This window comes from Mesorhizobium sp. M0088 (assembly GCF_040322895.1).
Taxonomy (GTDB): Bacteria; Pseudomonadota; Alphaproteobacteria; order Rhizobiales; family Rhizobiaceae; genus Mesorhizobium.
Window position 1 is genome coordinate 113,861 of sequence record NZ_JAMYUI010000003.1, and the last position, 57,000, is coordinate 170,860.

Annotated in this window: 52 protein-coding genes and 1 tRNA gene (2 of these 53 only partly in view); 23 read left to right on the top strand and 30 right to left on the bottom strand. The window is 62.3% G+C overall.

The features are described from left to right. From NKJ67_RS04840 to NKJ67_RS04855, 4 genes are all read right to left on the bottom strand, one after another. A protein-coding gene (locus tag NKJ67_RS04840) for an NAD-dependent epimerase (RefSeq protein ID WP_352580688.1) crosses the window boundary here: on the bottom strand, positions 1-254 show its 5' end (the start). The gene continues 772 nt to the left of window position 1, outside the view; the window shows 254 of its 1,026 coding nt (coding positions 1-254); its start codon is at positions 252-254; the stop codon falls past the left edge of the window. Further along, on the bottom strand, positions 254-1,528 hold the full coding sequence (locus tag NKJ67_RS04845) for a nucleotide sugar dehydrogenase (protein ID WP_352580689.1): 1,275 nt from the start codon (positions 1,526-1,528) through the stop codon (positions 254-256). The genes NKJ67_RS04840 and NKJ67_RS04845 overlap by 1 nt, the downstream gene beginning before the upstream one ends. A 43-nt stretch (positions 1,529-1,571) precedes the next feature. Then, the gene (locus tag NKJ67_RS04850; RefSeq protein ID WP_245472705.1) at positions 1,572-2,849 is read right to left on the bottom strand and encodes a sugar transferase; all 1,278 of its coding nucleotides are present in this window, start codon (positions 2,847-2,849) and stop codon (positions 1,572-1,574) included. A gap of 365 nt (positions 2,850-3,214) precedes the next feature. Continuing rightward, a complete protein-coding gene (locus NKJ67_RS04855; protein WP_023808554.1) occupies positions 3,215-3,805 on the bottom strand; it encodes a biotin transporter BioY in 591 nt (196 codons plus the stop codon). A gap of 117 nt (positions 3,806-3,922) precedes the next feature. Here NKJ67_RS04855 and NKJ67_RS04860 point away from each other — a divergent pair, with 117 nt between their 5' ends. After that, complete coding sequence (locus NKJ67_RS04860) at positions 3,923-4,831, top strand: MBL fold metallo-hydrolase (RefSeq protein WP_352580691.1); 909 nt, start codon at positions 3,923-3,925, stop codon at positions 4,829-4,831. A 32-nt stretch (positions 4,832-4,863) separates the two neighbouring features. Here the strand turns inward: NKJ67_RS04860 and NKJ67_RS04865 are convergent, their stop codons facing one another. Both NKJ67_RS04865 and NKJ67_RS04870 read right to left on the bottom strand, forming a co-directional pair. Continuing rightward, on the bottom strand, positions 4,864-5,649 hold the full coding sequence (locus NKJ67_RS04865) for a DUF1499 domain-containing protein (protein WP_027035904.1): 786 nt from the start codon (positions 5,647-5,649) through the stop codon (positions 4,864-4,866). 80 nt (positions 5,650-5,729) lie between these two features. Continuing rightward, positions 5,730-7,358: a fatty-acid--CoA ligase gene (locus NKJ67_RS04870; RefSeq protein ID WP_352580693.1), complete on the bottom strand. Its 1,629-nt coding sequence runs from the start codon at positions 7,356-7,358 to the stop codon at positions 5,730-5,732. A gap of 183 nt (positions 7,359-7,541) precedes the next feature. On the opposite strand from NKJ67_RS04870, the gene NKJ67_RS04875 reads away from it, so the two are divergent. Beyond that, positions 7,542-7,898, top strand: a complete 357-nt coding sequence (locus tag NKJ67_RS04875) for a hypothetical protein (RefSeq protein ID WP_023808564.1) — start codon at positions 7,542-7,544, stop codon at positions 7,896-7,898. A 140-nt stretch (positions 7,899-8,038) separates the two neighbouring features. Further along, positions 8,039-8,428 (top strand): DUF427 domain-containing protein, encoded by a 390-nt coding sequence (locus tag NKJ67_RS04880; RefSeq protein WP_127270456.1) that lies wholly within the window; start codon positions 8,039-8,041, stop codon positions 8,426-8,428. A gap of 39 nt (positions 8,429-8,467) precedes the next feature. Here the strand turns inward: NKJ67_RS04880 and NKJ67_RS04885 are convergent, their stop codons facing one another. From NKJ67_RS04885 to ppdK, 3 genes are all read right to left on the bottom strand, one after another. Continuing rightward, positions 8,468-9,208: a polysaccharide deacetylase family protein gene (locus tag NKJ67_RS04885; protein ID WP_127327117.1), complete on the bottom strand. Its 741-nt coding sequence runs from the start codon at positions 9,206-9,208 to the stop codon at positions 8,468-8,470. Positions 9,209-9,376: 168 nt separating this feature from the next. Then, positions 9,377-10,480, bottom strand: coding sequence for a glycosyltransferase family 9 protein (locus NKJ67_RS04890; RefSeq protein WP_352580694.1), 1,104 nt, complete (start codon positions 10,478-10,480; stop codon positions 9,377-9,379). Between the two features lie 118 nt (positions 10,481-10,598). Then, positions 10,599-13,277 carry a pyruvate, phosphate dikinase gene (gene ppdK, locus NKJ67_RS04895; RefSeq protein ID WP_352580695.1) on the bottom strand — a complete coding sequence of 893 codons (2,679 nt, stop codon included), beginning with the start codon at positions 13,275-13,277 and terminating at the stop codon, positions 10,599-10,601. A 223-nt stretch (positions 13,278-13,500) separates the two neighbouring features. Between ppdK and NKJ67_RS04900 the strand changes: the two genes are divergently transcribed. The 3 genes from NKJ67_RS04900 (at position 13,501) to NKJ67_RS04910 (ending at position 14,518) form a co-directional block, all read left to right on the top strand. Then, positions 13,501-13,845, top strand: a complete 345-nt coding sequence (locus tag NKJ67_RS04900) for a VOC family protein (protein WP_292699258.1) — start codon at positions 13,501-13,503, stop codon at positions 13,843-13,845. Between the two features lie 128 nt (positions 13,846-13,973). Further along, positions 13,974-14,048, top strand: a tRNA-Gln gene (locus NKJ67_RS04905). 47 nt (positions 14,049-14,095) lie between these two features. Beyond that, a complete protein-coding gene (locus tag NKJ67_RS04910) occupies positions 14,096-14,518 on the top strand; it encodes an Hpt domain-containing protein (RefSeq protein WP_127327114.1) in 423 nt (140 codons plus the stop codon). A 16-nt stretch (positions 14,519-14,534) separates the two neighbouring features. On the opposite strand, the gene NKJ67_RS04915 is transcribed toward NKJ67_RS04910, so the two are convergent. The 6 genes from NKJ67_RS04915 to NKJ67_RS04940 all read right to left on the bottom strand — a co-directional run bounded on the left by NKJ67_RS04915 (position 14,535) and on the right by NKJ67_RS04940 (position 22,228). Further along, entirely contained in the window at positions 14,535-15,959 is a 1,425-nt protein-coding gene (locus tag NKJ67_RS04915; protein WP_352580696.1) for a glycosyltransferase family 2 protein, read from the bottom strand. After that, on the bottom strand, positions 15,959-16,996 hold the full coding sequence (locus NKJ67_RS04920; protein ID WP_127327112.1) for a HEAT repeat domain-containing protein: 1,038 nt from the start codon (positions 16,994-16,996) through the stop codon (positions 15,959-15,961). Before NKJ67_RS04920 ends, NKJ67_RS04915 begins: the two co-directional genes overlap by 1 nt. A 2-nt stretch (positions 16,997-16,998) precedes the next feature. Then, positions 16,999-18,741, bottom strand: coding sequence for a YaiO family outer membrane beta-barrel protein (locus NKJ67_RS04925; RefSeq protein WP_352580697.1), 1,743 nt, complete (start codon positions 18,739-18,741; stop codon positions 16,999-17,001). Beyond that, positions 18,741-19,133 (bottom strand): response regulator transcription factor, encoded by a 393-nt coding sequence (locus NKJ67_RS04930; protein ID WP_127270163.1) that lies wholly within the window; start codon positions 19,131-19,133, stop codon positions 18,741-18,743. The genes NKJ67_RS04925 and NKJ67_RS04930 overlap by 1 nt, the downstream gene beginning before the upstream one ends. 276 nt (positions 19,134-19,409) lie before the next feature. Next, on the bottom strand, positions 19,410-19,787 hold the full coding sequence (locus NKJ67_RS04935; protein ID WP_128309645.1) for a response regulator: 378 nt from the start codon (positions 19,785-19,787) through the stop codon (positions 19,410-19,412). Positions 19,788-19,792: 5 nt separating this feature from the next. Continuing rightward, the gene (locus NKJ67_RS04940) at positions 19,793-22,228 is read right to left on the bottom strand and encodes a hybrid sensor histidine kinase/response regulator (protein WP_352580698.1); all 2,436 of its coding nucleotides are present in this window, start codon (positions 22,226-22,228) and stop codon (positions 19,793-19,795) included. 291 nt (positions 22,229-22,519) lie between these two features. Between NKJ67_RS04940 and NKJ67_RS04945 the strand changes: the two genes are divergently transcribed. Together NKJ67_RS04945 and NKJ67_RS04950 are read left to right on the top strand one after the other, a co-directional pair. Continuing rightward, the gene (locus tag NKJ67_RS04945; RefSeq protein WP_352580699.1) at positions 22,520-24,610 is read left to right on the top strand and encodes an O-antigen ligase family protein; all 2,091 of its coding nucleotides are present in this window, start codon (positions 22,520-22,522) and stop codon (positions 24,608-24,610) included. 168 nt (positions 24,611-24,778) lie between these two features. Continuing rightward, positions 24,779-25,651: a phytanoyl-CoA dioxygenase family protein gene (locus NKJ67_RS04950; RefSeq protein WP_236382848.1), complete on the top strand. Its 873-nt coding sequence runs from the start codon at positions 24,779-24,781 to the stop codon at positions 25,649-25,651. An 89-nt stretch (positions 25,652-25,740) separates the two neighbouring features. Here the strand turns inward: NKJ67_RS04950 and NKJ67_RS04955 are convergent, their stop codons facing one another. Further along, positions 25,741-26,640, bottom strand: a complete 900-nt coding sequence (locus NKJ67_RS04955; protein ID WP_127810990.1) for a LysR family transcriptional regulator — start codon at positions 26,638-26,640, stop codon at positions 25,741-25,743. A 128-nt stretch (positions 26,641-26,768) separates the two neighbouring features. Here NKJ67_RS04955 and NKJ67_RS04960 point away from each other — a divergent pair, with 128 nt between their 5' ends. The 5 genes from NKJ67_RS04960 (at position 26,769) to NKJ67_RS04980 (ending at position 32,082) form a co-directional block, all read left to right on the top strand. Beyond that, a complete protein-coding gene (locus NKJ67_RS04960) occupies positions 26,769-28,406 on the top strand; it encodes an ABC transporter substrate-binding protein (RefSeq protein ID WP_352580700.1) in 1,638 nt (545 codons plus the stop codon). A gap of 662 nt (positions 28,407-29,068) precedes the next feature. Then, a complete protein-coding gene (locus NKJ67_RS04965; protein WP_352580701.1) occupies positions 29,069-30,331 on the top strand; it encodes a polysialyltransferase family glycosyltransferase in 1,263 nt (420 codons plus the stop codon). 10 nt (positions 30,332-30,341) lie between these two features. Beyond that, positions 30,342-31,223: a hypothetical protein gene (locus tag NKJ67_RS04970; protein ID WP_352580702.1), complete on the top strand. Its 882-nt coding sequence runs from the start codon at positions 30,342-30,344 to the stop codon at positions 31,221-31,223. A gap of 91 nt (positions 31,224-31,314) precedes the next feature. Continuing rightward, complete coding sequence (locus NKJ67_RS04975) at positions 31,315-31,683, top strand: VanZ family protein (protein WP_127810991.1); 369 nt, start codon at positions 31,315-31,317, stop codon at positions 31,681-31,683. A 183-nt stretch (positions 31,684-31,866) separates the two neighbouring features. Further along, a complete protein-coding gene (locus NKJ67_RS04980) occupies positions 31,867-32,082 on the top strand; it encodes a hypothetical protein (RefSeq protein WP_127268451.1) in 216 nt (71 codons plus the stop codon). A gap of 261 nt (positions 32,083-32,343) precedes the next feature. Here the strand turns inward: NKJ67_RS04980 and smc are convergent, their stop codons facing one another. From smc to NKJ67_RS04995, 3 genes are all read right to left on the bottom strand, one after another. Next, positions 32,344-35,805, bottom strand: coding sequence for a chromosome segregation protein SMC (gene smc / locus NKJ67_RS04985; RefSeq protein ID WP_292335878.1), 3,462 nt, complete (start codon positions 35,803-35,805; stop codon positions 32,344-32,346). 105 nt (positions 35,806-35,910) lie between these two features. Next, positions 35,911-36,654, bottom strand: coding sequence for a DsbA family protein (locus NKJ67_RS04990; protein WP_352580703.1), 744 nt, complete (start codon positions 36,652-36,654; stop codon positions 35,911-35,913). A gap of 163 nt (positions 36,655-36,817) precedes the next feature. Continuing rightward, positions 36,818-37,318 carry a DUF721 domain-containing protein gene (locus NKJ67_RS04995; RefSeq protein ID WP_127268827.1) on the bottom strand — a complete coding sequence of 167 codons (501 nt, stop codon included), beginning with the start codon at positions 37,316-37,318 and terminating at the stop codon, positions 36,818-36,820. A 53-nt stretch (positions 37,319-37,371) separates the two neighbouring features. On the opposite strand from NKJ67_RS04995, the gene mutY reads away from it, so the two are divergent. Then, positions 37,372-38,544 carry an A/G-specific adenine glycosylase gene (gene mutY, locus NKJ67_RS05000; RefSeq protein WP_352580704.1) on the top strand — a complete coding sequence of 391 codons (1,173 nt, stop codon included), beginning with the start codon at positions 37,372-37,374 and terminating at the stop codon, positions 38,542-38,544. Continuing rightward, a complete protein-coding gene (locus tag NKJ67_RS05005) occupies positions 38,537-39,148 on the top strand; it encodes an HAD family hydrolase (protein ID WP_352580706.1) in 612 nt (203 codons plus the stop codon). The genes mutY and NKJ67_RS05005 overlap by 8 nt, the downstream gene beginning before the upstream one ends. Positions 39,149-39,214: 66 nt before the next feature. On the opposite strand, the gene NKJ67_RS05010 is transcribed toward NKJ67_RS05005, so the two are convergent. After that, the gene (locus NKJ67_RS05010; RefSeq protein WP_127290830.1) at positions 39,215-40,348 is read right to left on the bottom strand and encodes a site-specific DNA-methyltransferase; all 1,134 of its coding nucleotides are present in this window, start codon (positions 40,346-40,348) and stop codon (positions 39,215-39,217) included. A 176-nt stretch (positions 40,349-40,524) separates the two neighbouring features. Between NKJ67_RS05010 and NKJ67_RS05015 the strand changes: the two genes are divergently transcribed. Beyond that, complete coding sequence (locus NKJ67_RS05015; protein WP_127268823.1) at positions 40,525-41,211, top strand: HAD family hydrolase; 687 nt, start codon at positions 40,525-40,527, stop codon at positions 41,209-41,211. Positions 41,212-41,253: 42 nt separating this feature from the next. On the opposite strand, the gene NKJ67_RS05020 is transcribed toward NKJ67_RS05015, so the two are convergent. Next, positions 41,254-41,985, bottom strand: coding sequence for a hypothetical protein (locus NKJ67_RS05020; protein ID WP_127395641.1), 732 nt, complete (start codon positions 41,983-41,985; stop codon positions 41,254-41,256). Positions 41,986-42,113: 128 nt separating this feature from the next. Here NKJ67_RS05020 and thrC point away from each other — a divergent pair, with 128 nt between their 5' ends. The 4 genes from thrC to NKJ67_RS05040 are packed head-to-tail and all read left to right on the top strand — an operon-like array spanning position 42,114 to position 48,322. After that, a complete protein-coding gene (thrC, locus tag NKJ67_RS05025) occupies positions 42,114-43,511 on the top strand; it encodes a threonine synthase (protein WP_352580707.1) in 1,398 nt (465 codons plus the stop codon). A 14-nt stretch (positions 43,512-43,525) separates the two neighbouring features. Next, positions 43,526-44,818 (top strand): M16 family metallopeptidase, encoded by a 1,293-nt coding sequence (locus tag NKJ67_RS05030; protein WP_127268574.1) that lies wholly within the window; start codon positions 43,526-43,528, stop codon positions 44,816-44,818. 15 nt (positions 44,819-44,833) lie between these two features. Further along, positions 44,834-45,430 carry a GNAT family N-acetyltransferase gene (locus tag NKJ67_RS05035; RefSeq protein WP_127268573.1) on the top strand — a complete coding sequence of 199 codons (597 nt, stop codon included), beginning with the start codon at positions 44,834-44,836 and terminating at the stop codon, positions 45,428-45,430. 3 nt (positions 45,431-45,433) lie between these two features. After that, positions 45,434-48,322 carry an EAL domain-containing protein gene (locus NKJ67_RS05040; RefSeq protein ID WP_127270311.1) on the top strand — a complete coding sequence of 963 codons (2,889 nt, stop codon included), beginning with the start codon at positions 45,434-45,436 and terminating at the stop codon, positions 48,320-48,322. Positions 48,323-48,485: 163 nt separating this feature from the next. Here the strand turns inward: NKJ67_RS05040 and NKJ67_RS05045 are convergent, their stop codons facing one another. Further along, positions 48,486-49,094, bottom strand: a complete 609-nt coding sequence (locus NKJ67_RS05045; protein WP_023808594.1) for a YqgE/AlgH family protein — start codon at positions 49,092-49,094, stop codon at positions 48,486-48,488. 170 nt (positions 49,095-49,264) lie between these two features. Here NKJ67_RS05045 and NKJ67_RS05050 point away from each other — a divergent pair, with 170 nt between their 5' ends. The 3 genes from NKJ67_RS05050 to NKJ67_RS05060 all read left to right on the top strand — a co-directional run bounded on the left by NKJ67_RS05050 (position 49,265) and on the right by NKJ67_RS05060 (position 51,191). Next, on the top strand, positions 49,265-50,071 hold the full coding sequence (locus NKJ67_RS05050) for a protein-disulfide reductase DsbD domain-containing protein (protein WP_127270313.1): 807 nt from the start codon (positions 49,265-49,267) through the stop codon (positions 50,069-50,071). Positions 50,072-50,156: 85 nt separating this feature from the next. After that, a complete protein-coding gene (locus tag NKJ67_RS05055) occupies positions 50,157-50,639 on the top strand; it encodes a peroxiredoxin (protein WP_127398996.1) in 483 nt (160 codons plus the stop codon). A 75-nt stretch (positions 50,640-50,714) separates the two neighbouring features. Further along, entirely contained in the window at positions 50,715-51,191 is a 477-nt protein-coding gene (locus tag NKJ67_RS05060; RefSeq protein ID WP_352580708.1) for a DUF2938 domain-containing protein, read from the top strand. A 132-nt stretch (positions 51,192-51,323) separates the two neighbouring features. Here NKJ67_RS05060 and rnhA read toward each other — a convergent pair whose 3' ends face one another. The 8 genes from rnhA to NKJ67_RS05100 all read right to left on the bottom strand — a co-directional run. After that, the gene (gene rnhA / locus NKJ67_RS05065) at positions 51,324-51,854 is read right to left on the bottom strand and encodes a ribonuclease HI (protein ID WP_127270020.1); all 531 of its coding nucleotides are present in this window, start codon (positions 51,852-51,854) and stop codon (positions 51,324-51,326) included. Between the two features lie 11 nt (positions 51,855-51,865). Next, complete coding sequence (locus tag NKJ67_RS05070; RefSeq protein WP_352580709.1) at positions 51,866-52,828, bottom strand: homoserine kinase; 963 nt, start codon at positions 52,826-52,828, stop codon at positions 51,866-51,868. A gap of 5 nt (positions 52,829-52,833) precedes the next feature. Continuing rightward, the gene (gene ispH, locus NKJ67_RS05075) at positions 52,834-53,844 is read right to left on the bottom strand and encodes a 4-hydroxy-3-methylbut-2-enyl diphosphate reductase (RefSeq protein ID WP_023808604.1); all 1,011 of its coding nucleotides are present in this window, start codon (positions 53,842-53,844) and stop codon (positions 52,834-52,836) included. A gap of 88 nt (positions 53,845-53,932) precedes the next feature. Further along, positions 53,933-54,688 (bottom strand): SURF1 family protein, encoded by a 756-nt coding sequence (locus NKJ67_RS05080; RefSeq protein ID WP_164762540.1) that lies wholly within the window; start codon positions 54,686-54,688, stop codon positions 53,933-53,935. Next, a complete protein-coding gene (locus NKJ67_RS05085; RefSeq protein WP_127327095.1) occupies positions 54,685-55,089 on the bottom strand; it encodes a DUF983 domain-containing protein in 405 nt (134 codons plus the stop codon). The genes NKJ67_RS05080 and NKJ67_RS05085 overlap by 4 nt, the downstream gene beginning before the upstream one ends. 56 nt (positions 55,090-55,145) lie before the next feature. Beyond that, the gene (locus NKJ67_RS05090; protein WP_127320373.1) at positions 55,146-55,637 is read right to left on the bottom strand and encodes a L,D-transpeptidase family protein; all 492 of its coding nucleotides are present in this window, start codon (positions 55,635-55,637) and stop codon (positions 55,146-55,148) included. 93 nt (positions 55,638-55,730) lie between these two features. Further along, on the bottom strand, positions 55,731-56,612 hold the full coding sequence (locus NKJ67_RS05095; RefSeq protein WP_127270321.1) for a cytochrome c oxidase subunit 3: 882 nt from the start codon (positions 56,610-56,612) through the stop codon (positions 55,731-55,733). Position 56,613: 1 nt separating this feature from the next. Next, positions 56,614-57,000: the 3' portion of a cytochrome c oxidase assembly protein gene (locus NKJ67_RS05100; RefSeq protein WP_127395869.1), read on the bottom strand. 246 nt of this gene lie beyond the right edge of the window; only the last 387 of its 633 coding nucleotides appear in the window; the start codon falls outside the window, past its right edge; the stop codon is at positions 56,614-56,616.

The window sequence follows — 57,000 nt, forward strand, 5'->3', positions numbered from 1 at the left end:
ACCCGGTCGAATGCATGGTCGGCAAAGCAGGCGTCGACCACGCTCTTGTCGGCGAGATTGCCGCGGATGAAATGATAGCCGGCATTGGTCTTGCGGCTCGCCTCGTCCAGAAGCCGCAGCCTCGCCTCCTTGATCTCCGGATCGTAATAGTCGTTGACGTTGTCGATGCCGACGACCTCGTCACCGCGCTCCAGCAGCCGCTTCGCTACGTGATATCCTATGAAGCCGGCCGCGCCGGTGACCAGAACCTTCATCAGAAACGCCCATCCGTGACATGCCTGGGGAACAGACCCTTGATGTCGTAGATGACGCCCGGGGTCTTGCAAAGCGCCATCAGGCCGTCGACGCCTAACGCGCGGAACTGCCTGTGGCCGACGGCCACGATAACGCCGTCATAACGGATGTCGGGAATGTCCTTCATGCTGGCTACGCCGAAGGCACGCGCGCATTCCTGCGCGTCGACCCAGGGGTCCCATATGTCGATGCCGGCGTTGTATTCCTTCAGTTGGGCAACGATATCGGCGACCTTGGAATTCCTCAGGTCCGGACAATTTTCCTTGAAGGCCGCGCCCATCACCAGAATCCGGCTGCCAACGACAGGTATTCCCTTGCGCATCATAAGGCGGGCCGTCTGATCCGCCGCGTGCCGACCCATGCCGTCATTGATACGGCGGCCAGCAAGAATCACCTCCGGATGGTAGCCGAGTTCCTGGGCCTTGTGGGTGAGATAGTAGGGATCGACGCCGATGCAGTGGCCGCCGACGAGACCAGGCGTGAAGCGCAGGAAATTCCATTTGGTGCCGGCGGCTTCCAGCACTTCGGACGTGTCGATGCCGAGCTTGCCGAAGATAAGCGACAGCTCGTTCATCAGCGCGATGTTGAGGTCGCGCTGAGTGTTCTCGATGACCTTGGCCGCTTCGGCGACCGCAATGCTCGAGGTACGGTGTGTGCCTGCCGGCACGATCGAGGCATAGAGCGCATCGATACCTTCGGCCGCTTCCGGCGTCGAGCCGCTGGTGACCTTGACGATCGTTTGCAACCGATGCTCGCGGTCGCCCGGATTGATGCGCTCGGGACTGTAGCCGAGGAAGAACCCCTCATTGTAGCGCAGGCCCGAATGTTTCTCGATCAGCGGCGCGCACACCTCTTCCGTGCAGCCGGGATAGACCGTCGATTCGAAGATCACCACCGCGCCTGGCGATATGACCTCACCGACCAAAGTCGATGCCATGATCAGCGGTTTCAGATCCGGACGGTTGGCCCTGTCGATCGGCGTCGGAACCGTGACGATGAAAATCCCGCAATCGCGCAGAGCGGCCTTGTCGGTGGTGAATGTCAGCCGCGACGCAGCACTGATCTCATCGCTGCTGGCTTCCAGCGTATGGTCGTCGCCACGCCTCAGCGCGTCCACCCTCGACTGGTCGATGTCGAAACCGACGACATCCCTGCCGGCGCCGAAGGCGACCGCCAGCGGCAGGCCGACATAGCCAAGCCCGATGATCGCTATTTTCCTGGAGGCGAGATCCATCTGCTTCCTGCGCTTGCTATTCCAGAGCCATGCTTCGCATTGGTCATCTCGCGCCAAAGCCGGTAAGCATCGTTTTCAGCGTCTTGAGAGTTATCAAAACGTCCAGCCAAGGCGAAAAGTTCTTTATGTAATAGAAATCATAGTGCAATTTTTCCATAACGTCATCGACGGCAGCCACATGCCCCTGATTTACTTGTGCCCACCCACTTATGCCCGGCCTGACGATATGCCTGTAGCGGTAGAATGGCAGCTCAGCCTCGTACCACTGCGACAGCACGACAGCTTCCGGCCGCGGCCCGATCCAACTCATTTCGCCACGCAGGATGTTGATGACCTGCGGCAGTTCGTCGATCCTGGATTTTCGCAGGAAACGCCCGACTCTGGTGATGCGGTCATCGTCGTGCCTGGTGATCGCCCTTTCCTTGTCGCTGCCGGCGCCAGAGTGCTGGCGCATCGAGCGAAACTTGTAGACCGTGCAGATCTTGCCCCGGTAGCCCATGCGTTGCTGGCGAAACAGCGCAGGACCATCGGAATCCAGCCGGATCAGCAGCGCTATTAACGCCAGAACGGGGGAAAGAACGATGATCAAGACAAGTGCCGAGACCCAGTCGACCGCCTGCTTGATCTTGAGATAGGCCTGGTTCGGATTGAGCGAACCAAGCGTGTTTTCCGACAGGTGCTCGATCTCGACCCGACCGGTCAGCGACTCTCTGACCTGCTTGACGTGGTATACGGGCGTTCCCGAAAGGGCCCGATCCGCGATGTATCGTTCCCATTCCGCGCCAAGATCGGCACGCAGATCAACGACCACGCCGCTGGCTCTTTCGATTATCGTACTGGTCGACTTGATCCAAAACCAATGCACACCCGGTAACGTCTTGAGGCGCTCGACATCTCCGCCGGGAATCACCACGAGCCGGTACGGATCGAGACGCCGGGTCAACAGGCTCAGGCCGAAGTACCAGAACGTGGACTGCGTGAAACTGGCGGCAGCCTGAAACCGGCTGTACTCGAACCGAAAAAAGAAGATGGTCAGGAAAACAGCCCCGTAGGACAGGGCAAATGTCGGCAAGATGTAACTTGCCGCGGCCACGCCCGGGAAATTTCCGATGCGGCGATAAGACAAGAAGCCCACAAGGTGCGCGATGACCGCAGCGGCTACTGTTACCTGAAGATTGGCCGAATAGATAAATTCAGGATTGAAGACAATCCGGATGATCGCCGGCGCAAAAATCGCGAATGTCAGTCCGCCAAGCAGTTGAAACCGAATCCTGAACAGGAAGTGCCGGCTTCCGACAATAGTCGACGCTGCGACATTCAACGTCTTCCCCCCTTCCCCGAAGCTGCCGTATCGGCGACAGACCAGCGCGATAGTGCATCTGACCTGATCGTTCACAACAACGAATCGGACGTCTCGCCCCCCGGCGATTCGATACAGTCGAAGACCAAGAGCTACGACAGCGCGGCCGCGCCAGCAAGCATCTATTTCTCAGATCAACAGTTCGGGAAATTGAAAAGCCTGGGCTAATAAAGCGACTTAATGATCATTACTGAAGATGTCGCAGCGTCTAGGGCGATATAACCGACAATCTATCGAGGTTGGCGGACATCAGACCGGAAATCCGCCAGTGACGCCGCTCCGGCCAGTGGCTTGATTGCCCCTGGCCGTTTCTTCGATCGCGCGCTTCAGCCGCGCTTCAGCAGCGTCCAGACGGCCGGCACCAGGCTTGCCGCGAGCGCCACCTTGATCAGGTCGCCGACGATGAACGGCACGACGCCGAACTGCCACGACTTTTCCGGACCGATGAGCAGCGCCAGCCAGGCAAAGCCCATTGCCATCATGACGACTTCGCCAACCAGCATGGCGTTGAAAAGCTTGATTGGATGGCGGTCCCAGCCGCGATCCGCCGCCCAGCCGACAATTGCCGCCATGACCACGAAGCCGGCGAGATAGCCGCCGGTCGAGCCGAGCATGTAGGCAATGCCGAGACCCTTTTCAGGCGTGCTCTGGAAGACGGGGAAGCCCATGGCGCCCTCGGCCATGTAGAGCAGCAGGGTGGCGACGCCGAGACGCATGCCGAAGGCGGCGGCGATCAGCAGCACGGCCAGCGTCTGCATCGAAATGTCGACCGGCCCGAGCATTACCTTGGTCTTGGCCGACAGTGTCAGCACAAGCGTTCCGGCGATGGCCAGGAAAAGCTGCGTTGCCAGCCGCGCCGCGCCGTTTTGCGGCAGAGCCAGAGAAACAAGCGGACGCATCGTAGTTGCAATTGCCATGGTATTTCCCCAATCCGATTGCCGCACTCCGATGTTCGCGGCCTCACATCCTCCTATATTGGCTTGCGTGTTGTGCGGCAATCGGTTTTGCCGTTTCCCGAAACAAGGCACCGATGCATGGCACTGAAATTCGACACCGGCTTCGACCCCTTCTATGGCCATGGGGTGAACGTCGCGCCCGATGTCCAGCGCATCACGGCCCGCAATCCAAGCCCCTTCACCTTTCACGGCACCAACAGCTACGTCGTTGGCCGCGATACGCTGGCGGTGATCGATCCGGGGCCGGAGGACGAGGCGCATCTGCGGACCCTGATCGAGGTGATCGCAGGCCGGCCGGTTAGCCATATCTTCGTCAGCCACACGCATCGCGACCACTCCCCGCTGGCGGCCCGGCTGAAAGAGCGCACCGGCGCCCTCGTGCTGGCAGAAGGGCCGCACCGGCCGGCAAGAGCCCTGCATATCGGCGAGACCAATGCGCTCGATGCCAGTGCCGACACGGCTTTCGTCCCTGATGTCGCCCTGCCCGACGGCGAGGTGGTCGACGGCGACGGCTGGTCGATCAGGACGGTTCTGACCCCGGGCCACACCGTCAATCATGCGGCGTTCGCGCTGCAGGGAACCGGCATCCTGTTTTCGGCCGATCATGTCATGGCCTGGGCAACCTCCATCGTCGCCCCGCCGGACGGGGCGATGGCCGACTACATGGCCTCGCTGGACCGCTTGATCGAACGCGGGGACCGCTTGCTGTTGCCAGGACATGGCGGGCCGGTGACAGCACCGCGCGCTTTCATGCGCGGGTTGAAGACGCATCGCAAGATGCGCGAGCGCGCCATTCTGGAGCGGGTCAAAGAGGGGGACCGGACGATCGTGGACATGGTCAAGGCGATCTACAGGGACACCGACCCGCGGCTGCATGGCGCCGCCGGATTGTCGGTGCTTGCCCATCTCGAGGATCTGACGGCGCGCGGTCTGGTTGTGACCGATGCCGCACCGGCCATCGACGGCATTTTCACGCCGGCCGGATAGGCCAACCTGGACCGCTGCCAAGTGCCGAAGCCTTATTCGGCTGGCGCGGCGCCGACCTGACCGGCGACTTCCTGGTCGAGCTCCGCCAGGAATTCGGTGATGCGCGCGGCATTGTCGCCAAGGTCGTAGCGGCCGTAGCGGGATGCCGACCGCATATCGACGATGACCGTGTCGCCATCGTCCGTCACGCGGATCGCCACATCGGCGGGAAGGCCGATCACGAAGCCCTTGGCGACGGCGGTGATGGTCACCTCGCTTTGCCCGGCGAGATCGGGATAGGGCTCCGACAGCTCCCAGTCGCGCCGGTCGAGTACGGTTTCGACGGCATTGACGACAGTCTCGAACGGCAGGTCGTAGCTGCGTGCGCTGACCAGCGGATAGCTATCGGCCTGCAGCCGCTGTTCGCCAGGCGTCGACGGCGCAAGCACGTTCATATCCTTCGTGCGGTCGCTCACGTCGAGCGCCGGTGGTTCGTCGAAATCCGTCGAGATATCCCTGAGCGGCGGATAGATCGTCGCCCAGTAGGCGGCGACGCCGTAGGGTGCGAGCACCAGCAGTGCCAGCAGCGCGCCGACCGTCAGGTCGCGGCCGCCGCGGTCGCCGAAATTCCACAGCCGCGAAAAGGCAAACCCGGCAAACAACAGCGCCATCGCCGCCAGCAGCGCGACAATGCCGAGCACCCACAGAAAGACAGGTGTTTCGACGAGATCGAAGCGATGGCCCACAAAGACCGTCAGCAGCAGCACCAACGAAAAAGCGGCCGTGCGCCGCGACCAGCCGGCCGCCTTCGACGTTTGCCGTTCAGGAATGCTAACCATCATTTTCCGTGCTGCCCCAACCCGAACGGAGACTTAGTGCCTTTTTGCGATGGCATGAAGCCGAAACATGCACCATCGCGTCAATCGGTCGGCAGGCGATAGTCCTTGAATTGCTGGCGCAAGGTGATCTTCTGGATCTTGCCGGTTGCGGTGTGCGGAATTTCGCCGACGAAAGCGACATCGTCCGGCATCCACCATTTGGCCACCTTGCCGTCCATGAACCCGAGAATGTCAGCCTTGGTCGGTTCCTTGCCCGGTTTGCGGACGACGACCAGCAGCGGCCGTTCGCCCCATTTCGAATGCTGAACGCCGATGGCTGCCGCCTCGGCGACATCGGGATGGCCGACAGCCAGGTTCTCGAGGTCGATGGTCGAAATCCATTCGCCGCCGGATTTGATGACGTCCTTGGCGCGATCGGTGATCTGCATGTAGCCGCCGGCGTCGATGTGGGCGACGTCGCCAGTGTCGAACCAGCCATCCTCATCGAACTGCTCCACGCCGGCGTCGCCATAATAGGCACGGGCAACGGCCGGCCCACGCACTTTCAGGCGGCCAAAAGTCTTGCCGTCCCAGGGCTGCTCGTTGTTGTCGTCGTCGGTCACCTTCATTTCGACGCCGAAGGGCGGGTAGCCCTGTTTCTGCTGGACGTCGAGCCGGGCTTCGCCCTCAAGACCGGCATGGTCCGGCTTCAGGGTACACAGCGTGCCGAGCGGCGACATTTCGGTCATGCCCCAGGCGTGGATAACCTGGACATCGTAGTTCTGCTGAAACTTGGTCATGATCGCGCGCGGGCACGACGAGCCGCCGATGACGACCTTGTTGAGATAGGGAAGCTTCTTGCCGGTCTCCTCCAGATGCTGCAGCAGCATCATCCAGACGGTCGGCACGGCGGCGCTGAAGGTCACCTTCTCGGTGTCGAGCAGCTCATAGATCGACGCGCCATCCATCTTGCAGCCGGGCATGACCAGCTTGGCACCGATCATCGGCCCGCTCTGGCCAAGGCCCCAGGCATTGGCGTGAAACATCGGCACGACAGGCAGGATCGTATGGCGCGACGACAGCCCCATGGCGTCGGGCATGGCAGCGATCATGGCGTGCAGCACGTTCGAACGATGGCTGTAGACGACGCCCTTGGGATCGCCCGTGGTCCCGGACGTGTAACACATGCCGGCGGCGGTGCTTTCGTCGAAGGTCTTCCAGGCGAAGTCGCCATCCGCTTCGTCAAGCCAATCTTCATAGGCGACCGCGTTGGGCAATGTCGTCGGCGGCATATGCGCCCTGTCGGTCAGCACGATCACCTGTTTCAGCGATTTTACGGCGCCGGCGATTTTCTCGAGCAGCGGCACGAAGGTCAGGTCGACGAAGACTGCCTTGTCCTCGGCATGGTTCATGATCCAGACGATCTGCTCGGGAAACAGCCGCGGATTGAGCGTGTGGTAGATGGCGCCGATGCCCATGATGCCGTACCAGGCCTCGATATGGCGTGCGGTGTTCCAGGCCAGCGTGGCGATGCGGTCGCCCAGCCCATAGCCGTCGCGCTCGAGCCGCTGGGCGACCTTCAGGGCACGGCGATGGATGTCGGCGTAAGTGGTGCGCACGATCGGCCCCTCGATCGAGCGCGTCACGATCTCGCGCACGCCATGCTGCCGCTCGGCATTGTCGATGAGCTTATGGCAAAGCAGTGGCCATTCCTGCATCAGTCCCAGCATTCGGTCCTCCCTCACGCTTTTGCGTTGTGCTTTTCGGGCTATTGTGGAGCGAACCGGCGGATTGTCCAGCCGTCAGCACCACCCAGCGCCGCATTGGTGGAAAACCGCCACAATCCGGCCATCGTCGGCGTTAAGTTTCGTTAACGGGCAAAGGGGTGCGATTGGCGACTGAAAGAGGTTCGCATGGACGCGCAGCTCGACGACAAGGCTCTCGAGAGTACGCTTGCCGAAAGTCTGGCCGATGTGGTGCCGGACACAAAGACTGTTTCCGAAGACGAATTTGTTGAAGTTGTCGGCGGCGCGCTGGAAGCGGTCGGCGGCACGCTGCTGTTCAAGATGTGCGTCCAGAATCAGGGCGAGGACCAGCACGTCGCAGCCGCGTCAGTTGGCGATGGCGGAAACCGCCAGTTCCTGCTGCTCACCTTGCCGACCGGCGGCGGTTCCCTGAAGGTCGAGACTGTCTCGAGAAGCAGCAACCCGGTCGCCGGGATCGCTGCCGCCTATGCCGGTCTCATGGACGTGTTCAAGGCCGCTGCCTGACCGCTGACGACAATCCCGAGGATTCCAAGGGGCGATTTATCGGCGTCGGCTAGGCAAGTTTTGCGTGTTGGATGGCGATAGCGGCTTGCGCAATGCGCTTGCGCGACACACTTAAAGTCGACGCAAGGAGAGCCCCCCGCATGGATCAGATCGCCAACCCCGCACCCGGTTTCCAACGCAACCCGGACAAAATCATCACTGTCGAGCCCTATGCCGGCACCGTTACCGTGCGTGTCGGAGACGTGGTCATCGCTTCAACAACGAAGGCCAAGGTGCTGACCGAGGCCCCCTATCCGGCGGCCTTCTACATTCCGTTCGCCGACATCGATTTCGGCAAGCTCGGCCGCACCGACCACTCGACCCATTGCCCCTACAAGGGCGATGCAAGCTATTGGAGCGTGCTGCCTGCCGGCGAGACCGGCCAGAACGCCATGTGGGCCTACGAGCGGCCTTTCGACGAGATGGCTGAAATCCGCAACCACGGCGCATTCTACGCCAGCAAGGTCACGATCGAAGCCAAACCGGACTGAGCCAACGCCGAAGGCATCGAGATATGCTCGGCTGGCCACTCACTCCGTCGTACCGTTATTGCCGATGCCCTCGGCATCGTCGAGCCGCACAAAGGTCAAGCCCTTGGCCTTGAGCGCCAGCAGCCCCTGCACCACGCCTTCGCCGGCCGCATGGGTCGGCTGGTTGATGTGCGAGATGATGACGTCGCCATCCTTGGCCGCCGCGATGCGCCGGGCGGTCTCCTTGGCGCCAAGCAAAGAGCCGCCGTCGCCATTTATCGAGAACCCCGCGACCTTGAAGCCAAGCTTGCGGATCATGGCGATTGCCGACGGGCTGTATTCCGCGGTTGCGCCACGAAACCATTTCGGCGCCGGCTCGCCGGTCCCGGTAAGAGCGGCAGCTCCCGATTCGACCTCGGCCAGCACCGCATCCGGGCTGCCGGCGCTGCGGATGCCGTAGATTTTCCGCGGCGTGTCGACCGCCGGGATGTGGTGGCCGCCATGGTTTTCCAGCTCGAACAGATCGGGATGCGCCCGCATGATCTCGACGGCGGCGGCGTTTCGCTTCAGCCAGATGCCGGTCACGAAAATGGTGGCGGGGATCTTGTTGTCCACCAGCGCCGAAAGGATCCGGTTGTCGGTCTGCCCACCGCACGCGTCGAGCGTAAGCGCCACACGGCCGGCTCCGCTCGCCTGCGACTTGATGTGCAGCGTCGGCTCGACGAGGGGCGCGGCATGGCTGGCGGATGCCATCGCCCACGACAGGGCGATCATGCAGAGATTTTTTTGCAGCAGGCGCATCAAACCGATTCCGGACCCGTCATTTCAAGCAGGCATCCCAACGACCCGCATGAAGGCGGAAATCGGGATGGCGCATAGCAGAAAAGCGCTCCGCGACAATGTGACCGTTCCTGTGGGCGACAGGTCATTCCACCGCGTCGAGAGCGGTCGTGCATGCGGCGCATGATCTCAGATGGCGTGTTCCAGTTTCATTTCGGTGCGCGAAAGAACCTCGCGCACCGCGTCGACCACAGGCTTGACCTCCAGGCCCCAGACGCAGCATGCCTTGCTGGGATCCGGCGCGCGGCAAAGGTCCTCGGCCATGCAGGCGCAAGGCATCGGCGGCTGGAGCGAGATGCTGGGCACGCCGACGGGACCCCAGCGCGACGGCTCCGTCAGACCGAACAGCCCGACAACCGGGGTCCCAGTGGCCGCGGCCATGTGCATCGGGCCGCTCTCATTGCCGAGAAACAGCCGGGCCTGTTTCAGCACCGCCAGCAGGCTTTCAAGCGACAGGTCACCGACGAGACTGACGACCGACGGCGCGGTCCTGGCGACGATGCGTTCGGCGATCTCGCGCTCGTCCGGGCCGCCCACCAGGACGACGTCCAGACCAGTCTCGCCGGCGATCTCGACGATCACTGCTGCAAACCGCTCCGGCTGCCAACGTCGCCCCTCGAAGCTTGCCCCCGCATGCACGGCGATGAAGGCGTTTGGCCGCAGATGGTGCTTACCCAGCAGCGCCAATGCTTTCGCCGTCTCCAATGGCAGCGGCTGAAGGTTCGGAATCACCGTGCGAAGCTCGATGCCGAGCGCTTCGAGCGGCGAGAGGTAGCGGTACAGGAAATGCTGGCCATCAAAGCCGTAGGGCTTGGCAAAGACGTTGGCGGGCTGCCGCTCCAGCATACGCAAAGGTCTTTCGGAAGGACTATAACCGACACGGGTCTTGGCGTTGACGAGCCCGGTGACGATGCGCGACGTCTTCGAATCGCTCAGGTCGATGGTCAGGTCGAATCGGAAGCGGCGCAACGCCCGCACCATCGCGTAAAGCTCCTTCCCGCGCTCCAAGGGCGTTCCGCGCATGCGGTCGCGCCTGAATGCGACCACCTCGGAAGCAATACCATGGGCCATGACGAAGCTTTCGAAGCGAGCCTCGCACAGAAAGACGATGCTGGCGCCGGGGAATTCGAGCCGCAGGTTCTTGGCGAGCGCCGAGGCGAGGACGAGATCGCCTATGAACTTGGTTTGGATGACCAGGATCGAGTGGAACGGCGCGGGAGAAAACTGCAGCATCTGTTTCCGGGAGCAATTTGCGGATGGCCGCAAATTGGGCAGGAACAATGTCGAGATTACGCGACGCCGCCAGCACGTTCGCGTGAATTGCCTTACAAAACGGTAAGCTGGATGGACCCTATCCGCGGCCTGCCTTCGCAACCAGCACCGCAGCCTGCGCGGCCGCCAGCCTGGCGATCGGTACGCGATAGGGCGAACAGGACACGTAGTCGAGGCCGACCTCTTCGCAAAAGCGGATCGAGGCCGGATCGCCGCCATGTTCGCCGCAGATGCCGAGCTTGATGTCTGGCCGCGTCGCCCTGCCCTTTTGCGCGGCCATGCGCACCAGTTCGCCGACGCCGTCGATGTCGAGCGAGACGAACGGGTCCTGATCGATAATGCCCTTCTGGCGGTAGGTTTCCAGGAACGAGGCCGCATCGTCGCGCGAGATGCCGAAGGTCGTCTGGGTCAGGTCGTTGGTGCCGAAGGAGAAGAATTCGGCTGACTCTGCAATGACATGGGCACGGATCGCGGCGCGGGGGAGCTCGATCATCGTGCCAGTGAGGTAATCGATCTTGACGCCGGTTTCCTCCATGACGCTCTTGGCAACCGCATCGATGCGCGCCTTGACGTAATCGAGTTCCTTCACCAGGCCGACGAGCGGCACCATGATCTCGGGGACCACCAGAGCGCCGGCCTTCCTGCCGGCCTCCACGGCCGCCTCGAAAATGGCCCGCGCCTGCATCTCGGCGATCTCGGGATAGGAGACAGCCAGGCGGCAGCCACGATGGCCGAGCATCGGGTTGAACTCGTGCAGTGCCTCGGTGCGCTGCCTGAGCTTGTCCGGCGACACCTTCATGGCGGCGGCGACCTCGGCCACCTCCTCCTCGGTCTTCGGCAGGAATTCGTGCAACGGCGGATCGAGCAGGCGGATCGTCACCGGCAGGCCGGCCATGATCTCGAAAAGTTCGAGGAAGTCCGAGCGCTGCATGGGCAGAAGCTTGGCAAGCGCGGTGCGCCGGTCCTTTTCGGTGTCGGCCAGGATCATCTCGCGCATGGCGACGATGCGGTCTCCATCGAAGAACATGTGCTCGGTGCGACAAAGGCCGATGCCTTCGGCGCCGAAGGAGCGCGCCATGCGCGCGTCGAGCGGCGTTTCGGCATTGGTGCGCACTTTCATGCGGCGGACCGCGTCCGCCCACTCCATGATGGCGGCGAAATCGCCGGAAAGTTCGGGCTGCAGCATCGGCACGGCGCCCTTCAGCACCTGGCCATTGCCGCCATCAATGGTGACGATGTCGCCCTTGCGGAAGGTCGAGCCCATCGCCATCAGCGTGCCGGCCTTGTAGTCGACACGCAGCGAACCGGCCCCGGAGACGCAAGGCTTGCCCATGCCGCGTGCCACCACCGCGGCGTGGCTGGTCATGCCGCCGCGCGTGGTCAGGATGCCTTCCGCCGCATGCATGCCGTGGATGTCTTCGGGGCTGGTTTCGATGCGCACCAGGATCGCCTTGCGGCCCTGCGTCTTCAATTCCTCGGCGTCGCCGGAGGAAAAGACGATCTCGCCGGTGGCGGCACCGGGCGACGCCGGCAGTCCGATGCCGATGACGTCGCGCGCGGCCTTGGGGTCGATGGTCGGATGCAGCAACTGGTCGAGCGAGGCCGGGTCGATACGGGCGACGGCTTCCTCTTTCGTGATCAGCCTGTCCTGCGCCATCTCGACGGCGATTTTCAGCGCCGCCTTGGCGGTGCGCTTGCCGGACCGGGTCTGCAGCATCCACAATTTGCCGCGCTCGATGGTGAATTCGAGATCCTGCATGTCGCGGTAGTGCTTCTCCAGACTGTCGGAGATGGTGACAAAGGACTGGAACGCGTCAGGCATCAGCTTCTGCAGCGACGGCCTGTCCGAGCCAGCTGCGATACGTGCCGCTTCGGTGATGTTCTGCGGCGTGCGGATGCCGGCGACGACGTCCTCGCCCTGCGCGTTCACCAGGAACTCGCCATAAAGCATCTTTTCGCCGGTCGAAGGGTTGCGCGTGAAGGCAACGCCGGTGGCCGAGGTTTCGCCCATATTGCCGAACACCATGGCCTGGACGTTGACCGCCGTGCCCCAGCTTTCGGGAATGTCGTGCAGGCGGCGATAGGTGATGGCGCGGTTGTTCATCCAGCTCGAGAACACGGCTGATATCGCGCCCCAGAGCTGCTCATGCGGATCCTGCGGAAAGGGCCTGCCGAGCTCTTCCTCGACCTTGGCCTTGTAGAGCGCGATGACGCCTTGCCATTCGAGCGCCGTGAGTTCGGTGTCGAGCTCGTGCCCGAGCCCGCCTTTCTGATCCTCCAGGATTTCCTCGAACACCTCATGGTCGAGGCCCATGACGACATCGGAATACATCTGGATGAAGCGGCGGTAGCTGTCATAGGCAAAGCGCGCGTCGCCGGAATCGGCGGCCAGCGCCTCGACCGTCTCGTCGTTCAGGCCGAGATTGAGCACGGTGTCCATCATGCCGGGCATCGAGGCGCGAGCGCCCGAACGCACCGACACCAGCAGCAGTTTCGACGGGTCGCCGAACCGACGGCCGGTCAGCCGGCCGATGTGATCGAGCGCGACCGCGACATCGGCTTCCAACCCGGCCGGATAAATACGGCCGTTGGCGTAGTAGGCGTTGCAGACCTCCGTGGTGATGGTGAAGCCCGGCGGCACCGGCAGCCCCAGGCTGCACATCTCGGCCAGGTTGGCGCCCTTGCCACCCAGGAGATTCCTGTCGCTGGCACGGCCTTCCGCCGCACCATCGCCAAAGGTGAAAACCCATTTGGTCATGCATCGCTCTCCGGTTGCAGGAGATTGGAAAGATTGGCGAAACGGAAAGTTCCGCCGGTCCGTCCTTGGAGCGATATGATGCTGCAGTGCGAAACGCAAGGCATCGGCAAAGCCGCCCGGCCACTACAATCGATTAAGCAAAGCCGTGCCCCAGCATGCGGCAAAAAGACTTGCCAAGTCAGGAATTCTGGAATAGAACATACAGTGAACAAACAGGTGCGCCATGAAACTGCCCGGAAAACTCGACTATCTGGAAATGCCCGCGACCGGTGGAACGCTGGACCGGCTGAAGGCTTTCTACAGTACCGCCTTTGCCTGGTCGTTCACCGATTATGGGCCGACCTATTCGGCCTTTGCCGAAGGCCTGGACGGAGGCTTCCAGGCAGATGCCGCGGAAGCGCCATCAAAGCCGCTGCCCGTGCTCTACAGCAGGAATCTGGAGCAAACCCTCGACGCTGTCGAAAGCGCCGGCGGCACGATCGTCAAACCGATCTTCCCGTTCCCCGGCGGCCGGCGCTTCCACTTCGTCGATCCAGCCGGAAACGAGATGGCGGTGTGGTCCGAATAGCCCGCTGCATATCATTTGCCAGCGCTGCGTTGCCTGCCCAATTCGAGCGTTCCAACCGTCACTCCTAAGGATTGTGCTTTTTGGCTGCTCTGCTAATAACGCGCCGCACAAGCGACTCTGACGGCAATTGGGGCGTCGCCAAGTGGTAAGGCATCGGTTTTTGGTACCGACATTCCCAGGTTCGAATCCTGGCGCCCCAGCCAATCACTTTTTTTCTGGTGATGGCAGCGCGCTTGTCCACAGCCCAGGCATGCCAGTGTCGTTGCAGACCAGCCTGGTGCCGTTCTCCTCCGACAGGGGGGCGTGCTCGACCAAGCAGTCCATTCCAACCCGCGCCGCTTTCTGCTTGAATGACCCTCGACGTCCCGCAACGGAGCATCGGCCTATCTCAAACGATCCCTTCGCTTCCTTGCAGCAACGTTTCCTTGCCCGGTGTGCGGATCGGCTCGTGGAGTTGAAGGCCGCCCGTGAGAGGAGGGCTGTGCCCGGCAGCAGTTCCGGCGATACGCTGATCGGGATCGCTCACTCGCTCGCAGGGGGGGCCGGAACGTTCGGCTTTCCGGATATCAGCGTGCGAGCGTCCGAGCTTGAGACGTTGCTGATCGAGCGGTCGGATGTCGCACATACTGCGCTCGATGCGCTTATTGCGGAGATCGAGCGGACGCTGAAGTGACGTCAGCCGAAGAGGCTCACTTCTTCGGTCCAGTCAGGCCGGTCCTGGTCATCTCGCCCCAGCTCTGGTCGGCGCGCAGATACTGCCACCAGCCCTTCACGCGCCAGAAATTGTTGAGCTGGCGGTAGCCGAAATTCTCGATCACCGCCACGGCCGTGAGTACGGCAAGGTCCCGCGCGCGCGGAAAACGCTGAAGCTCGGCTTCTTCGAGAACCAGCGAACACACGCTCACGCAAACGCCGTAGGTGAAAACCAGCGACGTGAATGCCAAGAGATATTCGGTCGAGAGGATGCCGAGTAGCCAAAAGGCCGGGATCAGCACATAGCCCAGCACCTCCGATATGGGCCCAAGCACATCGACAATCAGTATGTGACCAAATCCGAGGAAGCCGACCCGCCCATAGCGGGGGTTGAAGAGCATGGAGCGGTAGCGGAAGAAGCACTCGAGCGCACCGCGCTGCCAGCGCGTGCGTTGCCTGGCCAGAACGCGCAGTGACTCGGGTGCTTCTGTCCAGCACACCGGCTCCGGAATGAACTGGATGCGGTATTTGCGTTTGGTGTCCATCATGTGGCGATGCAGCTTGATCACAAGGTCCATGTCCTCGCCCATCGATCCCTTGGTGAAGCCGCCAACCGCCACCACTTCGGCGCGGCGGAACACGCCGAAGGCGCCGGACACCAGCATCAACGTGTTGATGCGGCTCCAGGCCAGCCGTGCCATAAGGAAGGCCCGCAGATATTCGACCACTTGGAACAGTGCCAGCAACCGGCTGGGTAGGCGGATCTCGCGCACCCTGCCCGCTTCGATCCTCGATCCGTTGGCGATGCGGATCGTGCCGCCGACGGCGATGGTGCGCTCGGGATCGTCGATGAAGGGCTGGGCCGCGCGCATCAGTGCATCGGGCTCGAGGATGGAGTCGCCGTCGATCACACAAAAGAGCGGCGCGCGGCAGACATTGACGCCGGCATTCTGGGCATCGGCCTTGCCGCCATTTTCCTTGTCGACCACGAACAGCCGTTCTGTCATCGGCGAGGAATAGAGGCCGCGGATCGGCTTGTGCGTCAGGGCCTCCTCATAAGGCCGGTGGAATTTCACCAGCTTGAAGCCTTCGATAAGGCGCTGCAGAGTCTGATCCTTCGAGCCGTCGTTGATGACGATGACTTCGAAATTCGGATATTCGAGCGCCAGCATCGAGTGCACGCTCTCGACCACGTTCACTTCCTCATTGTAGGCGGGCACCAGCAGCGCGATCGGCGGCGCTACGTCGCCATAGCGGTGCCACAGCAGAGCCGAACGCGCGACCGGCGGGCGCTTGGACAGGGCGTAGGCGGCGATGATGAGCTGCAGCAGGTAGACCGCCGTCTGCGCCAGCCCCGCCCCGATGATGAACCAGGACAGGATGGAGGCCCCCAGAACGATCTCTTGGCTCCAGTCGAACATCAGGTGGCTGGCCCCTCGGCAAGGATCAGCGAGGCCGTGCGCTGCCTGCGCGAGACGTCGCTGGCGGCGATCTCGCGCAGCACCTGCTCTCCCTTCTGGCCGAACGAGCGGAGCGCGTTGGCAGCGGCGTAGCGCACAGTCCATGCCTCGTCGTCCATAAGCTGCGCGAGGGGCGCGGCGAGTTCAGACAGGCCGAGGCGGCCCGCCGCGTCGGCAGCGTCGGCGCGTACATCCCAGCCGCCATTTTCCATCGCCTTGATCAGGATGGCCGGCGCATTGGCATGTCCGGTCAGGCCGAGTGCCCGCAATGCGGCTGCGGTAACCTCCGGCGACGGATCGCCGGCCGCGCGGGCAAAGAACTCACCAAACCGGAACCCGCCGTTGCGGGCAAGCGCATCGATTGCGGCCGCCCTGATGAAAGGCACCGCGTCCTGACGTCCGGCGTAATCCCTGAGCTCGTCGAACCGCTTTGGCGGAAAGCGCCTGAAAAGCTCGATCAGGCGTCGCGAGCGCTGCCCCGCCACGCCGATCTTGCGCAGCGTTACGACCAGCGGCGGCAAGGCGCCAATATCACACAGCGCGATGGCGACGGCGATCCTGACTTCGCGCGAGCGGTCACGATCGAGCGCCGAAAGCAGGTTTGCCACCGCGTTTTCCGAACGCAGCGCCGCCAGCATCTCGGCCGCGTGGATGCGTTCGGCGCCGTTGCCTTTTTCAAGCTGGGTGCCGACAAGGGTCGGCAGGCCACATTCATTGAAGGCTGAAAGGAGCTCGTCGTGCTCCTCGCCGCGCAACAGCGAAATAAACTCGAAGCCGGCATCGATCGCCACCCTCGCCGGTACCGCAAGCAGCGCCGTCTTCAATGCCTCGCGATCCCGATTTTCGGTGAAGGCGATCAGCGCCGTCAGAAGAAGGCGCCGCTGATCGGCGCCCGCCGTCCCCCGGCGCTCCTGCAATACCCGACGCACGATCAGCAGAAGCATGATCGCCAGGGAAAGGGCACTGAGCAGGATGGATAGGTGCCAGATGTACAACATGATCAGAACCGCGCGGTTAGGCCGAGCCCGAATGTGGTTCGGTCGAATGTCGGGCGCTGCTCATGGGCGAGGCTCCCGCGCAGCGTCAGCGGATCGGTGACGTCCCAGGAGATGCCGGCAAAGATGGTACGCGTCGGCACCAGCGTGCCGTCGGAGATCTCGGGTGCATCCCCATAACCACCAAACACATTGACGCTCGGGACAACTGCAACATCGGCTCGCAGGACATAACCATCGGCGCGCGTGCCGATGTCGTCGGCTGCGTGGACCCAACGTGCCGAAAGCCCCAGCCGGCCGTCCAGGACATAGACCTGCACCCAAGGCGAGATTGTGGTGACCTCGGCGGTGGCGAAATTGTCATAGCGAGCATCGATGTTGAGCGAGAACGGACCGAGCGCTTTCGCGGGCGCCATGATCCGCCACGAAGCGCCGGCCCCGACCGAATATCGTGCCAGGAAGTCGGCATCCGGCGTCGCCGCTGCCAGCACATAGGCCGAAACCGTGGCCGAAAAGGCCTGGTCGATGCGGCCGTCGATCTGAACATCGGTGCGACCGTAGCGAGTCGCCATCCGGGTGCGGCCCGAAATGGTCGTCTGCGGGGTGAGCCGATAGGCAAGGCCGGTCGAACTGTCTGTCCAATCACCAAGTCCATCGGTGAGGTCGCTCACTTCGCTACCGATATCGAGCCGCCATTTGCGCGGCGGTGACGCAGCTAGTCTCTGCTCGATGTCGCGCGAGCCGGGTTCGAGGGCAAGCGCCTGCCGGTAGGCATCGCGCGCGGCGTCGTCGTCGCCACGGGCGCGGCGCACATCGCCGATTCCCACCAGCGCTTCGGCATTGCGCGGATCAATCGCCAGCACCCGCTGAAACGACTGCTCGGCCCGCGTGTAATCCCGCTCGAGCAAAGAAATCCGTGCGTCGAGGGCGATCGCCTCGGCGTTGCCTGGCGCGGTGCCAAGCACATCATCGATCATCGCGCGGGCGCGCGGCACGTCGCCCTGCCAGATCGCCAGCCGGACCTTGCCGAGGCGGGCGTCGAGAAGGCCGGGCTTGATGGCCAGCGCCTGGTCGAAGAAATGCCCGGCCTCGTCGAATTTCTGTTGGGAGCCCGCCACGAGACCCATGGCGACCAGGATGTCGGTGTTTTTAGGCGCCAGCCCGAGCGCGCGGCGATAGGCGTTCTCCGCCTCGGGCAATTGTCCCGCCGCCCGCAATCTCTGGCCCTTCTCCATCAGGCCGGCGACAGGATCCGGCCGCGGCGGGCGCAGCTTCTTCCTCGCGGTCGCAGGCTTCTGCTTGCTGCTGTCGGCCTGCTGGGCCTTGCGGATGTTGGCGACAAGCGTCGCCGCGTCGGCATTGCCCCGCTCGGCACGCGACACCTCTTCTGCCAGTTGCAGAGCGGCGTCCAGATTGCCGGAGCGGAACTCGACCTGAGCGATGCCGAAGCTGGCATCCAGATAGGTCGGCGCAAGCGCAAGCGCCCTGGAAAAGGCTTCACGCGCCGCCGGCAGATTGTTGCGGCCAAGCTCGGCGAAGCCAAGTTGCACCAGGGCGTCGGCACTGTCGGGCTTGATCGCCAGCGCACGCCGCAACAGCTCCGCCGCCTCGTCGAAATGCTGGGCTTGCCTGGCCTTGACGCCGGAAGCGTACAGTTCGTCGACCGCCTGGGCCAGCGCGGCGGCAGGCGCCGATTCAACCGCCAGGAAAACGCATGCCGCAAGGACGGCGCGACGGCCACGCCACATCAGCGTTTCCCGCTCTTGCGCGCCAGCAGGCGCGCAAGCCGGGCCAGGAGCTCCTCGGGAATGAAGGGTTTCACAAGGTAATCGTCGGCTCCCTTCTCAAGGGCCGAGACGATGTCCCTTTCGCCCTTGCGGGCGGTCAGCATGACAACCGGGATTTCCGACAAAGCCGGGTCGCTCTTGATGCGGGCAAGAACCTCCAGGCCGTCGGCCTTGGGCATCATCGCATCGAGCACGATGATGTCCGGCGCCTCATGCTCCGCCTTCAAGAGCGCTTCCGCCCCGTCTATGGCCTTGATGACCTCGTATCCCTTTGCCCTGAGCCTGAATTCCATCAGTTCGAGCAAGAGGGGATCGTCATCGCAAATCAGAACTCTTGCCTTCGCTCCGTTCATCAGCCTTGCTCCGGTTCGCGCCTCGTTTTGCCGCTTGCCCCCCGGAGTGATTGATCCATGAACCGACATCCGCCAACGCGGTTCATGCAGACAGACACATTCTTCTCAATCTCTCGCCGAGCTCCGCCGATGCCGCGCGATTATAGACAACCTGATTCGCTACGCCTGCACCTCGGCACAATCAGTAGATGAATAAGGCGACATGGTATAGGAGCCGTGAACGGCGTCGCACAGTCTGCAGCCAGACTGCGCTCGGTGCCCACGCCAAACGTCGGATCAGGCGCGCGATAGAAGCAATCTTTTGACTTCACCGGCAAGCGCAAGCGGGTCGAATGGTTTGGCGATCACCCCTACCGCCCCCATCGCCAGATAGCGTTCGACTTCATGCGTCTGGGTGCGCGCGGTGATGAACACCACGGGTATCGAAGCCGTCGGCCCAGACTGGGCCAAGCGCCTCAGCGTCTCCGGCCCATCCATGTCCGGCATCATTACGTCGAGCAGAATGAGGTCGGGCCGCCATTCGGCGGCATCAGTCAGCGCCTGCATGCCGGACGGGCAGGACCGCACCTCGAATTCCGGCTCGAGCTCTAGCGACATCTGGGCGATTTCGCGGATATCGTCCTCGTCATCCACATAGAGAATCCTTGCGGGCATGAGCGTCACTCCTCGGCGTGCGCGGCAGGTTGAGTGCGGGGCGAAACCAACATACTCCTGACCAGCTTTGCCACATCGATTTCCGACGCCCTGGTCTTGGTCATGATGGCCTGAACGCGATCACCGAGTTTCTGGTCGAGCTCCGCCGCCGAAAACACGATGACCCCGGTCTCGAGCGGCAGATCGACCAGCAGGTCCAACCCCGAGCCATCGGGGAGTGCAATATCCAGGATAACCAGGTCGAAGAGATGCTGCGCGATCGCCTCCCGGGCGTCCTTGAGCGTCTTCGCCGAAGTAATCGAGACACCCGAACCCAGCCCCTCCGACATCACCGCAAGCACGCCCTCATCGTCCTCGACATGGAGAATCTTCGGCCTCTGCTCGGTCCTGCCAGCAAGGATCTTGGCAAGGGCGGCGTGAAGCCGCTTTGAATCCACCGGCTTCTCCAGCCAGTCGACGATACCGACGGCGCTGCCGTTGAGCGAGCGCCTGGCCTCATCGGCAACGGCGGAGATGACGATGACCGAAATGTCGGAATTCACCGGCGATGCCCTAATGTCGTGGAAGAGTTTGATGCCGGATTCCCCCGCCAGCTTGATGTCGAGGGTCAAGGCCACGTATTCGCGGGACCGCAGAAGCGCCTTTGCGGTGGCGATATCGGGTGCGACGTCGCTGGAAAAGCCTTCCGCATCCAAGAGTGCCGCAATTACTGCGGCGACGTCGGTCTCGTCTTCACAGATCAGAACCCGTAGGCGGCCATCGGGCTTTCGTTTCAGGTGCGGTGGCGGATACGGCCTTGGTTGGTGCCTGCGTACTTCTGCAAGGTCCACGTGGAACGAGGTTCCCTTGCCTTCCTCGGTTTCGAAGGAAACGGCTCCGCCCAGTTTTTCGGTAATGGCCTTGACGATGCTCAAGCCTAGGCCGGTGCCGCCTATCTTACGGGTGCTGGAGGCGTCGGCCTGCTCGAACTTTCCGAATATACGGCTGCGGAAAGCCTCCGGGATGCCAGCGCCCTGGTCCATCACGGAAATCCGCAGCATGTCGTGGTCATGACGCTGGAATTTCACTGTGACAGTACCGTCGGCATGCGAGAACTTGATCGCATTCGACAGGAGGTTCGCCATCACCTGATGCAGGCGATCCGGATCGATGTTGGCCTCGGCGCGCGGCGCATCGTCGATCAGAACGATCCTGATCCGGCTGTCAGCCATGTAGTTGGAGCTGGCGGCAATGGCCTGCTCCAGGACCTGACGGACAGGCATCTGCTTGATCTTGAAGGTGATCACGCCCGATTCGATCTTCTCCATATCCAGAATGTCGTTGATGAGAAGAACCAGCCTTTCGCTATTGGTGTGCGCGATGTTGACGAGATTGGCGGCCTTGGGCGGCAGTTCGCCGGCCACACCGGCCGCAATCAGGCCAAGCGAGCCGCGGATGGAGGTCAGCGGGGTCCGCAATTCGTGGCTGACCGTGGAAATGAAATCATTCTTGAGCTGCGCGGTGCGCTTCTGCTCGGTGATGTCGCGATTGTAGGTGATGACGCCGACGATCTTGCCGGCCTCGTCGCGGAAAGGGGCCTTGAGCGTGTAGAGCCAACCTTGCCGGCCATCCGGGAAAAGCGCGGGCTGGTCGATCCGCAACGTCTGCCCGGCCTCCAGCGCGCCCATCTCGTCCTGCCGGAAGCGCTCGGCCACCTCCTTGGGGTAGAAATCGAAATCCGTCTTGCCGATCAGATCGTCGACCGAAGCGGCGCGAACCATTTCGGCGGTGGCGGGGTTGGCGGCGATGAAGCGGCCGTCGACATCTTTTATGTTCAGGCAATCCGGCAGTTCGCGAACCATGGCCCGGTAGGTCATGTTGGACATCAAGAGCTCCCGCCTGCGCTGCTGCCGGTCGAGCAGGACGCCGATGATGATTGTGCTGAGAAAGCGGAACACGAGGGAGGGGAACGTGCTCTGCTGCACAAGGCCCGTGACGGCTTGCGCCGGGATGACCAGGAGCGTGATCAGCCCGGCGAGAGCGACCGTTACGCCCAGACCGAATATGTCGTACATGGTGCGCGATCGGGCCGCGACGATGTGGTGCCACGCAATGCCGACGATTGCGGTGATGAGGATACCCATGACACCAGCACCCGCACCCTGTCCGCCGAGATGGATGCGATAAACAATGGAGCCGAACGTGGCGATGAGCATTGCCGGCCATCCGCCAAAGAACGCGGCAGCAGCAATGAAGGCGGCGCGCAGATCGACGACGAAGCCGGAGACGGACAGGGCCGTCGCCATGGAAATGATCGCGCCCACGCACATGACCACGCCGAGAAGCAGCGACTGCATCCGCCGCGAGAGACGCCCGGTGAAATCCGCCACAAGGTCCCAGGCGACCACGAGGATGGAGACCAGGGCAAGGTTGGCGAGGAGTGAGTGCCAGATGTCAGTCATGACTTCGGCTCCTTTTTTCCGATAAATACCGACAAAACCTATCCGAGGTCTAAAGAAGCTGCCCGGCCATGCCGTTCTATTCCCTTTTGGGCACATGGGACCCGAGAGGACCTTTGCGATCTTGCATGAAGCCGATCAGCTAATAATTCGACTGTTTCATAAATCCAGATGAGCCAACGCCATCGCGGCAAATTCGGGTCTTGCACATGATCTGTAAAGTGTCGCCTTGAACATCTCCTTCTTTCCATACATAGGTCGACCAGGTGGGTGGCGGCTCAACATGGAACTTCAATGAACCTCCCTATCTTCGCCATCAACCTCGATCGCGAGACCCAGCGCTGGAGCGAATTGCTCGCCAGCGCCGAGGCGGCAGGACTGACCTTGCAGCGCATTGCCGCCGTCGACGGTCAGGCGCTTGCTGAAAAAGACTGGACGGAGATCGATCTTCCAGCCGCGCGCAAGCTGAGCGGGCGCGACATCCTTTCGGGCGAATATGCCTGTTACCGCAGCCATATCCGGGCGCTGGAAACGTTCCTGGCCGGTGGCAGCGCCCATGGCCTGATTGTCGAGGACGACGTCCTCTTCAGCGAAAGCACCATGCGGCGCATCGAGGCCATCATCGCGGCGGTGCCGGATTTCGATGTCATCAAGCTGACCAACCATCGCATGAGCTTCTTCATGCGCGCGGTCGAGACGGCGGAAGGCGACGAGATCGGTCGTGCGCTGCATGGCCCGCAAGGCTCGGCCGCCGCCTATCTGGTGACGCGAGAGGGCGCGCAGGGTCTGTTGTCGGCGCTCGCCGTAATGAAAATGCCATGGGACGTCGCGCTCGAGCGCTTTTGGGATACCGGCCTGAAAGTCTATTCGGTCCGCCAAAACGTGCTTGGCTTCGCCGCCAGCAGTGGGATCTCGGGCATAGCCGGTCCCTCGGGAAGCTACAAATCCGCAAGACTGGGCGGGCCGAGCCGGCTACGTGCCGGGGTGTTACGGGCCAGCGACGAACTGCGCCGCCTGCATCACGTCCTGCTGCCGCCCCCTCTGCCGCGAAATGCCCTGGATGATGCCAAGGACAACGCGCCGCGCCACACCTTGCTTCTGTTGCTTGCGGCACTCGCCATTCTCGCTTTGGTCTCCGCGGTGTGGCGCGAGGCCGACACCTACCGCTATGCGGGCCTGGCGCTGGCCCTGGTCGCGGTCATCCGCTGGTTCAGAGTGGATTTGTGGACCTACAGCAAACCGCTGATCGGTTGGGTCGGCTTTCTGTGTCTGGGCTGGTCGCTCTATGTCTTCATCCGACTGGCGATCGTCTATTTCGGCGCCCACCAGTTGGGTGGCGCCGAAGGCATTTACATGTTTCCGCTGTTCTACGCGACGACCGGCTTCGCGTTTCTGCTGTTTGTCAGGCAGCCCGCACGGCTCGTGCTCTGGTTCATGATCCTCAGTCTCGTCTTCCTGGCGGCGGACACCTTCTATTCGGACATGTTTCAAGGCGTCCAACCTGCCCCGTGGCTTTTCAACAATCCCATCCACGCGTCGGTGGCGGCCGGTTTCATCTTCCTCTGCACGCTGCAATTCATGGCCTACTCGGCGCAGAGAACGGACCTCGGGAAAGCAACCAAGAACCTGCATTGGGCCCTGTCGACAGCCGTCCTGCTGCTTGCCCTCGTCAATATCATCGAGATGCGCTCAAAGGGAGTGTGGCTTGCGCTTGCGCTCGCTCTGCTCTTGTTGGCGGTCATGACCCTGGCGAGAGGCCATCGCCGCGAACTGTTGGTTTCGGGTGGCGTGCTGGTGATCGTGGCGGCCGGCATTGTCGCAGCACACAACATCTTCTCGTCCACCGCCGACGACACCATGACGTTCATCAAAACCTTGGTTCCGGATGTGTTCAGGCATGGGGTCCTCCCCGCATTCGACCGCGCCATCGCGAGCGACGCGGTTCCGCTTGCAGCCAAGGAGAGGCTGATGCTGTGGGCGGATGCGATCAACATCTGGAAGCGCCACCCGATCTTCGGAGCCAGTTCCAGCTGGCTGACCGAATGGCAGAACAGAACCTATCATCCCATGATCTTCAACGTCTTCCACAATGGTTATCTGGAGATTGCCGTGCGTTATGGGGTGGTCGGACTGGCGTTCTTTGCCTTTCTCTACACCTGGTCGGCCAGGCAGGTTCTGCTGGCCATGCGAGCCAAGCTTGTCGCTCCGGCCGCATGGTCCTGCTACATCTCCACACTGGTCTTCTTCGCCCTAACCATCCTTACCAATTCCAACAACCGGCTGGCCATGGGCGAGGCCTTCATGTGGTTTGCCGCGGCGTTCGGCTTCTATTGTTTTTATGTTCGCCAGCAGAAGAACCTTGTCGCGCCGCGAACCTATTTTTAGGGCCTGCCGGCGCAGCACATATCTGACCAGCCGATTGCGACCAATGCACCTTTGACGCCCCGCTCAATTTCCCGATAATCGGGAAAGTCGATGCCAAAATCGATGGCTTATCGCCGGCAACCCCTTCGTTACGATCGACACGGATCACAGACAGGGGTTGTCACGGACATGCTGACGGACAGGCAGGCACGCGAGGCGGTGGAGCAGTACCGCGAGGAAGGATACGCGGTCGTTCGACAATTCGTCGACGGCGACGAGATGATCCGGCTGAAGAAGGAAACCGATGCGGTCTATGCCGAAGGCCTCAAGCATCACGCCACCTTCCGGCACGGCAACCTGAATTTCCAGATCCTGCCTGAATCGGACTTTGGCCAACGCTATGTGCTGCAGGCTTACTGGTTTTCCTGGATCAATTCCTATTTCGAAGAATTCCGCCGCAATCCCGACTATCTGAAGCTGCTCGAGAGCCTGATCGGCCGTGACATAAGGCAGATCGCCCAACAGCTGCACTGGAAGCCGCCCGGCGCCAATGTCACGGGTTATCGCTTCCACCAGGATTTGCGCTTCCGTAACCAGGCGGCCTTCGACAATGTCGCCGACGCCACCGTGACAACAGGCCTCGCGGTCGATCGGGCGACGCTGGACAATGGCTGCCTTCAGGTCGTGCCCGGCAGCCACAAGCTCGGCTATCTCGGCCTGTCGGACGAGGGAACCGGCGAGCTGATGAAGGGCCTGACAGCCGAAGAAGAGTTGCGCAAAGTCGGCATCGACCCGGCGACCATCGTTCCGCTGGTGCTGGAGCCGGGCGACCTTGCTTTATGGGGGCTGCTTACCGTGCACGGCTCCTCGCCCAACAAATCGCAGCACGACCGGGCCTTTGCGCTGTCCAGCTATGTGCGGGCCGATACGACGCAACGTGGCGAATGGGCGTTCAGGGACGGCGTTTCGGTGCCGCTCGGCAAGACGCCGGCACTGTGCAAATACGAAAAGCTCTTCGAGGAGCCGGGACCGATGTACGACACCACCGCCTGGTGGAAATGACGCTGCCGCGTCGGGCGACGGGGGCAGAGGGGGCCTGGCGTTCGCGCCAGGCCCCTGGCGGCGTTGGCCATGGACAATCGGGCAGCATTTCAGGCGGTGAAGTCGGCCGACAGTTCGCGGATCAGGAAATCGACGAACGCGCGCACCTTGGCCGCAATATAGGTGCGGTGCGGATAGAGCGCGTAGATCGGGCTGGAGCCGGGGCGAAACTCATCCAGTTGCACTTCCAGCCGGCCGTCCCTGATTGCAGCGTCGACCAGCAGGCTGGGCAGGTTGCCGATGCCGAAACCGGCGGTAGTCATCTGGTAGGCGGCCTCGACGCTGTTGGTCGAGATGCGCCCGCCGATAGCCGCATCGAAAGGGCCGTCGGGTCCGATGAATGGCCACGTGCCAAGGCGCTTGGCGAAATTGCTCAGCACGCAGGAATGGCTTGCCAGCTCATCCGGGTGGACCGGACGGCCGTTTGCATCCCAATAATCGGGCGTGGCGCAGACATAATTGCGGACTTCACCAAGCCGGCGGGCAATCAGGGCGGAATCCGCCTGACCGCCGAAGCGGATGGCCACATCGTAGCCTTCCTCGACAATGCCGACGACATAACGGGCGGTGAGGTCGAACTCGATCGTGGTGAGCGGGTTTTCTTCGAGGAATTTCGGCACCAGCTTGGTTATGCGCGTGTGGCCCAGAACATTGGAGCAGGAAACCCGGATCAGGCCGCGCGTCTCCTTGTGCAGGCCGCGCGTCGAATCCTGCAGTTCGGATATGTCGTCGAGCAGGCTGCGCGCACGCGGAGCATAGTCGCGGCCCGCCTCCGTGAGGCTGAGACGCCTTGTGGTGCGATTGATGAGCCGGACGCCAAGGTCGTCTTCCAGTTCCTTGATGGTGCGGCTGACGGCCGTCGTCGACATGTTGAGATCGCGCGCCGCCGCCGACAGGCTGCCCAGCAGGCAAACCCGATCGAACACCCGCATCGCCGTCAGAAGATTCATCTTGCCTTCCCCTCGCCGTCGCGGCCCCGCCGCCATCGGCTGCGTCCTGTAGAAAACAGCGCCCAGCAACGACGCGGCAAGGGCATTCCACCGAATTTGGGCGTAAAATCAACAATGGGAGAACCGATATGACATCCAGACCTCTTCATCCCGCGATCGGCACATTTGCGAAAGGCGCGAAGAGCGGCGCGCTTGGCCGCCGCGAGTTCCTGGCGCTGGCCAGCGCCTTCGGCGCCAGCACGGCGATTGCCTACGGGCTCATCGGTCAGCCGGTCCCGGCGCGAGCCGAGGAAGCCGTCCAACCCAGGAAGGGCGGCGTGGTGCGTGTTGCCATGCAGGTGATGGAGCTGGAAGACCCGCGCAAGTTCAAGGTTTCGCAGATGGGCAATATCGCCATGCAGTTTCTCGAACCGCTGGTGCGCTGGAAGCCGGATTTCACCTTCGAGCCGGTGCTGCTGCAGAGCTGGGAGATCAATGCGGACGCGACGGAATATGTGCTCAAGGTGCGCCCGGGGGTGAAATGGTCGAACGGCGACGATTTCACCGCCACGGATGTTGCCTTCAACATCACGCGCTGGTGCGAGAAGGATGCCGCCGGCAACTCGATGGCCGGGCGCATGACCGCGCTGATCGATCCCGACACCAAGGTGGCGCGCACTGGCGCCATCGAGGTTCGCGACGGCCACACCGTGGTCCTGAAACTGTCTCAGCCCGACATCACCATCATCCCGGCGATGACCGACTATCCGGCATTGATCGTCCACCACACATTCAATCCGAAGGCGGCGCCACTGTCGGCCAACCCCGTTTGCACGGGCCCGTTCGAACTTAAAAGACTCGATGTCGGCGTTGCTGCCTCGGTGCGCAAGCGGCCGGACGGGTCGTGGTGGGGCGGCGAGGTGTTCCTCGACGGCATCGACTGGACCGACTACGGCACCGACTCGGCCGCCACCGTCTCCGCATTCGAATCCGGTGAGATCGACCTGAATGGGCAGACGCAGTCCTATGACGTCGCCATGCTCGACAGGCTGGGCCTGAAGAAAAGCGAGATCGTCACTGCCGCCACCCTGGTCTCGCGCTGCAACGTCAACGCCAAACCCTATGACGACAAGCGCGTGCGCAACGCCATACAGCTTGCGGTCGACAACGAAGCGGTGCTGCAACTGGGCGCCGACGGCATGGGTATCGTCGCGCAGAACGATCATGTCGGACCGATGCATCCCGAACACGCCGACTTGCCGCCGATCAAACGTGATCCGGTCCGGGCCAGGGCATTGCTCGAGGAAGCCGGCCAGCTCGATTTCGAATTTGATCTGATCTCGGTCGAAGCCGATTACCGCAAGGAAAGCTCCGATGCCGTCGCCCAGCAGATGCGCGACGCCGGCTTCAAGGTGAAACGCACTGTCATCCCGGAATCGGCATTCTGGAACGACTGGACGAAGTATCCCTTCGCGACCACCAATTGGAACGCCCGACCGCTCGGCATCCAGACCTATGCGCTTGCCTACCAGACCGGTTCGGCATGGAACGAGACAGGGTTCGCCGATCCCGACTTCGATGCCAAGGTCCACAAGGCCAACGCCATCGCCGATCCGGAGCAGCGCCGTGCGGTGATGAAGGAACTGCAGGTCATGCTGCAGGATTCCGGCATCATCGTTCAGCCCTACTGGCGAAAGCTGTTCTGCCATATGAAACCTGCCTTGATGGGCTACCAGATGCATCAAGCCTATGAGCAGGACTTCACCCGGGTCTGGCTCGCCGCCTGATCGCGGACAACCCTCCGACAGGGCGGCGCATTTTCCGGCGCCGCCCTTCGCCTGCTCACCGGGAAAATTGCGCCGAAGCGTCGGCATGAAGGGCGTTCGAGGAGCAGTGCGGGCTTCGCATCGGGCATGATGCGCAGGTGCGGCCACACGCGCCATACCTTGGCAGGTCGGCCGGAATCCCGGGCCAGCGCACCGGACCGGCTGGCACATCAAGCGTGTGAAACATTCTGGTTTCCGCCTCTGTCATCATCAAGCTCCGGTTCATGGCTGGAGCTTACTTTTGACTGATGGAAGTGAAACCCGCTTTCCCGGGCAACGACCTTCCCGAAAACCGGGAGAATTCGCGCTCTTGGTGCCGACAGGAACCGAAGCGGCAAGATCGAGCCGCATGAGTGGTCTGCCGCCGCCTGATGTTTATGCCGGATCTCAACAGGTCTCTGCCGCTCAATTGAACTGAATTCGCCTGCTTATTGCGCGGAACTCCAGCCTGTCTCGGACGTTGGACGCCGATATCTGCAAGATATTTCCGGTCGACACGACAGGCAGTATTATGAAGCTGGCGAAACGCCCCGAGCCACACACGGTCTTCGGACATGAAGCAATTTTGCGGTTGAGATCGCGGAACATGCAGCGTTATTTCCATCCTATCTGGAGACCTTAAATTGCCAGTTCGAATATGCTGCGTCTTTGGCAGCTGGCAATTGCTCAGCCTGGTTGCCTCTCTTCGCCAGTCAACAATGGATGGAAGCTTCCCGGCGGGTGAGGAGCGTGAGGATTACCTTCTGCTCTATGAAACGGCCGGCGTTTCCGAGCATTTCAAGACCGGTCTTGCTGAACTTGCGTCTACAGTATGGACCTGGAAACGGATCATATGGGCATACGACCTTCTGACGTCCGAGCGTAAATATGGGCAACTGCAAATTTTCCGGATCCATCGTCTGATCCGAGACACAATTGGCATCGACGCGAGTTCCGCGGTTGAAATCTGGGCCTGCTTCGTTAACCGGCCATCGGAAAAAATACTGCTGGACTCATACCCCGAAGCCAAGATCGTTTTGTATGAGGATGGCTTGACGTCATACCTTCCATTCGAAATATCAACCATGTCACGGCCGCCAGGCACCAGGTTTAGGCGGCGCATCACCGGAGCCTTGATTGCAGGACTCTCTACAATTTCACCGGCGTTCCGACTGAGGAAAGCGGCCGACAAGATAGAAAGACACCATCTGCGACGGGTGACAAAGTTTTATTCTTTGCTTCACAAAATGCCCATTCACGATGCTCTGGAGAACGTACCAAGATTCCAGATCGGCGCTTCGCTGATGCGCGACGTAATAGATGAAGCCTGCAGAGATGCGCTTTCCGGCGGCAATGAACATTGCCGTGCGTCAGCCAACCCACGGATCCTGCTGCTCGGCCAGGCATTGTCGCGAAACGGCATAATGTCGTACGCGCAAGAGGCGGCGATCTATAGACGCATTGCGGAGCAGATCGTTGAGAGAGGATACGACGTCGTCTGGAAGGAACATCCCAGAATAAGCACGCCCTTCTTCCCCGAATTGCTGGATACCATCGGCAATGTGACAGCCGACGCCAGCACCAGGATCATGGAGGCGAACCTTCCGCACATATATCCGATAGAGCTTGTCGTATCCCGGATAAACATTGTTGGGTGCGTCTCCGGCACGTCAGCTGCCCTTCTCTACCTGAAGTGGCTTTACGGCATCAAAACATACACATTTGCGGAAACCTTGATCCCCCTGATGACTGGCGCGGATATTCTAATGAGCGAAATGGCGAAAGCCCATGCGGAGCCCTTTTCAGGGCTCCAATCTTTGAACGCAACCAAGGATCCGTTGAAAGGCGGCAGCCCCGAACAGGTTGAACACGATCCTTTGAATCCAACTCAGGCAAACTCGAGCTGAGACACCATCGATGTCAAAGCCGCTTTCAGTCCTTCAACGTGCCACCAGGGCCGACGTTCGATCAGAGCCGTTTCCACACATCATCCTGCGCGACGCCCTTCCCCTCGATCTCTACCAGGAGTTGGCCGACACGTTTCCCGCTCCGGAAGCGCTCGAAATCGATACGCGCCGCAACAACACCAGATGGGACTATGAAGCCCACCGCGTTCGGTCGAACGAAGCTGTGCCGCAAATATGGCGCGATTTTATCGCCTACCACATATCTCAAGCATTTTTCGACGAACTCGCCGACCTGTTCTACGACGATATTCACAAGCTTTACCCTGACTATTACCCCAATTATGAACGCCTCAAGAGTATGAAAGCGGGCATCAGGTTTAGTGACACCTATGCAACGCGCGACATACTGATGGATGCGATGCTCAGCGGGAACACGCCGGTAACCAATGCCGGATCGGTGCGGACAAGCCACATCGACAATGGCGACAAGCTATTTTCTGGCCTGTTTTATATGAGGCCGGAAGATTATGATGCCGTTGGCGGGGACCTGACAATTAGTCGTTTCAAGTCCAAATACGCCACGCTGAAAGCCAAAGCGACACTCTTCAATGATGCCTATGTCGACGACACCCATTTGGAATGCGTCGAAACAGTTAAATACGACAAGAACATTCTTGTATTGTTCATCAATTCGATTGAATCGGTCCACGGCGTCACAGTCCGCCAACCCACCAACAAATCCCGGCTTTTCGTCAACCTGGTTGGAGAAGTCGAAAAGCCATTCTACATCAAAGGAAAAAAGATACGGCCGCGCTACGTCCCGGCGCATCAAGACCAGGATGAGGCGGAACAGACCTGGCTGAAAAGGCTCAAGCAAAAATTGCGGCTTTGAAAGACAACGCCGTCGATCTGAGTTTCAGCCTGAACCGCCAATACCGAGCCGGTTTCGACCTTCGCGGCGGGCAGGCACAGATTGGAGCAGAATGAGACTTCATCCAGCCGCCGAACGGATTGCTTTTTTCAGCACGCTTGTCGCTGTTCTTGTCCTTGCACTGGTGCCTATACCCGGACTCGAGGAGTACGGGATCGATATCGGTTTCCATTACGACAAGCTGAATCACGCCAGCGCCTTTGCCGTCATGACTTTCCTTGGAGGGCTCGGCTGGCCTGATCGCAAGGTCAGGCTGATCGTCTTCCTTGCAGTTGTTGGAGCGGCGATCGAGGTCCTCCAGGGCACGGCGCTGATACGACGTGATCTGGACGTGTCCGACTGGGTTGCCGATTGCGTCGGCATCGCGTGTGGCCTCGTGGCCGTGATCTGTGTGAACTGGATCTTGCGGCGCAGAGGTTGAGCCTGTTCTCAAGCCCTTTGTGCACGGGGCCGATAGCCAGAGGAGTTCGCCCCCAGCTCCATTGACTCGGCGAAATCGGATTGCAACGGTCCGATCCGAGAGTGGGCGGTTTTTCTACCTTGGCCGGACAGATGAAGCTTCGGGCGCGGCACCCAGGAAGCGCGCCATCAGTATTGAGGGACGATGACGATCAAGATCAGGCTTCCGGGTGGCGTGTTGAAGGTCAAGCAACGTCATGAGTTGCGGCGACGGGAGCACAAGGGCGAAGTCCCGGTCTGGCAGTTTGGCAAATATTTCGTCATCTGGTGGCCCAGTACAATTCCCGATCGACCCTCCAAGAGCTCGAATACTGACGATGAGCTTGAAATGAACATTCCATCGACTGGAGAAAGCACGTAAGCTCTATGCATCATGGCTTTGCGAATCAGATTGCCGGGGGGCACACTGAAGGTGAAGACCTACCGCGAACTGCGTGATCGCGAGCGGGATCGCAGGGTGCCTGTGCTGAAACTGGGATCGCTCTATTTCGTCTGGTCCTCGGCCAAGCATCATTCGCACAGGCACAGTCCGCGGCCCTGACATTTTTTGCCGGGCGAAAACCGCTTGCACACTTTTCCTGAATTGCTCCGGAACGGCCCTTCGCAGGCAGCGCGACCTGGGTCAGCTTGCCTCGCGCATCGCCTCGGCCGCCTGCAGGTCCACCGACACCAGTTGGCTGACGCCCTGCTCGGCCATCGTCACGCCGAACAGCCGGTTCATGCGCGCCATGGTGATGGGATTGTGGGTGATGATGACGAAACGCGTCTCGGTGGTGGCCGCCATCTCGTCCATGAGATTGCAGAAGCGTTCGACATTGTGGTCGTCGAGCGGCGCGTCGACTTCGTCGAGCACGCAGATCGGCGCCGGATTGGTCAGGAACACCGCGAAGATCAGCGACATCGCCGTCAACGCCTGCTCGCCGCCGGACAGCAGCGTCATGGTCTGCGGCTTCTTGCCGGGCGGGCGGGCAAGAATTTCGAGGCCAGCCTCGAGCGGATCGTCAGATTCGATCAGCTGCAATTCCGCCGTGCCGCCGCCGAACAGATGCGAGAACAGCCGCTGGAAATGGCCGTTGACGACCTCGAAGGCGGCCAGCAACCGCTCGCGGCCTTCGCGGTTGAGGCTCTGGATCGCCTGCCTGAGCTTGCGGATCGCCTCGATGATGTCCTCGCGCTCGGAGACGATCGCCTCCAGCCGGTCGGATAGCTCCTTCTGCTCCTCCTCGGCGCGCAGATTGACGGCGCCAAGCCGTTCGCGCTCGATCTTCAGCCTGTCGAGTTGACGCTCGATCTCGGCCATCTCAGGCATCGGGCTGTCGGCCTCCAGACCGGTGTGGCGGATGACCAGATGCGGCGGCGTGTTCAGCGTTTCCTGTATGCGCGCCTCGACCTCCAGCCGGCGCTCGTCGGCCGCCGTCAGCCGCTCCTCGGCGCGAACGCGGGTCTCGCGCGCCTCGGCCAGGAACTGGATGGCGCCGGTGGCGGCCTTGTCCAGTTCGGATTGCCGGTTCTCCGCTTCCTGCAGACGGTCGGCCGCCGCCTTGCGCAAGCTCTCGGCCTCGGTGAGCTGCGACAGCAAGGCACGCCGCTTGGCGTCGATTTCATCGGGAGCATCGGCCAGCCGCTCGCGTTCGGCCTCGGCCTCGGCCTTGCGTTCGCCGAGCGATGCGATCTGCGTCGAGGCGTTTTCGGCCCGCTCCAGCCAATTGCTGCGCTCGGCGCCAATGGCATCGAGCCGGCGCGCGCGCGCCTCGGCTTCGCGCCGCAGCCCCTCATGCACCGCGCGCGCATCGGCAAGCGCGGCGCGGTCGCGGGCGACATTGGCCGAGGACTGTTCGAGCTGCAATTGCAGATCGCCAAGATCGGGCGCGTCCTGCAGCAGCATTTCCGCCTCGGCGAAGGCGGCCGAAATCTCCTCATGGCTGTCGACGATGCGGGCACGCGCTTCATCGAGTGCGGCGCGCCGGCTCTGCAATTCGCCGCCGGCCCTTTCGGCCTCGGCCAGCGCATTGCGGGCAGCGTCCAGCCGATGCTGAGCGTCACGACCGGCCTGGCGCGTGTTGCGCTCGGCCTCGCTTGCCAGGCGGAGCGCCTGTTCAGCCTCTCCCAGCGCATCCTCGGCCTGGCGCAGGACGAGCGTCGCTTGTATCGCCTCGGCATCGAGCTCAGCCAGCCGGTTCTTCTGCGCCAGCCGTTGTGCTGCGGCGGTCGGCGCATCGGCGCTTGCGGTAAAGCCATCCCAGCGCCAGAGCGCGCCTTCACGGCTGACCAGCCGCTGGCCGGGAGCAAGCAGCGACTGCAACCGGCGGCCGTCGCCGGCGGCATCGACGATACCGATCTGCGCCAGGCGGCGGGCGAGCTGTGCCGGCGCGTGGACCACGCTGGCCAGGCTTTTAACGCCTTCCGGCAGAGCCGCGTCGCCGGGCTGGATCGCGCTTTCGCCCCAATGCACCGGCGCGCTGCGGTCAAGCGGCACGTCGAGGTCTTCGCCAAGGGCCGCACCCAGCGCCGTTTCGAAACCGCGATCGACGCTGATCTGCTCCAGCACGGCCGGGAAGAGATCGCCGCTGGCTGCATTCAGGATTTTGGCCAGCGTGCGCGCTTCGGTTTCGATCCGCGCCAGCTCGGCCCTGGCATCCTGAAGCGGTGGCCGGGCAGAACTTTCCGTGGCGCGGGCATCGATGACAGACTGCTCGGCCTCAGACACGGCAGCCTCGGCCTCCTCCAGCAGCGCCATGGCCTGTTCGACCAGCACCCGCTTCTCGGCCGGATCGGGCAGGCCAGCGACCTTGGAGAGTATCTCAGACAATTCCCGGTCGACATCGGCAAGCTGGCGCGCGAAGCGGTCGCGGCGTTCGGCGGTGTCGCGCAGCGTCCGTTCGATCTGGTTGCGCGAGGCGGCAGCCTCGGCCCGTTCGGCTGTCAGCGCGGCGAGCTTGGCTTCGCTTTGCGAAAGCGTCGACGCCGCCTGTTCGAACGCCGCACGGGTGGTGGCTTCGCGTTCGGCGGCGCCGGCATTTTCCGAATTGAGTGCTGCCTCTTCGGTGCGAAGGCGCTCGAGAATGTCCGCATTGTCGCGGACCATGCGCTCTTCACGCGCGATATCGCCGTCGAGCTGCTGTAGCCGGCGCTCGAGTTCGCTCTGGCGGGCGCGGATACGGCCGGCTTCCTCCTCGATCTGCGACTTGGCGATCGACAAGCGCTGGAAGGCAGCGGCGGCGGCGGCTTCCGCGTCGCGCAAATCCGGCAACCGGTGAGCACCGATACCTTGCTCCCTGGCGGCGGCCATCTGGGCCGCGGCGCGGTCGCCGACAAGGGCTGTCGCAACCGCCAGCGCCGAACGCGCCTCGCCTTCCTGGGTCTTGGCCAGTGTCCAGCGCAGATGCAACAGCGTCGCTTCGGCCTTGCGAATATCGGCCGACAGGTTCTTGAAGCGGGAGGCCTGGCGCGCCTGGCGCTTCAGGCTTTCGATCTGGCTTTCCAGCTCGCCGACGACGTCGTCCAGCCGTTCGAGGTTCTGCTCGGCCGCCTTCAGCCGCAGTTCCGCCTCGTGGCGGCGGGTGTGCAGGCCGGAAATGCCTGCCGCCTCTTCGAGCAGCGCGCGGCGTGCCTGCGGCTTGGCCTGGATCAGTTCGCCGATGCGGCCCTGACCGACCATCGACGGCGAACGCGCGCCGGTCGACTGGTCTGCGAACAGAAGCTGCACGTCCTTGGCGCGCGCCTCCTTGCCGTTGATACGGTAAAGCGAGCCGGCCTCACGCTCGATGCGGCGCGACACCTGCAATTCGTCGGCATCGTTGAAGGCAGCGGGCGCCGAGCGGTCACTGTTGTCGAGGAAAAGTGTGACTTCGGCGGTGTTGCGTGCCGGGCGCGTGCCCGAGCCGGAAAAGATGACGTCGTCCATGCCGGACGCGCGCATGTTCTTGTAGGAGCTTTCGCCCATCACCCAGCGCAGCGCCTCGACAAGGTTCGACTTGCCGCAGCCGTTCGGCCCGACAATGCCGGTCAGTCCGCGTTCGATGACGAACTCGCCGGGCTCGACGAAGGACTTGAAACCGAGGAGGCGAAGGCGCGAAAACTTCATTCGCGCCGCCCACTAAGCGGATTACCGTGGTTTTGCGATGAGAATTCGCGGCACGACAGGAAGCCGCGCACGCCGAAGCGCCGCCGCCTCAGGGCTGACTGGACGTCAGAGCAGAGGGTCGATGATGGCCGACATTTCCTCAATCGACATCGCCCCCTTGTAGGTCTTACCGTTGATGAAGAAGGTCGGTGTCGAGTCGACCTTGAATTCATTGGCGCCACGCTTCTGGACCGATCTCACATCGTCCAGAAGTTTCTGGTCCGTCAAGCAGGCCTCGAAGGACTCCTGTGTAAAACCGGCGAGCTTCGAGATTTGCAGCAGTGCATCCTTGGTGTTCTGAACGCCAGCCCAGTTCGCCTGCTGCCTGAACAGGACGTCGACCATAGGGTAGTAGTTGTCCTTGGCGCAGCGCGCCAGCATAAAACCGGCTTCGGCACTCGGATCGAACGGGAATTCGCGCAGGATGTAGCGCGCCTTGCCGGTGTCGATGTACTTGGTCTTCAGGTCCGGAAAGGTGGTCTCGGCGAAATGCGCGCAGTGCGGGCAGGTCATCGAGGCGTATTCGACGATGGTGACCTTGGCGTCGTCCTTGCCAAGCTGTTTGTCGGGCAGCGCACCCGGCTTCATCAGTTCCGCCATGTCCACGGTGCCCTGGGCTTCCGGCGCGGTGGCGGCGGCCGGCGTGGCCGGCGTCGCGGCGGCGGCCGGGGCCGCAGGCTTCACATCCGCGGCCTTCGCCTCCTCGCCAGAGTCGCTGCAGGCGGCGAGCAGGGCCACCGCCGGAATGGCGGCCAGCGAAGACAGAACGTTTCTGCGAGACAAGCTTTGGCCAAACGGGGGACGGTTCATACGAATCACCTGACAAGGGTTGGATTTTGCAATGCAAAGACACGAAAAGGCGAGAGTTGGCGCGAATTAAGGCATCTCGATCCCCAATCCAATCGCGAAACCTGACAAGGGCGATCACGAATGCGAGATATTGACGACGAATCCATGACTTTCTTCAAGACGCCTATGACTTTCTCTCCCCAATAATGGTCGCGCCAAGTTTCTCCAACGAGGCGCGCAGTTCATCATTATCGACCAAGCCGACAGTTCCCGACAATTTCGTCTTCTCAGCCGCCGTCAGCGGCCTCAGGGCCGGTTTGCGCCTTCCTTTGTCGGTTGTCACCGGCTTCTGCAGGATCCTGATGCGATTGATGGCGGTGAAGCCGAGGAAGGCATTGACCCGGTTGATGATCTCGCCCGTCTCGTGCTGCAGATGAAGTGCCGCCATGCCTTCGCAGGCAATGACCAGCACGGCCGGCTCGAACGGATCGTCCTCATGCATACGGCGCGGCCACTGGATTTTTTCGGGGCGCGAATGGCTGGCCAGCCGCGGGCCGGCGATCTCGTCCCATGACTGGACGAGGCCGATCGAAATGCCAGCCCGTTTGCGCAGCACCGGATCGAGGATCCTGGTCGCGAGATCGCTGACCGGGACGGGATTGCCGTAGGGCGTTCTGCCTGCCATGTACGTCCTCCAGCCAAGACCCCAGCAGATACCGGCCAGGCCGATACAGATCAATGGCACCAGCAGACCAGACCCGCAAGACCGTATCCTGGGATAGTGGCAAAGCCACATCCGGGGACAGCAGCAGAGCTGCATCCGGGCATATCGCGTCCCGCCTGCTAGGCTGGTACGACGTGCATCACCGTGAATTGCCGTGGCGCATCACGCCTCGTGAGCATGCGCGCGGCGTGCGGCCTGATCCCTACCGTATCTGGCTCTCCGAGGTCATGCTGCAGCAGACCACCGTCGAAGCGGTGAAGGCCTATTTCCGGATTTTCGTCGAGAAATGGCCCGATGTCGGGGCGCTGGCCGCGGCGCCGGCGGAGGATGTGATGAAGGCCTGGGCCGGGCTCGGCTATTACTCCCGCGCCCGCAATCTCAAGGCCTGTGCCGATCTTGTGGCCGCGCGTGGCGGCCGGTTTCCCGACACGGAAACGGCTTTGAGAGAACTGCCAGGCATCGGCGCCTATACGTCGGCGGCCATCACGGCGATTGCCTTCGACCGTCCCGCCGCCGTTGTCGACGGCAATGTCGAACGCGTCATTTCCCGGCTGTTTTCGATCGCAACCCCGCTGAGCGAAGCCAAGCCCGAAATCCGTGCCCATGTCGAGCGCATGGTGCCCGGGACAAGGCCTGGCGACTTCGCCCAGGCGATGATGGATCTCGGCGCCACCATCTGCACGCCACGCCGGCCGCGCTGCATGCTGTGCCCGCTGCGCGAAGACTGCAGCGCGGTCGTTTCAGGCGATCCCGAGCACTTCCCGGTGCGCCTGCCCAAGGCCGACAAGCCGCAGCGGCACGGCGCGGCCTTTGTCGCCGTGCGGGCCGACGGCGCCATCCTTCTGCGCAAACGGGCGGAGAAGGGTTTGCTCGGCGGCATGACCGAGGTGCCGACGACGGGTTGGACCGCGCGGATCGATGGGGCAACCACGGAAGCGGCCGCGCCGTTTCCCGCCGACTGGCGGCATGCGGGCCGCATTGCGCATGTCTTCACGCATTTCGCTCTCGAACTCGAAGTCTTTCACGCTCACATCAAAGGTGATGCGCCAGACGGGCATTTCTGGTCGCTCGCTCACGAGATTTCCGGCGAGGCGCTGCCGACTGTCATGAAAAAGGCAATCGAGGCTGCGATACCCGGCGCGACGAAAAAGCCGTCGCCACACAGTGCAAAGAGGCCCCATGACTGAAATACGCCACATCGTTTTCGACATCGGCAGAGTGCTGATCCACTACGATCCCAACATTCCGTTCAGCCGCCTTATTCCGGATGCCGAAGAGAGAAAGTGGTTTTTCGACAATGTCTGCACGCATGATTGGAACATCGAGCAGGATCGCGGCCGGACCTGGGAAGAGGCCGAGGCGCTGCTGATCGCGGACCATCCCGATCACGCGGAAAACATCCGCGGGTTCCGCCGCCACTGGCACGAGATGGTTCCACATGCCTATGACGACAGTGTCGCCATCATGGTCGGTCTGATCGAGAGCGGCCACGACGTGACCATGCTGACCAACTTCGCCAGCGACACACTGGCCGAAGCCCGCGAGCGCTTCGATTTCCTCAATCGCCCGCGCGGTGTCACCATCTCGGGCGAAATCGGCCTGATCAAGCCCGATCGCGGCATTTACGATCACCACGTCGCCGCATTCGGCCTCGAACCGGCCGCGACGCTGTTCATCGATGACAGCCAGAAGAATGTCGACGGCGCCAAGGCGGCCGGCTGGCAGTCGGTGCTGTTCACCGATGCAAAGGCGCTTCAAGCAGACCTCGAACGTCTCGGAATCAAGGCGTGATTTGAATCACTTCGCGCGATCCGTTGAGCCTTTGAACCAACGGCATTCGAAGCAATTGGCAGGGGTTCAGGCCCCTGCCCGCTCCATGCCGAGCCGCGCGATGCGGCGCAACTCGTCGATCGGGGTCAGGCCGCCGCTGCGCTCATAATGCCAGAAGGTCCAGCCGTTGCAGGCGTCCAACCCCTGCACTTCGGCGCCGATCTTGTGGATCGAACCGGCGCTGTCGCCGATCGCCACAGTACCGTCGGCGCGCACCTTGGCGGCCCAGCGCTTCTTGGCGTCGTAGAGCGTCGCACCCGGCATCATCAGGCCGGTGTCGATCAGGCTGACGAAAGCAACGCGCGGCTCGGCGCGCTTGCCGGTCAGCACGGTGAGATCGGCGCCATCCAGTGGCCGCACCGCGTCGATGCGTTCGTTGGCGGCGTCGATATAGGCCTGCTCGCGTTCGATGCCGACGAAATGGCGGCCGAGACGCTTGGCCACCGCGCCCGTGGTGCCGGAGCCGAAAAAGGGATCGAGCACGATGTCACCCGGTTTGGTCGAGGCCATCATGATGCGGGCAAGCAGCGCTTCCGGCTTCTGCGTCGGGTGCAGCTTGTCGCCATTGTCGTTCTTCAGCCGCTCGCCGCCGGTGCAGATCGGAAACAGCCAGTCGGAGCGCATCTGGATGTCGTCGTTGGACGCCTTCATCGCTTCGTAGTTGAAAGTGTACCCCTTGCCCTTCTGGTCGCGCGTAGCCCAGATCATCGTCTCATGCGCGTTCTGGAAGCGGCGGCCGCGGAAATTCGGCATCGGGTTGGTCTTGCGCCAGACCACGTCGTTGAGGATCCAGAAGCCGAGATCCTGCATCTTGGCGCCGACACGGAAGATGTTGTGATAGGAGCCGATGACCCAGATGGTGCCGTTGGGTTTCAGCACCCGGCGCGCCGCCAGCAGCCAGGCCCGCGTGAAAGCGTCATAGGCCTCGAAACTCTCGAACTGGTCCCAGTCGTCGTCGACGGCGTCGACCTTCGACTGATCGGGGCGGTGCAGGTCGCCGTCGAGCTGCAGATTGTAGGGCGGATCGGCGAAGATGACGTCGATCGACTTTTCGGGCAGCCGGTCGAGCGCGGCGACGCAGTCGCCCTTGAGGATCGTGTCCAGCCATTCGGATTGCTGGGGAGCGTGGGATAGCTCGTCGAGAAGACGCACGGCAGACATTCTGACACCCAGGGCACGCGTTACTGTTTACTCCTGGTTATGGTTACCGATCAGCGTAAATATTCCGTGAAGGCCAAGGGACGGGTGGGGCGAATTTGCGAAGGCGGCCCTGTTGGTGTATGCCGCGCCGCCTGAGCCTTCCGAGGCCACTTCGCCCTCCCATTGTCCGGATCACCATGCCCCAGCCAGACCTTGTCATCTTCGATTGCGACGGCGTGCTCGTCGATTCCGAGATCATCGCCGCCCGTGTCGACGCTGAGCTTTTGACCTTGGCAGGATACGAGATATCGGCTGAGGAGATTTCGGAGAGCTATGCCGGCCTGACCTTCAAGGACATCATGCTGCGGGTCGAGGAAAAGTCCCGCATCCCCTTCCAGGCCTCTCTGATCGACAGGGAGGAACAATTGGTCGACCGCAAACTGCGCAGCGACGTCCGCGCCATCGATGGCGCGCGCGAGGCCGTTGCCGCGGTAACCGTGCCGCGCTGCGTCTGCTCGAATTCACGCTCCGAGCGGATCGAATTCATGCTGGAGAAGGTGCATCTTTTGCCGTTTTTCGCTGACCGGATTTTTTCGGCGATGGAAACACCGACCGGGAAAACGAAACCGGCGCCGGACGTGTTCCTGTTCGCGGCGGAGAAACTCAACGCCAACCCGGCGAACACTTTCGTCATCGAGGATTCCGTGCACGGCGTCCACGGCGCAAGGGCGGCGGGCATGCGGGTGATCGGCTTCACCGGGGCCGCCCACAGCTATCCCGGCCATGCCGACGCGCTCACCGAGGCCGGCGCCGAGACGGTGATCCGCCGCTGGGCGGAGCTGAAAAGCGTGATCGCGGCGCTGTCGGAATGGTCGGACGCCTGAGAAGCGTGCGCCGCGACGCACGCCTCATGCAACTGCCGAGACCTAGTTCGTCGCGGCAGCCCTCTTGCGGCGGGTCTTCTTCGGCTTGTCGGCCGTTGCCTGATGCGCGGTTTCGTCATAGCCGGCAAAGGCCTGATAATCCTGCGCCGTCGGCTCGGGCACGACGACATTGGAATCGGTGAAGACGAACTGCGTGGCAACCGAAGGATCGGTGACCTGGACCTGATACTGGTGGAGCTGCGAGTAGAGGACCTCGGTGCCATGCATCACAGCCGTTCGGATCGGCATGGTGATGGTGCCTGGAGAAAACTTCGGTCCGGGGACAATCTTGCCGGCGACCGCGATCTTCATCGTCAACTGGCCGTTGGCACGGCTGCAGTCGCGTGTCACGTCGCTGACCGATGCCTGGTAGATGATGTTGGCCGATTCGTCGGGCGGAGTTGCAGCAGCGGCGTCAGCGTCGGCCTGGGCCGCGGCATCCTGCGCGGCGTCGCCGGTCTTCTTGATCCTGGGCTTGGGCTTCTGAGCTTCCTTGGAATAGGTATTGAAGAAAGCCGTGCCGTCGCGCACCGTCACCCGAGGGCAATAGGCCTGCAACTGGCTGGCCAGTATCTTGGGATCTTGGGGCGGCGGTGGCGCCGTCGGGTCCTCCTTCTTGCCTATGCCGAGGTTCAGGATGCCATTGTCGCCCGATTGGCAGCCGGCGGCGGCAAGCATAAAGCCGGTGAGCGCAAGACCCGCCAAAAAGCGACCACTGAATGTACGAAACGCCATGAAACTGCACTTCCCTCTCGCAAAGCTGGTGACGTATATCAACCGCGCGGCAAAAATGCGACTGAGCCAGCGCAGAAATTAACCACCTTGCGGTGGATGGAAAAGCCAAGCAGTAACGGAATTGTGACATGCACTATGTGAGTACCCGCGGGGAAGCCCCCGTTCTTGGATTTTCCGACGCCGTGCTGGCCGGGCTGGCGCGCGACGGCGGGCTCTACGTGCCGCGCGAGTGGCCACAGTTTTCCGCCGCCGAGATCCGCGCCATGCGCGGCCTTGCCTATCCCGACCTTGCCATCCGCGTACTGTCGCCATTCCTTGGCGACGAAATCCCGGCCCCCGTTTTCGAGCGGCTGGTGCGCGAAGCCTATGCCACCTTCCGCCACGAGGCCGTCTGCCCGCTGGTGCAGACCGGCCCCAACACCTTCATCCTGGAACTCTTCCACGGGCCGACGCTCGCCTTCAAGGACGTGGCAATGCAGCTTCTGGCCCGGCTGATGGACCATGTGCTTGCCGAACGCGACCAGCACGCCACCATCGTCGGGGCGACCTCGGGCGATACCGGCGGGGCGGCCATCGATGCCTTTGCCGGTCGCAGCCGGACCGACATCTTCATCCTTTTCCCGCATGGCCGCGTCTCGCCGGTGCAGCAGCGGCAGATGACGACGTCGACGGCTGCAAACGTCCATGCGTTGGCGATCGAAGGCAATTTCGACGATTGCCAGGGCCTGCTCAAGGACATGTTCAACGATCACGGCTTCCGCGACCGGGTTGCGCTTTCGGGCGTCAATTCGATCAACTGGGCCCGGATCATGGCCCAGATCGTCTATTATTTCTCCTCGGCGCTGTCGCTCGGCGCGCCGGACAGGCCGGTCTCCTTCACCGTGCCGACCGGCAATTTCGGCGATATCTTCGCCGGCTACGCCGCCAAGAAGATGGGCTTGCCGATCGAGCGGCTGGTCATCGCCACCAACGACAACGACATTCTGGCGCGCACCTTTTCGACCGGCGAATACCGCACCAAGGGTGTCTTTGCGACCACGTCGCCGTCGATGGATATCCAGGTGTCGTCCAATTTCGAACGCCTGCTGTTCGAGGCCTCCGGCCGTGACGCGGCGACCGTGCGGCGCTACATGGACGGTCTGAAGCAGTCCGGCGCTTTCACCATCGAACCCCAGCAAATCGCCGGGATGCGGTCGGAATTCGACGCCGGCCGGGCTGATATGGACGAGGTCGCCGCCACCATCCGCTCGACGCTCGTGGGCAGCAACTATCTGCTCGATCCGCACACCGCGGCAGCTGTGCATGTCGCTGCGGGCAAGGCGTCAGGCGCCGTGCCGATGGTGGTGCTGGGTACTGCGCACCCGGCAAAATTTCCGGCCGCCGTCGAAGCCGCCAGCGGCGTGTCGCCCGCACTGCCCGCGTGGCTAGGTGGGTTGATGACATCGGAGGAAAAATACACGGTACTTCCCTCCGACCTGAAAATGGTGGAAGATTATGTCGGCCGCCGCGCGCGGGCGGCGCGTTAAGGAGTACTAGCCATATGGGTGTTGAGGTAAGCCGTCTGTCGAACGGCCTGACAGTCGCCACCGAAACCCTTCAAAGCATCGAATCGGTTGCCCTTGGTGCCTGGGTCAAGTCGGGTGCCCGCAATGAACGTGAGGACGAGCATGGCATGGCCCATCTGCTCGAGCACATGGCGTTCAAGGGCACGAAAAGGCGGAGCGCCTTCGAAATCGCCTCGGAGATCGAGGACGTCGGCGGCGAGATCAACGCCGCCACCAGCGTCGAAACCACTTCCTACTATGCCAGGGTGCTCTCCGACGACGTGCCGCTGGCCGTCGACATTCTTGCCGACATCCTGCAGGAGTCCGAATTCGACCCGCAGGAACTCGAGCGCGAACAGCATGTGATCCTGCAGGAGATCGGCGCCGCGCACGACACCCCCGACGATATCGTCTTCGACCGCTTCACGGAAACCGCCTATCGCCATCAGACGATTGGACGCTCCATTCTCGGCACGCCCGAAACGGTCAAATCCTTCACCTCCAAGCAACTCCACGACTTCATCGAGCGGCAATATGGCGCCGAGCGCATGGTGATTGTCGCCGCCGGCGACATCAAGCATGACAATTTCGTGCGCGAGGTCGAAAAGCAGCTCGGCGGCTTCCGCAGCAAGGCCGACAGCACCATCCCGCAATATGCGCAATATGTCGGCGGCGATTTTCGCGAGGACCGCGACCTGATGGACGCGCAGATCGTGCTGGGGTTCGAAGGCCGGGCCTATCATGTGCGCGACTTCTATGCCTCGCAGGTGCTCTCGATGATCCTCGGCGGTGGCATGTCGTCGCGCCTGTTCCAGGAGGTCCGCGAGAAGCGCGGCCTGTGTTATTCGGTCTATGCCTTCCATTGGGGCTTTTCCGACACCGGCGTCTTCGGCGTCCATGCCGCGACCGGCCAGAGCGACATCGCCGAACTGGTGCCTGTCATTATCGACGAACTGCAGAAGGCCGGCGAGAAAATCCTGCAGGAAGAACTCGACCGGGCGCGCGCCCAATATCGCGCCGGACTGATCATGTCAGCCGAAAGCCCGGCCAGCCGCGCTTCGCAGATCGCACGGCAGCTGCTCCTGTTCGGCCGGCCGATCGCCAAGGAGGAACTGATGGAACGGCTGTCGGCGCTGACGGTCGAGCGGCTGACCGATCTATCGTCGCGTTTGTTCTCGACCAAGCCGACGCTTACCGCTGTCGGGCCTGTGGGCACACTGGCGCCATACGAGGCGATCCTCGAATCGCTCGCAGGCACGCAGACCGCGGCCCGTAAGCTCGCCGTCTAAGCCCCTCGAAGCGTCGTGTTCGCGCTCCCTTTCTTTCGCCGCGACCTGCCGGCGCTGAAAGGCGACCGCGTCACGCTGCGCGTGCCGTTCACCAACGACTACCGCGAGTGGGCGGTGGTGCGCGGCGAAAGCCGCGCCTTCCTCGAACCCTGGGAGCCACGCTGGACTCCCGATGAACTCGACCGCAACGCATGGCGGCTGCGCATCAGCCGCTACCGCGAGGACTATGCGCAAGGAACCGCGATCGCCTTCTTCATCTTCGAGAAGAGCAGCGGCAAGCTTGCTGGCGGCATCACGCTCGGCAACATACGCCATGGCGTCTCGCAAAGCGGCCATGTCGGCTACTGGATCGGCGAGCGCTTCGGCGGCCGCGGCCTGATGACCGACGCGGTCAAGGTGGTGGCCCGCTTCGCCTTCGATACGCTGAGGTTGCACCGGATCGAAGCGGCCTGTATTCCCGACAATATCAGGTCGATCCGCGTGCTTGAAAAAGCCGGATTTCGGCGCGAAGGACTGCTGCGATCCTATCTCAGGATCAACGGCATCTGGCAGGACCACTACCTCTACGCCCGGATCGCGGACGATCCGCCGGGCGTTGGAACGAAGGACTGATTTTTGACGAATTTCCTGCGAAACGGGTCGCTGTTCGCCTTTGTCCTCGCGACACTCCTGACGCTGTGGGCGGCATCGTCGGCCTTCGCCGTGGAGCCGATCAAGATCGCCCGCGACGACGTCGCGCTCGACCTTTCCGGCGCCGTCGAGATCTACCGGAACCAGGGTGAGAATTTCCAGGTGTCGACCGCGCCGGGTCCGGACGGTATCGTGCGGCGCATCGAGGTCGAGGCCAATGATGCACGTTCGACCGGCGACTGGGCTGTTTTCGCGCTCGCCAACACCACCGACCAGCAACTCGACCGGCTGATCGTCGCACCGCATTTCCGCCTGGTGAATTCCGGCATCTTCTGGCCGGATCTCGGCTCGACCCGCATCGCCGCCATCACGCCCAGCGAAGGCTTCGCGCTCGACCGCCAGACCAGCCCCGATGCCGACGTTTTCCGGGTGACGCTGAACCCCGGCACGGTGATCACCTTCATCGCCGAACTGGCCTCGCCGAAGCTGCCGCAGGTCTACCTCTGGGATCCGGAATCCTACAAGGACTCGGTCAATTCCTACACGCTGTTTCGCGGCATCGTCATCGGTATCGCAGGCTTGCTGGCGCTGTTCCTCACCATTCTTTTCGTGGTCAAGGGAACCTCGATGTTCCCCGCGACCGCCGCACTTGCCTGGGCGGTACTGGCCTATATCTGTGTCGATTTTGGCTTCCTCAACAAGGTCATCGAGATCTCGCCCGGCAATGAGCAGATGTGGCGGGCGGGAACGGAGGTGGCGCTGGCTGGAACCTTCGTGGTGTTCCTGTTCGCCTATCTCAACCTCAACCGATGGCACGGCCATTTCAGTTACGGCGCGCTGGTCTGGATCCTCGGGCTGGTGCTGATCGCCGGGGTCGCGATCGTCGATCCGGCGGTCGCCGCCGGCATCGCCAGGCTGTCCTTCGCCGCAACCGCACTGACCGGGCTTGGCCTGATCATCTTCCTCGGCATACGCGGCTACGACCGTGCCATCATGCTGGTGCCCAGTTGGGTCATGGTGCTGTTGTGGCTATGCGGATCGTGGATGGCGATCACCGGCATGCTCGACAACGACATTGCCCAGCCGGCCCTGGGCGGGGGGCTGATCCTGATCATCCTTCTGATCGGCTTCACCGTCATGCAGCATGCTTTTGCCGGCGGCGCGCTGCATCAGGGCCTGTTCTCCGACCTCGAGCGGCAGGCGCTGGCGGTGGCCGGATCGGGCGACACGGTGTGGGATTGGGACGTGCTGCGCGACCGCGTCGTCACCAAGCCCGATGTCAGCATCCAGCTCGGCCTGGCACCGAACAGCCTTGGCGGCGCGGCCCGCAACTGGCTGCCGGTGCTGCATGCCGACGACCGCGACACGTTCCGCACGACGCTCGACGTAGTGCTCGAACACCGGCGCGGCCGGGTGTCGCAGAATTTCCGCCTGCGCGGCGCCGACGGCCACTATCACTGGTTTTCACTGCGCGCACGCCCGGTCATCGGCTCGGACGGCGAAGTCATCCGCTGCGTCGGCACCATGGTCGACGTGACTGAGCAGAAAAAGTCCGAGGAAAGGCTGCTGCACGACGCCGTGCACGACAATCTGACCGGCCTGCCGAACCGCGAACTTTTGATGAACCGGCTGGAAGCGATCATCTCGATCGCGCGCACCGAAGAGAAGGTGCGTCCGACCGTCTTCGTCATCGACATCGACCGTTTCAAGCAGGTCAATGACGGGCTCGGCATCTCGGCCGGCGACACCATTCTTTTGACCATCGCGCGCCGCCTGCACCGGTTGCTTAAGCCGAAAGATTCGCTGTCGCGCTTTGCCGGCGATCAGTTCGCTCTGATGCTGCTGTCCGAACAGGACCCGGCCCGCATCGCTGCGGTCGCTGATGCCATAAAGCATGCCATCAACAACCCGATCACCTTCGCCAAGCGCGAGATCGTGCTGACCGCGTCGATCGGACTGATCACCTGGAATTCGCCGCAGATGTCGGCCGAGGACATGGTCAAGGACGCCGAGCTTGCCATGCATCAGGCCAAGCGCTTCGGCGGCGACAGGATCGAGCCGTTCCGCCCGGCTTTCCGCACTGTCGGCACCGACAGGCTGCAGTTCGAATCCGACCTGCGCCGCGCCATCGAGCGGCGCGAATTCACGCTTGCCTACCAGCCGATCGTGCGGCTCGAGGACGGCAGTGTCGCCGGCTTCGAGGCGCTGCTGCGCTGGGACCACCCGCGCCGCGGCATGATCCCGCCGGCGGATTTCATCCCGGTAGCCGAAAGCTGCGGTCTTATCGTGCAGCTCGGCCTGTTTGCCATGCAGCAGGCGGCGGAAGATCTCGCCAGCTGGCAAAAACAGATCGGCGACGCGCCGCTGTCGGTCTCGGTCAATTTGTCCAGCCGCCAGTTGATCCGCCGCGACCTGGTCAGTGACGTCCGCTCGGTCATCGCGCGGGCCAATCTGAAGCCGCGCTGCTTCCGGCTGGAGCTCACCGAATCGCTTGTGATGGACAATCCCGAGCAGACCGCCCATGTGCTGACCAAGCTGAAGCAGCTCGGCATCGGCCTGTCGCTGGACGATTTCGGCACCGGCTACTCCTCACTGGCCTACCTGACGCGTTTCCCCTTCGACACCATCAAGATCGACAAGAGCTTCGTCGACGACAACACGCCCAAGCGCGCGGTGCTGCTGAAATCGATGGTCAACATGGCGCATGAGCTCGGCCTGTCCGTCGTCGCTGAGGGCATTTCGGACGAAAGCGATGCGCTGGAACTGCGTCAGATGGGCTGCGAATATGTGCAGAGCTTCATGTTCGGCGCCCCGATGCCGGGCGACCAGGTGCTGAAGACGCTAAAAGAGCAGTATCCGCTGACGCAAGCGTGAGAGCCCGTTTGGAAACTCTGCTCTGGCGGCCATCTGACGGCGTTTTCTGCGCTTCCGGTGCTCACGGACCCGAATGTCCGCTGCGCTCCGGTTCTCGAAAACACCACCATATGACTCTCCAGAGCGAGTTTCGAAACGGGCTCCGCGATGAGGCTGATGGGGTTTAGGCGTGTCCGGCCGCCAGGCTGAGATGCGCAAGGTCGATACCGATCGAGGCGAGGATCCGGTCGTATTTGCGCTCGATATCGGTGTCGAACAGAAGCTCGGCATTGGCCGGACAGGTCAGCCAGCCATTTTCGGCGATCTCGGTCTCCAGCTGGCCGGCGCCCCAGCCGGAATAGCCGAGCGCCATCAGCGCATGACGAGGCCCGCGGCCGGACGATATGGCGCGCAATATGTCGACGGTCGCCGTCAGGCAGATGTCGTCGGAAACGGTCAGCGACGATTCCACCCGATAGTCTCCCGAATGCAGGACGAAGCCCCGGCTGCGGTCCACGGGGCCGCCATTGCGCACGACGAAATCGCGGGCCTGAGCCGGCAAGCGGATCGCCTCCTGCTCGTTCATGATGCCCAGTTGCACGAGCAAGTCCGGAAACAGCATCTGCTGCGTCTGGTTGATGATCAGGCCCATGGCGCCTTCATCGGAATGTGCGCAGACATAGATGACCGAGCGCGTGAAACGGTCGTCCTTCATGCCGGGCATGGCAATCAGGAACTGATCGTCGAGAAAGCCGCGACTGGCGACCGTCTTCTTGTGGCGCAACAAGTCCATGAAGGGAGCGTAACGCGTTTCCAAAGCGCCGAAAAGATGCGCCGTGCTGGATTCGACCAAAGCCTGTGGCGGCGGCTCGAACATTCTTCTCCCTCGAAGTCACGCAAATATGATACCGGCAAGGCCATGAAATCATTGCGCGGCCACGAACGGACGATCAAATCACCGCCATGCGAAGCTTGAAAATCCTGCTGCTCGGCGCCGCCATCGGATCGGCAACCGCTCTTCCCGCCGCCGCCTCCTCATCGGCGTGGTACAACAGCGAAGGCGGCAAGGTCCGGCTGGTGACATCAGGCAAAGCCGACGACACCGGCCGCATCCAGGGCGTTCTCGACATAGCGCTCAAGCCCGGCTGGAAGACATATTGGCGCGATCCGGGCGACGCGGGCGTGCCACCGCAACTCGACATTTCAGCCAGCACCAACATCGCCGACGCAGCGCTATCGTTTCCGGCGCCGCAGCGCCATGACGACGGCTATGGCAAATGGGCAGGCTACAACTATCCGGTTTCTCTGCCGGTGACATTCACGCTGGCGGCGCCGAACCAGCCGGCGTTGATCGATGCCGACATCTTTCTCGGCATCTGCGAAACGATCTGCATCCCGGTGCAGACGCGGCTGACCGTCGACCCGGCCTCCGATCCGGACAATGCCGAGGACGCAGCGCTGGTGAAGGCGAGTTTCGCGGCGCTACCAGCGCCCGCGAGGTCCGATTTCGGCATCGCTGTGCTGCCGGGCGACCACGAGACGCTGATTGTCGAGGCGAGCTTTCCCGGCGATCCGGAGGCGGCGGATTTCTTCGTCGCCGGCGAGCGGGACTACATGTTCGGCACCCCTGCCCGCAGCGAAAAGGACGGCAAGCTGATCTTCACCGTGCCGATCCTCGATCGCCCCTCGACGACGCCGACCGATGGCGGGCTTCACTATACGCTGACGAGTTCGGCGGGCGCGGTCGAAGGGGTTCTGCCTTTCCCTTGATCCAGCCCACCCCAACGGTTGCAGGAAGCCGTTGGGTTCGCTAGGCAAAGACACGTCCTTCCCCATTTTCCCAAGCGAGGAATCCATGACCATTTCCGTTGGCGACAAGCTGCCTGACGTGACCTTCAAGACGATGACCGCCGATGGCGCCAAGCCGATCACCGGGGCCGAGATTTTCTCGGGCAAGAAGGTCGTGCTGTTTGGGGTTCCCGGCGCCTTCACACCGACCTGCAGCAACAACCATTTGCCGGGTTATCTCGAAAACCACGATGCCATCCTGGCGCGCGGCGTCGACACCATCGCCGTCGTTTCGGTCAACGACGTCCATGTCATGGGCGCCTGGGCGCACTTCACCGGCGGTGAGGGCAAGATCATGTTCCTCGCCGACGGCAGTGGCGATTTCGCCAAGGCGGTAGGCCTCGACAATGACCTTTCCGCCAGCGGCATGGGGCTGCGTTCGAAGCGGTTTTCGATGATCGTCGACGACGGCAAGGTCACCGCGCTCAATGTCGAGACCAAGCCTGGTGTCGACGAGTCCGGCGCGGCTCATATTCTGGGACAGCTCTGAAGTTCAGCGCGGCGTCGGGTGTGGAACGACGATCGCGCTTGTAGCCCAGGGCTTGCGTTTGGGGGGATTCTAGCGATGTTTAACATGTTCTGGCGCGCTATCGCGATCGGCATCGGCGCCACCGTCCTGATGGATCTCTGGGCCATCTTCCTGCACAAGGCGTTCGGCCAGCCACGGCCGAACTGGGGGCCGGTCGGTCGCTGGGTCTGGCATCTCCGTGACAAGGTCTTCCACGACGATATCGGCGGTGCCGCACCGTACGTGCATGAAAAGGCGCTGGGTTGGGCCTTTCACTATTTTGTCGGCATCGTCTACGGCATCATCCTGGTGGTGCTGGCCGGAGCGGGCTGGCTTGCCGCGCCGACATTCCTGCCGGCCTTCATCCTCGGCATCGTCACCGTCGGCGCCGGCTGGTTCCTGCTGGCACCCGGCATGGGCGCCGGCTGGGCGGCCTCGAAGCGGCCCAACCCGATGCTGATCCGGGCGCTGAATCTGGTGTCGCACACCGTGTTCGCACTTGGGCTTTGGGGCACGGCGCTGCTGATCCGATAAGGGTCTACAACTGCGCTGGCCAGTCGATCGCCAGCCGCAGTAGATAACGCGGTGCGCGCCGATATCGTAGTAGTTGCCACCCCCGCCGGCTGATCCGCTTCTTCGTACCTGAGAGCCGCGCCGCTCCGGAAATCAATAGCTCTGGGTAGAGCGCCGCACTTTCGCGATTGCCGGTTGTTTGGCCGGCGCAGCAGGCTTTGCCGCTGCTGCAGGCTTGAACGGACCTTTCTTGAACGGCGCCATGCCTTCGCGCGCAAGCTCGTCGGCGCGCTCGTTCTCGACATGACCGTCATGGCCCTTGACCCAGTTCCAGGTGACCTTGTGGCGCTTGTTGGCCTCGTCGAGCGCCTGCCAAAGTTCACCGTTCTTCACAGGCTTCTTGTCGGCGGTCTTCCAGCCGTTCTTCTTCCAGCCGTGGATCCACTTGGAAATACCGTCCATGACATACTTGCTGTCGGTGTGAAGGTCGACCGTGCACGGCTCCTTCAGCGCGTTCAGCGCCGAAATGGCGGCCAACAGTTCCATGCGGTTGTTGGTCGTCTCGGCTTCGCCGCCGGAAAGCTCCTTGGTGGTGCCGTTGAAGCGCAGGATCGCGCCCCAGCCGCCAGGGCCGGGATTGCCCGAACAGGCGCCGTCGGTGAAGATCTCAACCAGTTTGCTCATGATACCCCATATCAGGCCAATCCATATTCCGAAGGAGATTTGATCGCCCGGTGGAACCGCATCCTTCTGATGTATTCGGTCGGATCGCGCTTCATCACCAGCCCGCCATCGGGGACGGTCAGCCAGTCGTACAGCCGGGTCAGCATGAAGCGCAACGCCGAACCGCGCGCCAGCACCGGCAGCGCAGCCTTTTCCTGGTCGCTCAGGGGCCGGACGCTCTGGTAGCCGGCGAGCAGCGCCTTGCCCTTGGTGAGATTGAAGGAAAAATCTTTCTCGAAGCACCAGGCGTTGAGACAGGTGGCGACATCGTAGGCGTAGAGGTCGTCGCAAGCGAAATAGAAATCGATCAGGCCGGAGAGCTTTTCGCCGAGGAAGAAGACGTTGTCCGGGAAAAGATCGGCATGGATGATGCCTTGCGGCAGGTCTTTGGGCCAGTTGCGCTCGAAATCGGCAAAGTCGGCATCGACCTCGGCCGCTAGGCCCGGCTCGACCTCGTCTGCGCGATCGCGCGCTGCATCCCAGAGCTTGCGCCAGCCGTCGATGGCCAGGGCATTCGGACGCGTCATCGAAAAATCGGCACCGGCCAGATGCAACTGCGCCAATGCCTTGCCGACCTCGGCACAATGCGTTGCTGTGGGCCGCCGCAACGAAAGCCCTTCCAGGAAGGTGATGATGACCGCCGGCCGGCCGGCGAGCGTGCCGATGACGCTGCCGTCATGCGCGGTCACCGGCAGCGGGCAGGACACGCCCTTGTTGGCGAGATGGCCCATCAGCCCGAGGAAAAACGGCAGATCCGCCTTCTCGACGCGCTTCTCATAGAGCGTCAGGATGTAGGAGCCGCTGGAGGTGTGCAGCAGAAAGTTCGAGTTCTCGGTGCCTTCGGCGATGCCCTTGTAGGACAGGAGATCGCCGACCGGATAGTGCTTCAGGAATGCGCCGAGTTCGCCTTCCGCAACGTCGGTGTAGACCGCCATGTGCCTTACGCGGCTCCATTGACGAAGGCCATGTCGGCCCGCGTCAGTTCGACATCGCGCAGGACCCGCATGACTGGAAAATCCTCGGTTTCCGTGGCCGTGATGGCAAGATCGATCGTGACATCGAAGCGTTGCCGGAACGCGTCGATGATCTCGTCGACGATGATTTCGGGCGCCGACGCGCCGGCCGACAGGCCAAGCGTCGAGATGTTGCCGATGTCATTCCACGGAATCTCGGCGGCGCGCTGCACGAGAAGCGACATGGTGGCGCCTGCACGCTCCGCGACTTCGACAAGTCGTCGCGAATTGGAGGAATTCGGCGCGCCGACGATCAGATAGAGATCGGCGCCCGGCGCGGTGTCCTTGACGGCTTCCTGGCGGTTGGTGGTGGCATAGCAGATCGATTCCGCCGCTGGTGCCTGCAGCGCCGGAAAGCGATCCTGCAAGGCGCGGATGATGCCGGCGGTGTCCTCGACAGACAATGTGGTCTGGGTAACGAAGCCGAGCGCCTGCGGATCGGCGGGCGAGAGCTTTGCGGCATCGGCTTCGGTTTCGATCAGCGTCACCGCTCCGTCCGGCAGTTGGCCCATGGTGCCGATCACTTCGGGATGACCGGCGTGACCAATCAACAGCACATGGCGGCCGAGCCGCTGATGGCGCATCGCCTGCTTGTGGACCTTCGACACCAGCGGGCAGGTGGCATCGAGATAGAAGAGATTGCGCGCCTTCGCATCCGCCGGCACCGATTTCGGCACGCCATGCGCCGAGAACACGACGGGCGACTGCCGATGTTCGGCCGGTATCTCGGAGAGTTCCTCGATGAAGACGGCGCCAAGGCTTTGCAGCCCCTCGACGACGTAGCGGTTGTGCACGATCTCATGGCGGACATAGACCGGCGCGCCATATTTCTTCAGCGCCAGCACGACGATCTGGATGGCACGGTCGACACCGGCGCAGAAACCGCGCGGCTGGCAGAGCCGGATCGTCAGAGGTGGTTTGGTGGTTGTCTGAAGCATTAAATCCGGGCCGGTTGATCAAAGCCGAAATGAAGTGCGCACCCCTGCCCTGTCAAGGGCATCGGTTGAAAGGGGGCATCAGCCGCGTTCATTCGTCTTTCGCGGGACGGCGAAGCCGCAGGATGAGCACGGCTGCGAGCGCCGCGGCAAGCCCGTACCAAGTCATCGCATATTGGAGATGGCTGTTCGGGAGATCGATGATGGTGACGCCGCCAACCGGCAAGCCGCCTGGGTTTGGCGTCTTGTCTGCGTCGATGAAGATCGGCACCAGCGCGGCGCCCGCCGGCAGACCGGCGCTTGCAGCCATCACGTCGCGGTCCTTCCAGTAGAAGATGTTCTTCGCCACGTCGTTGTCGGGAAGCATCATCGACGGCTTGCCCGGCAGCGGGTTGCGGGCCAGCCCCGTGACCGTCACTCTGCCAGCCACCTGTCCCTTGGCGCGCTTGGCGGCATCCTTCAGATCGTAAGGCACGAAGCCGCGATTGATCAGGACGAAGCGGCCGTCGTCGAGCGCCAGCGGCGTGTAGACATTGAAGCCGGCATCACCTTCCCAGGTCGCGTAGAAATGGCGTTCGCCTTGATGCAGGAACGTGCCGGTGACGGTGACAGGCGTATAATCGACATCCCCGGTGGCGGCGAACTCTTTCTCGACCGCAACCAACGGCAACGGCGCCGAATGGGTGCGCTGGTCGATGGTCTGCAGAAGGCCTTCCTTCCAATACAGGCGCTGCATCTGCCAGGTGCCGAGCACCAGCAGGATCAGGAACAGCACAAGGCCAAGGCCGAGCAGCAATGCAGATCGCGGCCGCGAACGACCGTCAGTTTTAAGGGAAGCCTCGCTCATTCGCCGCGATCCAGCCGGCCCTCGGCCGCTTGGTTGCGGTATTGCAGCGTCAGCAGCACGCCCTTGATCAGCCGCAGCGCCGTCAAGCACAGCACAACAGCCAGCGGAATCCAGACCAGCAGATGCAGCCAGAGCGGCGGGCTGAGCGCGACTTCTACCCAGAGCGCCAGGCCGACGATGATAAAGCCGATGATCAGGATCACGAACACCGCCGGCCCGTCGCCGGCATCAGCGTAGGAATAATCGAGGCCGCAATTGACGCATCGCTTGCCGACGGTGAGGAAGCCGGAAAATAGCCGCCCCTCGCCGCAGCGCGGGCAACGGCCATGCAGGCCGGCCGAGATCGGATCGATCGGCGGCCAGATCGCCCTATCTTCACTCTTGGAAGAGTCGTCGCTCATTGCTTACCGCTCGATTTCAGATCGACCGGCAACCAGTTCATCTTGCCACTCATTGCCTACCGCTCGATCTCGATCGGTGTGCCATCGGCCACCATCGCCCAGATTTCGTCCATATCGGAGTCCGTAACCGCAATGCAGCCGTCGGTCCAGTCGACCAATTGAAGCAGCCAGCCCCACCAGCCATAACCGTTTGGCTGGCCGTGGATCATGATCATGCCGCCCGCGTCGACATTGCGCGCCCTGGCGGCCGCCAGATCGTCGGTGTTGGGGTACGAAATATGGATCGATCTGTGCGCGATGCTGTTCGGGTTGCGCCAGTCGAGGACATAGTTCCCCTCGGGCGTGCGTTGATCGCCCTCCTGGTGCTTATGCCCGACAGGATCGCCGCCGAGTGCGATGCCGTAGCTGCGCAGGATCTTGCCGTCGCCGATGAGTTCCAGCCGGCGTTCGGCTTTGTGGACACGCACCAGATCCACCTTCTCGCCGGCAAAGGCCGGGAGTGCCGCGATCATCAATGCGCAAATGGCCCGGAAAATTGTCAGCCGCATTGGCTATCGATCAGCGATCATTGCGCCAAAAAGAAGAAGGCGGCCACATTGCCGCGGCCGCCCCTCCCCAAACGGAAATTCCTCAGGCCAGGATCAGTGGCCCTCGATCACCGCGCCGACCGATCCCCAGACGTAGATCGAGGCGAACAGGAACAGCCAGACCACGTCGACGAAGTGCCAGTACCAGGCGGCCGCCTCGAAGCCGAAATGTTGCTTGGGGGTGAAATCACCCTTCATCGCCCGGATCAGGCAGACCAACAGGAAGATGGTGCCGATGATGACGTGGAAACCGTGGAAGCCGGTCGCCATGAAGAAGGTGGCGCCATAGATGGAATCCTTGAAGGCGAACGGAGCATGCATGTACTCGTAGGCCTGCACCATGGTGAACAGCATGCCGAGGCCAACAGTCAGCACCAGGCCGTTGATCAGGCCTTTGCGATCGCCATGGATGAGCGAATGGTGCGCCCAGGTCACCGTGGTGCCGGACAGCAGCAGGATGACGGTGTTGTAGAGCGGCAAATGGAAGGGGTCGAGAACTTCCATGCCCTTCGGCGGCCAGACACCGCCGGTAAACGCGGTGCGGGCATATTGCTGGACTTCGCTCGGAAACAGGCTGGCATCGAAATAGGCCCAGAACCAGGCAACGAAGAACATCACCTCCGAGGCGATGAACATGATCATGCCGTAGCGCAGATGCAGCGACACGACACGCGTGTGATGGCCCTCATGCGCCTCCTTGATCGTGTCCGACCACCAGGCGAACATGGTGTAGAGGATGATCACGAGACCGATGAAGAACAGCCATGGATTGGCGATGTTGAAGCCGAAGATCGGGAACGAGCCGCCCTTCAGGTATTCCATCAGGCAGACGCCGCCAAAGGCGGCGACAAGTGCGCCTACCGATCCCAGGAAAGGCCACGGGCTCGGGTCAACGAGATGATAGTCATGCTGTGGTTTTGCGTGCGCGTCTGCCATATCAACCCCCGAGATTTGCTTCGGTATTCGAAATTGTCTTGCTATTGCCCTTGGCCGGCTCCGAGGAGGCGACCGGCTTGGCCTTCTCGACCGGGAACATCGTATAGGACAGCGTGATCGTCTTCACGTCCTTCAGTTCCGGCACATTGACGATGTCGGGGTCCACGTAGAACAGGACCGGCATGTCCAGTGTCTCGCCGGGCTTCAGCGTCGTGTCGGTGAAGCAGAAGCACTCGACCTTGTTGAAATAGGGACCCGCCAGTTCAGGCTGCACGTTGAAGGTGGCGCGGCCGGTCACGGGACGATCGAACTTGTTGGTCGCCTGATAGTGCGCCTGCACGGTCTCGCCGATCTTCATCGTCATCGAGCGCTGGACCGGCTGGAACTC

Bases quoted from the DNA above. Each gene is read 5' to 3' on its own strand.
- NKJ67_RS04955 (WP_127810990.1), bottom strand. From the start codon at position 26,640: ATGAATCTTCTGACGGCGATGCGGGTGTTCGATCGGGTTTGCCTGCTG.
- NKJ67_RS05085 (WP_127327095.1), bottom strand. From the start codon at position 55,089: ATGAGCGACGACTCTTCCAAGAGTGAAGATAGGGCGATCTGGCCGCCG.
- NKJ67_RS04980 (WP_127268451.1), top strand. From the start codon at position 31,867: ATGACGATCAAGATCAGGCTTCCGGGTGGCGTGTTGAAGGTCAAGCAA.
- thrC (WP_352580707.1), top strand. From the start codon at position 42,114: ATGCACTATGTGAGTACCCGCGGGGAAGCCCCCGTTCTTGGATTTTCC.
- NKJ67_RS04970 (WP_352580702.1), top strand. From the start codon at position 30,342: ATGTCAAAGCCGCTTTCAGTCCTTCAACGTGCCACCAGGGCCGACGTT.
- NKJ67_RS04920 (WP_127327112.1), bottom strand. From the start codon at position 16,996: ATGTTGTACATCTGGCACCTATCCATCCTGCTCAGTGCCCTTTCCCTG.
- smc (WP_292335878.1), bottom strand. From the start codon at position 35,805: ATGAAGTTTTCGCGCCTTCGCCTCCTCGGTTTCAAGTCCTTCGTCGAG.
- NKJ67_RS04990 (WP_352580703.1), bottom strand. From the start codon at position 36,654: ATGAACCGTCCCCCGTTTGGCCAAAGCTTGTCTCGCAGAAACGTTCTG.
- NKJ67_RS04890 (WP_352580694.1), bottom strand. From the start codon at position 10,480: ATGCTGCAGTTTTCTCCCGCGCCGTTCCACTCGATCCTGGTCATCCAA.
- NKJ67_RS04925 (WP_352580697.1), bottom strand. From the start codon at position 18,741: ATGTGGCGTGGCCGTCGCGCCGTCCTTGCGGCATGCGTTTTCCTGGCG.
- NKJ67_RS04945 (WP_352580699.1), top strand. From the start codon at position 22,520: ATGAACCTCCCTATCTTCGCCATCAACCTCGATCGCGAGACCCAGCGC.
- NKJ67_RS05055 (WP_127398996.1), top strand. From the start codon at position 50,157: ATGACCATTTCCGTTGGCGACAAGCTGCCTGACGTGACCTTCAAGACG.
- NKJ67_RS04900 (WP_292699258.1), top strand. From the start codon at position 13,501: ATGAAACTGCCCGGAAAACTCGACTATCTGGAAATGCCCGCGACCGGT.
- NKJ67_RS05020 (WP_127395641.1), bottom strand. From the start codon at position 41,985: ATGGCGTTTCGTACATTCAGTGGTCGCTTTTTGGCGGGTCTTGCGCTC.
- NKJ67_RS05030 (WP_127268574.1), top strand. From the start codon at position 43,526: ATGGGTGTTGAGGTAAGCCGTCTGTCGAACGGCCTGACAGTCGCCACC.
- NKJ67_RS04975 (WP_127810991.1), top strand. From the start codon at position 31,315: ATGAGACTTCATCCAGCCGCCGAACGGATTGCTTTTTTCAGCACGCTT.
- NKJ67_RS04855 (WP_023808554.1), bottom strand. From the start codon at position 3,805: ATGGCAATTGCAACTACGATGCGTCCGCTTGTTTCTCTGGCTCTGCCG.
- NKJ67_RS05080 (WP_164762540.1), bottom strand. From the start codon at position 54,688: ATGAGCGAGGCTTCCCTTAAAACTGACGGTCGTTCGCGGCCGCGATCT.
- NKJ67_RS04950 (WP_236382848.1), top strand. From the start codon at position 24,779: ATGCTGACGGACAGGCAGGCACGCGAGGCGGTGGAGCAGTACCGCGAG.
- ppdK (WP_352580695.1), bottom strand. From the start codon at position 13,277: ATGACCAAATGGGTTTTCACCTTTGGCGATGGTGCGGCGGAAGGCCGT.
- NKJ67_RS04915 (WP_352580696.1), bottom strand. From the start codon at position 15,959: ATGTTCGACTGGAGCCAAGAGATCGTTCTGGGGGCCTCCATCCTGTCC.
- NKJ67_RS04960 (WP_352580700.1), top strand. From the start codon at position 26,769: ATGACATCCAGACCTCTTCATCCCGCGATCGGCACATTTGCGAAAGGC.
- NKJ67_RS05095 (WP_127270321.1), bottom strand. From the start codon at position 56,612: ATGGCAGACGCGCACGCAAAACCACAGCATGACTATCATCTCGTTGAC.
- NKJ67_RS04995 (WP_127268827.1), bottom strand. From the start codon at position 37,318: ATGGCAGGCAGAACGCCCTACGGCAATCCCGTCCCGGTCAGCGATCTC.
- rnhA (WP_127270020.1), bottom strand. From the start codon at position 51,854: ATGAGCAAACTGGTTGAGATCTTCACCGACGGCGCCTGTTCGGGCAAT.
- NKJ67_RS04930 (WP_127270163.1), bottom strand. From the start codon at position 19,133: ATGAACGGAGCGAAGGCAAGAGTTCTGATTTGCGATGACGATCCCCTC.
- NKJ67_RS04875 (WP_023808564.1), top strand. From the start codon at position 7,542: ATGGACGCGCAGCTCGACGACAAGGCTCTCGAGAGTACGCTTGCCGAA.
- NKJ67_RS05090 (WP_127320373.1), bottom strand. From the start codon at position 55,637: ATGCGGCTGACAATTTTCCGGGCCATTTGCGCATTGATGATCGCGGCA.
- NKJ67_RS05045 (WP_023808594.1), bottom strand. From the start codon at position 49,094: ATGGACTTGTTGCGCCACAAGAAGACGGTCGCCAGTCGCGGCTTTCTC.
- NKJ67_RS04845 (WP_352580689.1), bottom strand. From the start codon at position 1,528: ATGGATCTCGCCTCCAGGAAAATAGCGATCATCGGGCTTGGCTATGTC.
- NKJ67_RS04860 (WP_352580691.1), top strand. From the start codon at position 3,923: ATGGCACTGAAATTCGACACCGGCTTCGACCCCTTCTATGGCCATGGG.
- NKJ67_RS05015 (WP_127268823.1), top strand. From the start codon at position 40,525: ATGCCCCAGCCAGACCTTGTCATCTTCGATTGCGACGGCGTGCTCGTC.
- NKJ67_RS05005 (WP_352580706.1), top strand. From the start codon at position 38,537: ATGACTGAAATACGCCACATCGTTTTCGACATCGGCAGAGTGCTGATC.
- ispH (WP_023808604.1), bottom strand. From the start codon at position 53,844: ATGCTTCAGACAACCACCAAACCACCTCTGACGATCCGGCTCTGCCAG.
- NKJ67_RS04940 (WP_352580698.1), bottom strand. From the start codon at position 22,228: ATGACTGACATCTGGCACTCACTCCTCGCCAACCTTGCCCTGGTCTCC.
- NKJ67_RS05060 (WP_352580708.1), top strand. From the start codon at position 50,715: ATGTTTAACATGTTCTGGCGCGCTATCGCGATCGGCATCGGCGCCACC.
- NKJ67_RS05010 (WP_127290830.1), bottom strand. From the start codon at position 40,348: ATGTCTGCCGTGCGTCTTCTCGACGAGCTATCCCACGCTCCCCAGCAA.
- NKJ67_RS04865 (WP_027035904.1), bottom strand. From the start codon at position 5,649: ATGGTTAGCATTCCTGAACGGCAAACGTCGAAGGCGGCCGGCTGGTCG.
- NKJ67_RS05050 (WP_127270313.1), top strand. From the start codon at position 49,265: ATGCGAAGCTTGAAAATCCTGCTGCTCGGCGCCGCCATCGGATCGGCA.
- NKJ67_RS05070 (WP_352580709.1), bottom strand. From the start codon at position 52,828: ATGGCGGTCTACACCGACGTTGCGGAAGGCGAACTCGGCGCATTCCTG.
- NKJ67_RS04880 (WP_127270456.1), top strand. From the start codon at position 8,039: ATGGATCAGATCGCCAACCCCGCACCCGGTTTCCAACGCAACCCGGAC.
- NKJ67_RS04870 (WP_352580693.1), bottom strand. From the start codon at position 7,358: ATGCTGGGACTGATGCAGGAATGGCCACTGCTTTGCCATAAGCTCATC.
- NKJ67_RS04885 (WP_127327117.1), bottom strand. From the start codon at position 9,208: ATGCGCCTGCTGCAAAAAAATCTCTGCATGATCGCCCTGTCGTGGGCG.
- NKJ67_RS04935 (WP_128309645.1), bottom strand. From the start codon at position 19,787: ATGCCCGCAAGGATTCTCTATGTGGATGACGAGGACGATATCCGCGAA.
- NKJ67_RS04910 (WP_127327114.1), top strand. From the start codon at position 14,096: ATGCCAGTGTCGTTGCAGACCAGCCTGGTGCCGTTCTCCTCCGACAGG.
- mutY (WP_352580704.1), top strand. From the start codon at position 37,372: ATGGCACCAGCAGACCAGACCCGCAAGACCGTATCCTGGGATAGTGGC.